Source organism: Ruminococcus sp. AF17-12, from assembly GCF_003479245.1.
GTDB classification, from domain to species: Bacteria; Bacillota; Clostridia; order Lachnospirales; family Lachnospiraceae; genus Blautia_A; species Blautia_A fusiformis.
Map to the genome: position 1 here is coordinate 1 of NZ_QUGY01000005.1, position 57,671 is coordinate 57,671.

Genomic DNA, 57,671 nt, shown 5'->3' on the forward strand with positions numbered 1-57,671 from the left:
AAATGGAATAGCCGTTCCGCAGTAGCGGAACTGGCATTCCGTTTAAGCATAATTTGCAGTATAAAAATTTACAGCCAATATCATTACGCATATTATATTTGCACATTATATTTGTATTTGATATATTTACATTTAATATATTTGCATTTGATATATTTACATTTAATATATTTGCATTTGATATATTTACATTTGATTATTTGATATATTTGCATTTGATATATTTGAATTTGATCATTTGATATATCTGCATTTGATATATTTGAATTTGATATATTTACATTTGATATATTTACATTTGATATATTTACATTTGATATATTTACATTTGATATATTTACATTTGATATATTTGAATTTGATCATTTGATATATCTGCATTTGATATATTTACCCCTCAAATTCACTTCTATATTATTCCAAAAAATCCGCAGATGTGCCCCGCACATCGAGACCTACCAACGCCCTCCCACCCTCACTCTCGGCTCAACCTTCCACATCCAATACCGTCACATACCTACAACGGCCTCAAGACTTTTTCCCTCTCAACAACCCCTTCAGGCCGTTCTCCTCCATCGGCTCAACCTTTCGTTCCCAGCACCGTCGCATACAGACACAAGTCAACAAAACTCCCGTCCTCCACAACCAAGCACTCCTAAAAAAAGCCCGAGGGGTGTGCAGAGGGGCCGCGGCTTTGCGGCCCCTTTGCGGTTTTCCTTTTTTCCTCAAAAAAATACTGTGCGCCATTCGCCAAAAAAGCAAACGCCACACAGTATTTAAAAAAAAGTATTTCTAACCTCTTGTTACTTTACTTAACAACACGCACCCTGTACATTCCCTCAATCTCCTTGAGTTCATCCAACGCCTTAGCAGACGCCGCACTCTCAAGATCAATAAGAGTATAAGCAAACTCCCCTTTACTCTTATTCGTCATATCCGCAATATTCAGTCCCTCAGATCCAAGGATCTTGGTAACCTGACTGATCATATTCGGTGTGTTACTGTGCGCAAGAGAGATTCTTCCGACAGCCACACAGGTACCCATATCACAGTTCGGATAATTAACAGAATTTTTGATATTACCATTCTCAAGGTAATCACGGATCTCTTTTACAGCCATCTCTGCACAGTTCTCTTCAGATTCCTCTGTAGACGCACCAAGATGCGGAGTTACCAGAATACCCTCGCGTCCTGCAACTGTCTCATTTGCAAAGTCAGTTACATACTTCTTAACCTTGCCACTCTCAACAGCCTCGATCAGCGCATCCTCATCAACAAGAAGATCTCTTGCAAAATTCAGAAGAACTACGCCGTCCTTCATCTTATCGAAAGCTTCTTTGTTGATCATCTTCTTAGTGCTGTCAAGAAGCGGCACATGAATGGTGATATAATCGCACTGGCTGTAGATCTCATCCAGGCTCTTGCTGTGCTTGATGGTTCTGGACAGGTTCCATGCCGCATCAATAGAAAGATATGGGTCATAGCCATATACTTCCATGCCAAGACCGCATGCTGCGTTTGCCACCATGGCTCCAATGGCTCCAAGACCGATGATACCAAGCTTTTTGCCGCTGATCTCGCATCCTGCGAACTGTTTTTTCTGCTTCTCGGCAAGCTTGCCGATGTGCTCTTTATCTTTCTCCTGTGCAACCCACTCGATACCTCCTACGATATCTCTGGATGCAAGGAGCATACCTGCAAGTACCAGCTCTTTTACGCCGTTTGCGTTAGCTCCAGGCGTGTTGAATACAACAACCCCCTTCTCTGCATACTCCTTAACCGGAATATTATTGACGCCTGCACCTGCACGTGCAACTGCGCAAACGCTCTTCGGCAGCTCCATGTCGTGCATTTTTGCACTTCTTACAAGGATTGCATCACACTGGTCAGCGGTCTCTGTTTTTTTATAATTATCGCCAAAAAGTTTCAGACCTTTTTCAGCGATAGGATTCAGGCAATGATACTGGAACATTATGCATTCTCCTCCTCGAATTTTTTCATGAATGCAACCAGTGCCTCTACGCCGGCCTTTGGCATGGCATTGTAGATGCTGGCACGCATTCCGCCAACAGTACGGTGTCCTTTCAGGTTTACAAGTCCTGCTTCAGTTGCCTCTTTGACAAACTTGGCATCCATTTCCTTGTCACCAGTTACGAACGGTACATTCATAAGAGATCTGTCTTCCGGAACTACAGTTCCTTTGAACAGCTTGCTGGAATCCAGGTAATCATAAAGGATTTTTGCTTTTTCCTCATTGCGCTGTTTCATCACTTCCAGACCGCCCATCTTCTTCAGCCATTTAAATACTTTTCCGCATACATAGATGCAGTAAGCATTCGGCGTATTGTAAAGAGAGCCTGCGTCTGCATGTGTCTTATAAGTAAGCATGGTTGGAGTTCCCGGAAGAACATCCTCTGTGATCAGGTCCTCACGGATGATCACGATAACCATACCTGCCGGTCCGATGTTCTTCTGAACACCGCCATAGATAATACCATATTTGCTTACATCCACCGGCTCAGACAGGAAGCAGGAGGATACATCTGCTACCAGAGTCTTACCTTTTGTGTTTGGAAGTTTTTTGAATTTTGTGCCGTAAATGGTGTTGTTCTCACAGATGTATACGTAGTCTGCATCCGGGCTGATCGGCAGATCACTGCAGTCCGGGATATAGCTGAAGGTTTTATCTTCAGAAGATGCGATCTTGTTTGCTTTTCCGTATTTCTGAGCTTCCTGATAAGCTTTTTTTGCCCACTGTCCTGTTACGATATAATCTGCGACCTTGTTTTTCATAAGGTTCATCGGGATCATGGCAAACTGCTGGGATGCTCCTCCCTGAAGGAAAAGTACCTTGTAGTTATCCGGAATGTTCATAAGCTCGCGAAGATCTTTCTCTGCAGTATCAATGATCTCCTGAAAAGCTGCACTTCTGTGGCTCATTTCCATAACAGACATTCCTGTGCCGTTATAATCCATCATCTCATCCGCTACTTCTTTGAGTACTTCCTCTGGAAGCACTGCCGGTCCGGCAGAAAAATTATACACTCTACTCATGTTTCTTCATATCCTCCTCGTCAAATACATCATCAAGGTTCGCACCAGCCGGTACCATCGGGAACACACTCAGATCCTGATCGATCCAGCAATCCAGAACGACAGGTCCCTCTGCTGCCAGTGCCATCTTAAGTGCAGGCTCCACATCCTCCATCTTTGTCACACGAATGGCTTTTGCACCCAGCGCCTCTGATAATTTCACAAAATCAACGGCGTCATCCAGTACTGTGGAAGAGTACCTCTTTCCATAGAAAAGCGTCTGCCACTGACGCACCATTCCCAGTACATGATTGTTCATAACAATCTGGATCAGCTGTCTGCCACAGCGTGCAGCTGTTGCCAGCTCATTCATATTCATACGGAAGCATCCGTCACCTGCTATATTTACAACTGTTTTTTCCGGTCTGCCCATCTTCGCGCCAATTGCAGCGCCAAGGCCATAGCCCATGGTTCCAAGTCCGCCGGAAGTAAGAAGAGTTCTCGGCTCTTTGTATTTATAATACTGCGCCGCCCACATCTGATGCTGTCCAACATCTGTGGAGATGATCGCATCACCGTTGGTCAACTCATAAAGCTTCTCTATAATATACGGACCTGTAAGCTGTGTGTGATCATAATTCAGCGGATATTTTGATTTCAATTCCTGGATATGTGCGATCCACTCCGGATGTTCTTTCTTCGGAATTTCCTCCAGAAGGCGTTTCAGCACTTCCTTCACATCACCGATCACACTGGCATCCACTTTGATATTTTTATTGATCTCCGCAGCATCCACATCGATCTGAAGGATTTTTGCATTATGTGCAAAAGTTTTGGTATTTCCTGTTACACGGTCACTGAAGCGTGCACCGAGAACAATAAGAAGATCGCACTCTGTTACGCCAAGATCGGAAGTCTTGGTTCCGTGCATACCTACCATACCTGTATAGAGAGGATCTTCTCCCGGGAAGGTACCCTTGCCCATCAGAGTATCGCAGACAGGAGCCTGGATCCTGCGAGCCAGCTCACGTACTTCCTGGTCAGCACCAGAGATCACACATCCGCCGCCAACAAAAATAAACGGTTTCTCTGCCTCTCTGATCATTTCCAGTGCCTGATCAATATCTTCTTTACGGATACTTTTGATCTCACGGTTAACCGTAGCCGGAGGGCATGGCTCATATTCATATTTCATTCCTGTGATATCCTTCGGGACATCCACAAGCACCGGGCCGGGTCTTCCGCTTTTTGCAATATAAAATGCTCTTCTTAACGTATCTGCAAGATCTTCGATATTCTTTACGATGAAACTGTATTTTGTTACAGGCATTACGATACCTGCGATATCAACCTCCTGGAAAGAATCTCTTCCCAGGAGTGGTCTTCCTACGTTTGCAGTAATGGCTACCATCGGTACGGAATCCATGTATGCAGTCGCGATCCCTGTTACCAGGTTAGTTGCTCCTGGACCGGAGGTTGCCAGGCAGACACCCACCTTTCCAGTCGCTCTTGCATAACCGTCAGCAGCATGGGATGCACCCTGCTCGTGGGAGGTCAGTACATGTGTGATCTCATCTTTGTATTCATATAAGGCATCGTAAACATTCAGAATCGCGCCGCCCGGATATCCAAATACGGTATCAACGCCCTGTTCCTTCAGACATTCTACGATGATCTCTGCACCTGTAAGCTGCATATCTTTCGTTCCTCCTTATTTTGCTTTCGGTACTTCCAGGATCGCACCACGGTTTCCGGATGTTACCATGGAAGCGTATCTTGCCAGATATCCGGTTGTCACCTTCGGCTCTCTTGGCTGCCATTTTTCTCTTCTAGCCTGCATCTCTTCATCTGAAACCTTGATCTCCAGTTTCAGCTCCGGAATATTGATGCTGATGATATCGCCTTCCTCAACCAGTGCGATCGGGCCGCCTACTGCTGCCTCCGGTGATACGTGTCCGATAGCGGCTCCTCTGGATGCACCGCTGAAACGTCCGTCGGTGATCAGGGCTACAGAAGAACCAAGTCCCATTCCCACGATGGCAGATGTAGGGTTCAGCATCTCTCTCATTCCAGGGCCACCCTTTGGTCCCTCATAGCGGATAACCACAACATCTCCCTCTACGATCTTACCGCTCTTGATGGCAACAATTGCGTCATCCTCGCTGTCAAATACACGTGCAGGACCTTCATGTACCAGCATCTCCGGTACAACTGCAGAACGTTTTACAACACCACCATCCGGTGCAAGGTTTCCTTTCAGTACGGCAAGTCCGCCTGTCTTTGTATACGGATTGTCGATAGGGCGGATAACCTCCGGATTCAGGTTTACACAGTTTTTGATATTCTCACCTACTGTTTTTCCGGTTACTGTCATACACTCTGTATGGAGAAGTCCCAGCTTATTCAGCTCATTCATGACCGCATAGACACCGCCGGCCTCATTAAGGTCTTCCATGTAGGTCGGGCCTGCCGGTGCAAGGTGGCAAAGGTTCGGAGTCTTCTCACTGATCTCATTTGCAAAGCTGATATCAAAGTCCATTCCGATCTCATGTGCGATAGCCGGAAGATGAAGCATACTGTTTGTGGAGCATCCAAGTGCCATATCTACTGTAAGTGCATTTAAAACTGCCTCTTTTGTCATAATGTCTCTTGGGCGGATGTTCCTTCTGTACATTTCCATTACCTGCATTCCTGCATGCTTTGCAAGACGGATACGTTCAGAGTATACTGCCGGGATGGTACCGTTTCCTTTCAGTCCCATACCGAGAACCTCTGTCAGGCAGTTCATGCTGTTCGCAGTGTACATACCGGAACATGATCCGCAGGTCGGGCAGGTTTTATTCTCGAATTCTTCCAGATCATCTGCTGTGATGGTTCCTGCTGCATAAGAGCCTACTGCCTCGAACATGCTGGAAAGACTTGTTTTGTGTCCTTTTACATGGCCGGCAAGCATCGGGCCGCCACTTACGAATACAGTAGGAACGTTGATCCTTGCTGCTGCCATCAGAAGGCCAGGTACGTTTTTGTCACAGTTGGGAACCATGACCAGGGCATCAAACTGATGAGCCAGTGCCATGGCCTCTGTGGAATCTGCGATCAGGTCACGTGTTACAAGGGAATATTTCATGCCAACGTGTCCCATTGCGATTCCGTCACATACTGCGATCGCCGGAAATACAACCGGTGTGCCGCCAGCCATTGCAACGCCGAGCTTTACAGCATTTACAATTTTGTCAAGGTTCATATGTCCCGGTACGATCTCGTTATAAGAGCTTACGATTCCTACCAGTGGTTTGTCCATTTCTTCCTTTGTCATTCCAAGGGCATTGAACAGGGAACGATGTGGTGCCTGCTGTGTGCCTTTTCTTACGGTATCACTTTTCATTTTTAAGGTCTCTCCTTTTTATTCTTTACGATAGGATCCGGTATCTGTTTATAGACTTCCTCTTCCAGGTACCGGTTCTTTCTGTTCTGTTTCGTTTTCTTCTTTCTGTCCCGCTTTATTTATGCAATGGCATCTGCGATCAGATCGCCCATCTCTCTGGTTCCGACAAGCTTGCATCCGTCAGACATGATATCTCCTGTTCTGTAACCCTCTGTGAGAACCTTCTGTACTGCTGTTTCCACAGCATCTGCTTCTTTATCAAGATCCAGAGAATATCTCAGCATCATGGCAGCGGAAAGAATGGTTGCGATGGGGTTTGCCTTGTTCTGGCCTGCGATATCCGGTGCAGAACCATGGCTCGGCTCATAGAGACCAAGCTTTGTCTCATTTAAGCTTGCGGAGGAAAGCATTCCGATGGAACCGGTCACCATACTTGCCTCATCAGAGAGGATATCTCCAAACATGTTTTCTGTAAGGATAACATCAAACTGCTTCGGATCACGTACCAACTGCATTGCACAGTTATCAACCAGCATATGCTCCAGTGTTACATCCGGATAATCCTTTGCCACATCCTCCACTACACTTCTCCAGAGTCTGGAAGAATCAAGAACATTGGCTTTATCTACACTTGTAACCTTATTTCTTCTCTTACGTGCGATCTCAAATGCCTTAATGGCAATACGGCGGATCTCATTCTCATTATAAGAAAGAGTATCTACCGCTGTGCGGACTCCGTTCTCCTCAGTAGTCTTTCTTGCTCCGAAATAAAGACCTCCTGTAAGCTCTCTTACGATGATCATGTCAAAACCATCTCCGATGATCTCATCACGGAGCGGGCAGGCATCACGAAGCTCATTGTAAAGATAAGCCGGACGAAGGTTTGCAAACAGGTTCAACGCCTTACGTATCGCAAGAAGACCTGCCTCCGGGCGTTTGGACGGCTCCAGCTTGTACCACGGGGATGTCTTGGCATCACCGCCAATGGAACCCATCAGTACTGCATCAGAAGCTTTTGCCTGGGCAATGGCTTCCTCTGTAAGAGGTACTCCGTGAGCATCAATGGATGCCCCTCCTAAAAGAACCTCTGTGTATGAAAATTTATGACTGTATTTCTCACATACTCTGTCTAAAACTTTTTTGGCCTCGGCAACAATCTCCGGACCGATTCCGTCTCCCGGAATCAGGGCAATCTTGTACTCCATTTTATTCACTCCTCCGATTTCCCCTGTGCTGTAAAATTTTAACGCACTGGTGTGGATAATTGTTATTATCATAACGCACTTTTCGACGGATTTCAACCTATTAAATAGATAAAGTTATTTCCGGAATGCAAAAAATAAACGGCAATTCCCTGTTTCTGCCGCCACAGAGACATACTTTCGCACACAGAAAAAAGAAAAACTGCCCTACCATTCCGGTACAGCAGTCTTTCTTTTTTTATCATATTCTGTTTTTCCTGATGATCTTCTCAGAATTTCCCGCTGGAACCACCGAAGGTATCACCGGAAGATGAGGTATGGGTGCTGGAACCACCGTTATTATCCTCATTTTTCGGTTTTGCGGATTTTGATACCGTACTGTAGAGGTAAAAATCATTACTTCTGGTCACATTCATACTGCCCTGCCGCACATAAGAAGCCGCCCGATCCTGTTTTCGCACAGTTTTCAGCTTTCTTCTCATATTTCCGGTCACCAGTAATCCTGCCACAAGCCCCACAGCAAGAGCGATCAGCAGGTTTATCCCAACCGCAAAAGGCTCATCTGGAAGGTTTTCCACATCGTATGGCTCTGCCTCATCTGCCTGCGTGATAAAATCATCGCATTCCGTGGCAAACTTATGAAACGCTTCGTTATAATCACCGTCACTTAAATAAGGCTTCACCTGATCCATGATGTAGGACTGTCCGGCATCCGTAAACACTTCTATCGCATATCCGTGTGTTGCAATGGCCCAGTTACGGTCTCCCATATCCAACAGGAATAAAATACCGTCACCATTTTCCCCCTGTCCATATCCATGGTCAATAAAATAATCCTCCGCATACGCCTGGGCCGTTTTTCCCTCAAGACTGTTAACGGTAACGACCACAACATCTACCTGATCTCGCTCACTGATCTCATCCAGAGTACTGCTCAGGCTCTCCTGCTGCTCTGCATCCAGAAGGCCCGCCTGGTCATCCAGACGGCTTACGGTGCCTGCCCATACTGGAAAAGCACATGCCAGACACAAAAGGATCGATATCAAAAATACAGATATTCTTTTTTTCATGGCATCCACCTCCCTACAAAGCCCAGATCAGATACAGGATAATATAAGTGATCACACCCACGACCCCCGTTGTTCCCAGGAACCATCGTGCAAAAGCGTTCTTGTCTGTAGGCAGATTTCCCACAAATTTCCCTGTCTGACCATTCATGGCAAATATGTAATTATCACCCTTCCACTTCGTCTGCAGGATCCATACGGGATATAACGCATATTTCGTTGTCCCGTTATGAAGCCGGATACTGGTATTCTCCGGTGCCACACTGGCGTATCCTCTCACCGTATCCCGGAATGCAGCCTCTGTGCTGCGGCGGATACGCTCATTGGCACGTTCCTCACACTCGCTCGCTGTCACATCATATTTATCTGCAAAATATCCAGCCAGATACGCAGTCTGAAAATCCACCGCTTCTTTGAAATCAAAAGGCTCTATAGACTCCATCAGATCATTTTCCATGCTGGCAGAGCCATCCACCGGTACATGATCAAAACCAAGAGAACCACTTCTGTGTACTGCATAATAGCTGGTCTCCGTATAATCATAATCACTATCGCTCCAGAACCGGGTCTTTGTTGCACGGTAACGGATATCTGCATCTGCGTCTGTGTCATACAGCCAAAACGGAACGTAGATGCCCTTAACCTCGCTGATATGATTCTCTGACTTAAATGCTTTCGGCAAAAGCCTCTTACCGGTAAGATGCTTTTTCAGCCTCTCCTTTGCCGCTTTCTTGTCCAGCTTAAACGGGATCACATAATCCGGCTTCAGTGCACCGGACAGCTGCCCGGTCATTACCACCGGACTTCCGCAAAACGGGCAGGCCGTTGCTGCCGTGTTGGCATCTCCCACGATCTCACCGCCACAGGACTTGCACACATAGGTACGCAGCCCCTCACTCTCCCCGTCCTGCCACTCACTGCCGGCCTCATCCGACCAGCTCATATCCTCAGGCTGCTCTTCCTCCACAGTCTGGGCATATTCCGATAACGTACCAACATCAAACTCCGTATCACAAAACGGACACTTCATCTTCTGCACAGAACTGTCAAACTCTATGGAGCCACCACAGCACGGACACTTAAACTCCTGCATCTTCGCCATATATTCACCTCACTTCATCATTCTGTATCCAACAACCGGCAGGAGTTACCCTGCATTTTGCTCCTGACCATCTCTCTTTCTGATCTATACTGCATCCTCCGGTCCGAACGGATCACCGCACTCCGGGCAGAATTTCGGTGGATTCTCCGGATCTGCCGGTTCCCATCCGCACCTGCTGCAGCGATACTGCATCTTCTTCTCCGGTTTCTTCGCTCCGCAGTTCATACAGAACTTGCCTTTATTCACCGTACCGCAGGAACAGGTCCAGCTGTCCTCCACCGGACGCGATGCACCACACTCCGGACAGAATTTCCCCGAAGAAACCGCACCACAACTGCAGGTCCAGGAACCAGCCGCAGCCCCTGCTCCGTTCCCTACCGGCGAAACCGGCTGCGCTGCCTGCTGCTGTACACTCTGCTGCTGCGCCTGCTGCTTCTGGCCCATCTCAAACAACTGCTGCGCATTCAGACCACCTGCATTAGCAGCCATACCCATGCCCATAAAGCCAGTCATAGCCCCTGCTGAATTAGAAGCCGCAGCCTTCATAGCATCCGCCTGGGCCCCGGTCAGAGTAGCCGCAGCCATAGCAGGATCACGCATCATAGCCGTACGCTGAGCCTGCTTGATCATCTCGGCATCCTCATCCGGCAATGTCACAGAACCAAGTGCCACACTGACCACCTTAAGCCCACGAAGCTCCTCCCACTTGGCAGAAAGCACCTCATTCATGGCATTCTCCAGCTCCGTATTATGAGTCACAATCTGATTCGGACGCATCTCCAGCTCCGAAAGCCTTCCGAAAGCAGGCTGCAGCGCACTGATAAACTCCGCCTTCAGCTGTCCGTCCAGCTCCTCTCTGGTATACTCCCGCTCTACATTTCCACACACATTCGTATAAAAAAGAAGGGGATCCGCGATCCTGTAGGAATAAACACCATGACATCTCACAGCCACATCCACATCCAACCCGATCCTGGAATCCACAACCCGGAACGGGATCGGATTAGCAGTACCAAACTTGTTATCCACAAGCTCCTTAGTATTAAAATAATACACCCTCTGATCCTTACCCGTATCACCGCCAAAAGCAAACCTCTTCCCGATCGTATCAAAGGTCTTCCTGATTCCGTCACCCAGACTACCTGAAAAAATACTCGGCTCCGTAGAAGCATCATACGTATACTCTCCCGGATCCGCACAAACCTCAACAACCTTTCCCTGCTCCACGATCATCATACACTGACCATCCGCCACAGCGATCCCGCTGCCGCTGGAAATAATATTATCACTCCCATGCTTATTGGAAGACCTGGAAGAAGACCTCTTCATCCCCTTCACAACCATCACTTCTTTATCCATAGCCTCACAGTAAAAAAATTCCTTCCACTGATCCGCCAACGTACCACCCGCTGCACCCACAGCCGCTCTGATAAGACCCATAAATCCAACCCCTTTCTGAAAATTCATTCTTATTTACAATTTTACGATATTCCAAAGCCATCGTCACTCTCATTTCTGATAGTAACATCATTATTACACGAATTTTACCAAAAATCCACTTATTTCTATACAATATTACAATTGTCATATTCCCATCACATCCACAATTGTAGGCATATCCACACAGTCCATCCGCGCTGGCATCAAAGGCTATTCTAGGCACATCCACACAGTCCATCTGCGCTGGCATCAAAGGCTATTCTCCCATCACATCCGCAATTCTAGGCACATCCGCAATCCAGGCTGACAGCGCAGCGCCTCAGCCGTCCCCCCAACCAAACACAAACTCAGCCATTGCAGTCGTCCAGCGCAGCGCTGACGACCCACAACCAACCGTCAAACGACACTATTTCTCACCGGAAGCACCAGCCGGGGAAGGGGATGCTGGATGGCTCTGCTTCTGCAGGAGGGGAGCTGATTCTTGGACGGCGGGAATCTGCGTTGTTTTTCAAAAGTCCGCTGTCTGAGCGGCAGCAGGCCGCGAGTTCGGACTTTTGAAAAACGCTTTTAGCAGATTTCCGGCGTCCTAGAAGCCAGCCCCCGACGAAGCCGCAGACCAGCCAGCATCCCCTTCCCCGGCGTCCCTTCATCGTTCGTTCGTCCGTTCATCCACATACAAATACAAAAAAAGACACCACGTCACAAAAAAACGCAGTGCCTCTCTCATATTCAAGTTATTGCGAAAAAAGCATCAAGCAGAAGCCTGATCAGCCTTCTCAACCTCAGCAATCGCCTGCTTCCTCATAGGAATACGGCAATTCTTATTATTACCAAACTCAACAATAACATCTTCCTCAGTCATATCAATAACAACACCATAAAAACCACTGGTAGTAACAACACTGTCACCAACCTCCATGCTGTTCAACATAGTCTGAGTTCTCTTCTGCTCCTTCTTCTGCGGACGGATCATCATAAAATACATAATTCCAAACAGAACTACGATCCAGACAATACCAAGACCCGCGCTAAGTCCGCCAGCTGCCGCTGTAGATGATGCGATCATTTCAAATTCCTCCTGCTAAAAACAAATAATCTGCGGTACCCCCGCCGTTACTGACCTCTAAAAGTGTCACTTCGTACTATCATACACAAAAACCAAAAAACCTTCAAGAGTTTTCTTATAAAATCAAAGTAATTTACACAAATTTTATAAATAAAACTTACCGGTTCCCGTTGATCCTGCCTTCCTCAAAGCCTTCCAGACGCATCTTCTTATAAGCCGCAAAATTCCCTGCATCCAGCGCATCTCTGATCTCTTCCATCATATGATTATAGAAATACAGATTATGCAGTACACAAAGCCTCATACCAAGCATCTCTTTCGCCTTCAGAAGATGACGGATATACGCTCTGCTGTAATGACGGCAGGTCGGGCACTGGCACTCCTCATCGATCGGTTTGGAATCCAGCTCATACTTTGCATTAAAAAGATTCATCTTGCCATGGTTGGTATACACGTGACCATGACGGCCGTTACGGCTGGGATATACACAGTCAAAAAAGTCAATACCACGCTCAACCCCCTCCAGAATATTGGCCGGGGTACCAACCCCCATAAGATACGTCGGCTTGTTCTGCGGCAAATGCGGAACCACCTCATCCAGGATCCGGTACATCTCCTCATGACTTTCACCAACTGCAAGGCCGCCCACTGCATAGCCGTCCAGATCCATCTCCGCGATAGCCTGGGCATGCTCAATACGGATATCTTCATAAACAGCCCCCTGGTTAATGCCAAAAAGAAGCTGGTTCTTGTTAATGGTATCCGGCAGACTGTTCAGACGAGCCATCTCATCCTTGCATCTTTTAAGCCAGCGTGTTGTACGCGCTACCGATCTCTGTACATAATCCCTGTCTGCCACACTGCTTGGGCACTCATCAAAGGCCATTGCAATAGTAGAGGCCAGATTTGACTGGATCTGCATGCTCTGCTCCGGTCCCATAAAAATCTTATGACCATCGATATGAGAGTTAAAATACACGCCCTCTTCCTTGATCTTACGAAGCTTCGCCAGCGAAAACACCTGGAATCCGCCGGAATCGGTAAGGATTGGTCTGTCCCAGTTCATAAATTCATGAAGACCTCCCAGCTGCTTTACCACCTTGTCGCCAGGGCGCACATGAAGATGATAGGTATTGGACAGCTCTACCTGTGTACCGATCTCATGAAGATCCACAGTGGAAACTGCACCTTTAATTGCCGCAATTGTTCCTACATTCATAAAAACAGGAGTCTGGATCGTTCCGTGGACCGTCTTAAACTCTCCTCTTTTCGCTCTTCCTTCTGTTGTAATCAGTTTATATTCTGCCATTTCATTCCCCTTCTAAAAAACATTTTGGGTCATCTAGTTCCGGTTCTCTTCCTAAAAAGCAGCCCAAACTGCCTCCTGGCACAGTCACTATCCGGAACTTTTAGTCAATATCATAACACATTTTTTTCTTTACGGCTACTGATTGTTAAACTTTTACATTGCCATTTTTTAAACGATATCGTATAATATAGGATATTCGCTTAAAAATCCTTTATAATAAGAAGAAACAACTCCCATCTGACAGAAATGTCAGAGTCGGGCAACCCCTGTATAGATACAACGAGGAGGAAATCAATTTTTTATGAAGAAACACACACTTGGAATTGACATTGGTTCCACCACTGTTAAGATTGCGATCTTAGACGAAAACGATACGCTTGTCTTCTCCGACTATGAGAGACATTTTGCAAATATCCAGGAAACCCTTGCAGATCTTCTTCAGAAAGCTGAGGATCAGCTTGGTGAACTGACACTCTGTCCGGTCATTACAGGTTCCGGCGGACTGACACTTGCCAATCATCTGGAAGTACCTTTTGTACAGGAGGTTATCGCCGTATCCACTTCCCTGCAGAAGCTGGCACCAAAGACGGATGTTGCTATCGAGCTTGGAGGCGAGGATGCCAAGATCATCTATTTCGAAAACGGAAATGTAGAGCAGCGTATGAATGGCATCTGTGCCGGCGGTACCGGTTCCTTCATTGACCAGATGGCATCTCTGCTCCAGACCGATGCACCAGGTCTTAATGAATACGCCAAACATTACAAGGCTCTTTATCCCATTGCGGCACGCTGCGGTGTTTTCGCAAAGACAGATATCCAGCCGCTGATCAACGACGGAGCAACCAAGGAAGACCTTTCCGCTTCCATTTTCCAGGCAGTTGTCAACCAGACCATCTCCGGTCTTGCCTGCGGTAAACCGATCCGCGGACACGTTGCATTCCTGGGCGGCCCGCTTCACTTCCTTTCCGAACTGAAGACCGCTTTTATCCGCACCCTGAAGCTGGATGACGAACACATTATCGCGCCGGACAATTCCCATCTGTTCGCAGCCATCGGCTCCGCCCTCAACGCGAAGCAAGACGTAACCGTATCTCTGGTTGAACTGAAGGAACGCATGCGTACCACCATCAAACTGGACTTTGAGGTAGAACGTATGGAGCCGCTTTTTGCCACAGAGGAGGACTATCAGGCCTTCCATGACCGCCAGAGCGCCTACAAGGTAAAAACAGGCGACCTTTCTACATATAAGGGAAAATGTTTCCTGGGAATCGACGCCGGTTCCACCACCACCAAAACTGCACTGGTAGGCGAAGACGGAACACTTCTGTACTCATTCTACAGCAATAATAACGGAAATCCGCTGAAGACCACCATCGGTTCCATCCAGGAGATCTATGAACTCCTTCCGGAAGACGCCGAGATTGCCTTTTCCTGCTCCACCGGTTACGGCGAGGCCCTGATCAAAGCGGCTCTTCTTCTTGATGAAGGTGAGGTTGAGACTGTTTCCCATTACTATGCAGCTGCTTTCTTTGATCCGGAAGTAGACTGCATCCTGGATATCGGCGGTCAGGATATGAAATGCATCAAGATCCGTAACCAGACGGTAGACAGTGTACAGCTTAACGAGGCATGTTCCTCCGGTTGTGGTTCCTTTATCGAGACTTTCGCAAAATCCCTGAACTACACCGTACAGGACTTTGCAAAAGCAGCTCTTTTTGCAAAACATCCTATTGATCTTGGAACACGCTGTACTGTATTTATGAACTCCAAGGTTAAGCAGGCACAGAAAGAAGGCGCCGAAGTTTCCGATATCTCCGCTGGTCTTGCCTACTCCGTTATCAAAAACGCCCTCTACAAAGTTATCAAGGTTTCCGATGCTTCCGAGCTTGGCAAACACATCGTTGTACAGGGTGGTACCTTCTACAATGACGCGGTTCTCCGCAGTTTTGAGAAAATTGCCAACTGTCAGGCTATCCGCCCGGATATCGCCGGAATCATGGGTGCCTTCGGTGCCGCTCTGATCGCAAGGGAACGCTATCAGGAGGGTGAAAAAACTTCCATGCTTTCCATTGATCAGATCAACAGCCTGCAGTACACCACCTCCATGGCGAACTGCCGCGGATGTACCAACAACTGCCGTCTGACCATCAACAAATTCTCCGGCGGCCGCAAATATATCAGTGGAAACCGCTGTGAGCGCGGACTTGGAAAAGAAAAGAACAAGGATCATATCCCGAACCTTTTCGACTATAAATATAAGAGAATTTTTTCCTACGAGCCACTTTCCGCAGACAAGGCATCCCGTGGACAGGTCGGTATCCCTCGTGTTCTGAACATGTTTGAGAATTACCCGTTCTGGTATACTTTCTTTACCGAACTGAAATACCAGGTGGTGCTTTCTCCGACTTCCACACGTAAGATCTATGAGCTGGGTATCGAGTCCATCCCAAGTGAGTCCGAATGCTATCCTGCAAAACTTGCTCACGGACATGTCACATGGCTGATCCGTAACGGTGTGAAGTTTATCTTCTATCCGTGCATCCCTTACGAGCGCAACGAGTTCCCGGATGCAGTCAACCATTATAACTGCCCGATCGTTACTTCCTATGCGGAAAACATCAAGAACAATGTGGACGAACTTAACGATCCGTCCATCACTTTCCGCAACCCGTTCCTGGCATTTACTTCCGAGGAGATCCTTACAAACCGCCTTGTGGAAGAATTCCAGGATATACCTGCCGCCGAGGTCAAAGCTGCTGCCCACAAGGCTTGGGAAGAACTTGCAGCCGTACATACGGATATCCAGAAAAAGGGTGAGGAAACCCTGCAGTACCTGAAAGAAACCGGACGCCGCGGAATCGTTCTTGCAGGCCGTCCATACCATATTGACCCGGAAATCCACCACGGTATCCCGGATATGATCAACAGCTACGGAATCGCCGTATTTACCGAAGACTCCGTTGCACACCTTGGACATCTGGAGCGTCCCATCCGTGTCAACGACCAGTGGATGTATCACTCCCGTCTCTACTCTGCCGCAAATTTTGTAAAAACAAGAGAGGATCTGGATCTGATCCAGCTGAATTCCTTCGGATGCGGACTTGATGCCGTTACCACCGATGAGGTTTATGAGATCCTGGATGGAAGTGACAAGATCTACACCTGCCTGAAAATCGATGAGGTCAACAACCTGGGTGCGGCAAGGATCCGTATCCGTTCCCTGATCGCTGCTATCCGTGCAAAACAGGCACAGAATAAAAAAAGGAACATCAATCCGGCTTCCATTGAGAAGATATCCTTTACCAAGCAGATGCGTAAGGAGTACACCATTCTCTGCCCGCAGATGTCTCCATTCCACTTCGGAATCTTTGAGGCTGCTTTTAAAGCATCCGGCTATAACCTGGAAGTCCTCCCCAACGACAACAAGCATGCTGTTGATGTGGGCCTTAAATATGTAAACAACGATGCCTGCTATCCGTCCCTGATGGTTGTGGGACAGATCATGGATGCTCTTCTTTCCGGCAAATATGACCTGAACAAAACTGCAGTCATCATGTCTCAGACAGGCGGCGGCTGCCGTGCCTCCAACTATATCGCATTCATCCGCCGTGCTCTGAAAAAAGCCGGCATGGAACAGATTCCGGTTATCTCCCTCAACTTAAGCGGACTGGAGAGCAACCCTGGCTTTAAGCTGACACTGCCGCTGATCAGGCGTATCGTTTACGGTGCCGTATTCGGTGATATCCTGATGAAATGCGTATATCGCATGCGTCCTTACGAGCTGGAAAAGGGCATCGTAAACCGCAAGCACAAAATCTGGGAGCAGCGCGTCATTGCCTTCGTAACAGGCAGCAACGTCAGCCATGGTACCTTCAAAAAAATGTGCCGTGAGATGGTCCATGATTTTGATACGATCCCGATCTCCGATGAGAAAAAGCCTCGCGTTGGTATCGTAGGTGAGATCCTTGTCAAGTTCCTGCCTGCTGCCAACAACCACCTGGCAGATCTTCTGGAGGCAGAAGGGGCAGAACCGGTTGTTCCGGATCTTATTGACTTTATCTGCTACTGCTTCTACAACCAGAATTTCAAGGTTGAAAAGCTTGGATTCAAGAAATCCAAGGCAACCATCGCAAATCTTGGTCTCAGAGCCATCGACTGGCTGAGAAAAACAGCAAATGAGGCTCTGGAGCAGAGCCGCCACTTTACACCGGCCGCAGATATCCGTGATCTTGCAAAAATGGCTGCGCCCATCGTTTCTGCCGGAAATCAGACCGGTGAAGGATGGTTCCTGACCGGAGAAATGATGGAACTCATCCACGGCGGTGTCCCGAACATCGTCTGCATCCAGCCTTTTGGATGCCTGCCGAACCACATCGTAGGAAAAGGTGTCATCAAGGAAGTTCGCCGTGAGCATCCGGAAGCCAACATTGTTGCCATCGACTACGATCCAGGTGCCAGCGAAGTAAATCAGCTGAACAGGATCAAGCTTATGCTTTCCACAGCACAGAAGAATCTGCATAAAGACGATAAAAAAGACGCATAACAAGAAATGCAGGTTACAAACATCTTTTTCCCAAAAACAAATTCAAAGCTGCACAGCCGCAGGATCCCTGCCGGCTGTGCAGCTCTTTTTATTTCAGATATGATTCCTGTCAGACAGATTTTTTCTCTGATCCATCACTCTTCACAGGAGGCTTTGCACGGAGCATCAAAGCTCGGGTTAAAGGCATAGAAATTTTTGGCATCCAGCTGCTCCTGCACGGATCTCAGTGCTTCACCGAAACGCTGGAAATGGACTACCTCTCTTGCCCGAAGGAAACGGATGGGATCTGCAACCTCCGGGATATTTTTCACCACCCGGAGGATATTATCGTAGGTGGAGCGTGCCTTCTGTTCTGCTGCCAGATCTTCAAACAGATCCGTGATCGGATCACCCTTACTCTGGAATTCGCAGGCATTAAAGGGCACTCCACCTGCAGCCTGCGGCCAGATTCCCACCGTGTGGTCAATATAATACGGCCCAAGTCCACTGTTCTCGATTTCTTCCATAGAAAGATCCTTTGTCAGCTGATGGACAATGGTGGATACAATTTCCAAATGGGCTAATTCTTCCGTGCCCACATCATTCAGCACCGCTGCGACCATCCGGTTCGGTGCGGTAAATCTCTGAGAAAGATACCGCATGGAAGCGCCAATCTCGCCATCGGGCCCGCCGTACTGACTGGCGATGAACTGTGCCAGTTTTGCATTGGGCGTCTTGATATTTACAGGATACTGGAGTCTTTTTTCATAATTCCACATAACTATCTGCACCCTCCTTCCTGTTCCCACGGAAACGGCTGCTCCATCCACTGCCAGGAGCTAAGATTGCTGTCGTTTCCGGTATCGACGGTCAGCGGACCATAAAGTTTCGCATATTTTTTCAGAAGTTCATTTCTTCTGGTGCTCAGTTCGCTGTAATACTCAAGAGCTCTTTTTTCCCTTGGATGTGTATCCAGGAAAAGAAGAAGGTCATCAATGGCAAAGCTTACCTGGTCAATGGACTGTAACAGTTCTTTTTTTGAAGTACAGTTTCCGGACATCATCTACGGCCTCCTCTCCTGCCACAGAACGGCTTGCAAAGCTCAGGAAAGATTGTTCCAACCTGAAGCGCCTTTTTCAGTTCAAACGTAGGTGCAAATTCCTGGCATGGCACATAAGCCATTGCAGGAACCAGATGTTTAAGATGCGAATACATCTCCTGGTCAGCACGGTTTCCGGTTCCCGGCATTTTGCATCCACAGGTTTCCTTCGGCATATTTTTCTTCATGCTGTTGCAATGGTTCCCGTTCTGGTTACCGTGATTTGCCATATCTGAAAATGAACGATCGTTCCTGGCTGCCATTCCGCCATTCATGCCACAGGTATACTGATATGGCCGGCATCCCGAACGATTCATCTGAAATCTATCCATAAGCGAAATCCTTTCATTCATGATCACGCTATATTTTATGACAGTTTTTTAAACTTGTGAAAACCGTAATGTCCACTTTCCTTCACATATATCTATCTTTCTGCCATTTTTTTCTATATATACAGGAAAATATTACTGTTTAAAAATCAGATATACAGTGCTATAATATCCTTGCTTATCTTTACCTATCTTTACACGGATGGGCGCTTTTACTTATGATTTGTAGCCCTGACCGGCTATTGAAGGAGGAAATTATGCAGGTAATTATTGTAGGCTGCGGAAAAGTCGGTAGAAATCTTGCAGAGCAGCTTCAGGCAGAGGATATTGATATCACTCTTGTCGACGTTATCGCCGACAAGATCAATGATCTCTGCGAAAATATCGACGCTATGGGAATCGTCGGTAATGGTGCCAGCATCAATACTTTAATGGAGGCAGGTGTTGATACTGCAGATATCCTGATCGCAGTTACCGCTTCTGACGAGCTGAACCTTCTCTGCTGTCTGATCGCGCAGAAGGCCAACCACTGCCAGACTATCGCCCGCGTCCGTAACCCCATTTATGAAAAAGAAATCGGATTCATCAAAGAACGTCTTGGTGTTACCATGATCATTAACCCGGAGCTTGCCGCTGCCCAGGAAATTTCACGGCTTCTCCGTTTTCCATCTGCGATCAAGATTGACACCTTTGCACGTGGTCGTGTAGAACTTCTCAAGTTTAAAGTTCTCCCGGAATTCAAGCTGGACGGAATGAGCGTTTCCCAGATCTCAGATGCTTTCCGAAGTGATATTCTGGTCTGCGCGATTGAAAGCCGTGACAATGTATCCATTCCTGGTGGTGATCACATTATACACGACGGAGATATGGTTTCCATTCTGGCCTCTCCGCTTAATGCAGCGGCATTTTTCCGTAAGATCGGTCTCAAGACCAATCAGGTCAAAAACTGTATCATCGTAGGTGGCGGAACCATTTCCTATTATCTTGCCCATGCACTTCTGGATATGAAGATCAGTGTCAAGATTATCGAGCAGAACAAAAATCGCTGCGAGCACTTAAGCGAACTGCTTCCAAATGCAACTATCATCAATGGTGACGGAACGAACCGTTCTCTTCTGCTAGAAGAAGGACTTTCCGAGTCCGAATCCTTTGTCACTCTGACAAATCTGGATGAGGAAAATGTATTTCTTGCTCTCTTTGCCAAAAGCATCTCCGATGCCAAGCTGGTTGCCAAGGTCAACCGTCTGGAATTTGATGATGTCATCGACTCCCTGGATATCGGAAGTGTCATCTACCCGAAAAATATCACTGCTGATTATATCCTGCAGTATGTCCGTGCCACTCAGAACAGCATCGGCAGCAACGTAGAAACCCTTTATCATATTCTGGATGGCAATGCAGAAGCACTGGAATTTGCGATCCGTGAGGAATCTGCCGTAACTTATATCCCTCTTGCAGAGCTGAATCTCCGCAAGAATCTTCTGGTGGGATGCCTGAACCGCAACGGCCGCATCCGCATTCCCCGTGGTCAGGATACCATTCAGGTAGGCGACACGGTCATCATTGTAACCACTCACAAAGGCCTCCGTGACATCACAGACATACTTGCAAAATAGAGGTACTGAAAAATGAATTATTCAATTATTGTTTATATCCTGGGATGGATCATGAACGTGGAAGCAGTCTGCATGTTGGTTCCCAGTATCACAGCCCTTATCTACCGTGAAAAAGCCGGAATCGCCTTTGTGATCACAATTCTGGCATGCCTGGCGATCGGTGTTCCACTGGTCAGCCGCAAACCGTCCAAGAAAGCGTTTTACGCCCGTGAAGGCCTTGTGACTACTGCTTTAAGCTGGATCGTCCTCAGTATTGTCGGTGCTGTGCCGTTTGTGCTCAGCGGGGCTATCCCGAATCCCATTGATGCTTTTTTTGAGATTGTTTCCGGTTTCACTACAACCGGTTCCAGTATTCTCTCCGATCCATCACAGATGCCTTACAGCATCAATATCTGGAGATGTTTTTCCCACTGGATCGGTGGTATGGGTGTTCTGGTATTTATCCTGACACTGCTTCCGCTTGCAGGTGGCTATCATATGAACCTTATGAAGGCAGAAAGCCCCGGTCCTTCCGTAGGAAAGCTTCTTCCAAAAGTCCAGTCAACTGCCAAGATCCTGTACAAGATCTACATTGCACTCACTGTTGCACTGATCATCCTCCTGCTTCTTGGGGGGATGCCTCTTTACGACAGTCTCTGTGCAGCATTTGGAACTGCCGGAACCGGTGGGTTCGGAATCAAATCCGACAGTATGGGAAGTTACAGCTTATATATTCAGATCGTCATCACTATCTTTATGATCCTGTTTGGCGTAAACTTCAATGTCTATTTTCTTCTTCTCACCAGGAAGTTTTCTCAGGCATTGAAATCTGAAGAGGTCCGCTGCTACTTCTTTGTGATCATCGCTTCTGCCCTGATGATCACACTCAATGTCCGACATCTGTTTGACAATGTGTGGGAAGCACTTCAGCAGGCATTTTTCCAGGTTGGTTCTATTATCACCACCACCGGTTATGCCACTACGGATTTTAACCAGTGGCCTGCGGTATCCAGAACGATTCTGGTACTGCTTACCTTCTGTGGTGCCTGTGCTGGCAGTACAGGCGGCGGAATCAAGATTTCCCGTCTTCTGCTTCTTGCAAAATCTGTTCGCAAGGAACTGCATCTTTATCTGCATCCCAATGCAGTAAAAAAGATCAAAATGGACGGAAAAGCGGTGTCTCACGAAGTTATGCGTGCCACCAATATTTATATGATCGTTTATCTGATGATCGTGGCTGCATCTATCTTTATCATCAGTTTTGATGAATTTGATCTTGTAACAAATTTCACAGCCGTAGTCACCACTTTAAACAATGTGGGTCCCGGTCTTTCCCTGATCGGTCCTACAGGAAACTTCGGGATCTTTTCTCCGCTGTCCAAGCTGGTCCTTTCTTTCGATATGCTGGCCGGCCGACTGGAGCTATTTCCGATCCTGATCCTTTTCCTTCGTGAAACCTGGAAGAAATTCTGATAAATATTCGTCATATTTTGCTATGTTTGTGGCATAAATTGTTCTTTTCACATTTATTTCAAATGTTAGACACACTTTCTTCACATTTTTACTGTATATTATAGGTCATAGAAGGTGATGAACTTTCTATAATATTTTTCTTTTTCATACGCGCCGGTACGAAAGTACCGGCCTCCTTCCATTTATGGAGTATTTTTTTCCACTCCCTCATAATCGAAATCCGGAATAAAGCTTTCTGAAGCAGTTTCTCCTTCCTGTATAAATCCATTCTGAATCCCCATATCCACAGCAGCATCCAGAACTTTTTCATACTCTCTTTTTGTAACTTTCCGGTTTAATTCCTTAAATTCCACAAATTTTCTCACCGGCGTATACTGATTCATAATACTGATATAAATATCTTCCCCATAGGTTTCATGAAGATACCTCAGAGCCTTTATGGAATTTCCTGTATGTCCCGGCAGGATCAGATGACGGACAATAGTTCCTTTCCGGATGTATCCATCCTCTCCAAACTCACATTTCCCGGTCTGACGCACCATCTCTCCAATTGCAGCCTTTGCAGCCTGCACATAATCCGGCGCATAAGAAAATTTCTGTGCAAGCTCCGGATCCAGATATTTCAGATCCGGAAGATAAATGTCCACATATCCTTCCAGAAGCTTCAGGGTTTCTGTTTTTTCATACCCGCTGGAATTATACACCACCGGAATATCCAGACCATTCCTTCGGGCCATATCCAGTGCCTCTATGATCTGTGGTACATAGTGTGCACCTGTTACCAGATTGATGTTTGCAGCTCCTTTTTCCTTCAGTTCCAGAAAAATCTCTCCAAGCCGTTCCACACTTACAGCCCGTCCCCTGCTCCCGATGGCAATATCATGATTCTGGCAGAAACAGCAGCGCAGCCCGCACCCGGAAAAGAACACTGCCCCGGAGCCTTTTGTTCCGGAGATACAGGGTTCCTCCCACATATGAAGTGCAGCCCTTGCCAGATAAATTCTCTCATCCATGCCACAGAAGCCTTTTTTCCCTGCACTCCGGTCTGCCAGGCATTCTCTTGGACAAAGAGCACAAGCTGACATAATTTCTTCCGTACAGTGCGCGCTCCCTGCCATACTGCTGATTTTATTTTCATTCTCCACTTTCACTTTTCTCCTGATCTTTCTTCCAATATCGTTATTTTCTGTTATCTAGTACTAGTTTAGCACATCACGTCTGCTGCCAACAAGGCTTTCTCTGTTTACACTATATCCTTAATATAGTACAATGGATTTCATGGAATCTTAAGAATTTACCCCTTTCGTCTTAATTTCCGGCTGCTATTCTAATAACATCAGGGAGGTACAAAAAAGTGGCTAACATACTTGTTTGCGATGACGACAAAGACATCGTGGAAGCTATCGAAATCTATCTTACGCAGGAAGGCTATCACATTCTGAAAGCCTATGACGGACAGGAAGCACTGGATATCCTGAACAGCGAAACTGTAGATCTACTGATCATCGATGTGATGATGCCCCGTCTCGACGGGATCCGGGCAACGGTCAAGATCCGGGAATGCAATCCTCTGCCCATCATCATCCTGTCCGCAAAATCTGAAGACACGGACAAAATCCTTGGCCTTAACATCGGTGCAGATGACTATATCACCAAACCTTTCAATCCTCTGGAGCTGATCGCCAGGGTAAAATCCCAGCTGCGCCGGTACACACAGCTTGGCTCCGCTGCACCGGCAGCATCAGAACACATCTACTCAACCGGAGGTCTTACGGTAAACGATGACAAAAAAGAAGTGCTGGTAGATGGAGAAGCGGTACGGATGACGCCCATCGAATATAATATCCTGCTTCTTCTCATGAAAAATCCCGGACGTGTTTTTTCCACCACACAGATCTACGAGAGCATCTGGAATGAAGATGCTCTGGCCGCAGATAACACGGTAGCCGTCCACGTCCGTCACATTCGCGAAAAGATTGAGATCAACCCCAGGGATCCCCGCTATCTGAAAGTTGTCTGGGGCCTGGGTTATAAAATCGAAAAACTGAGCCGGTGAGCCAGCCGGCCATGAAGTATCTGTACTTCAGAAAGGGGTATTATGAATAAAAATAAACATACGGAAAAAAACCGTTCATTTATGCGCATTCCTGCTCTTGTCCTTGCCCTTATCCTGCCTCTGATCATGGTCTTTTCAGCGGCACTGGTGATCCAGGCAGGTATCCGGATGGACTCTGCAGAAGATCTTAAAACAAAGGATTATTTCCAGACCTCTGCTTTTGCTGACAGCTTTTACTCAAAAGCTTCCACAATCCTGTCCGGAATCTCAGCCAGAGAAATCCTGGATAAAACAAACGAAGATGCATACATTGATCTCGGAGAGCTTTATAACGGAGATTCTCTCTCCTTCAAAAACACCTCCGGACTAGCCTATTCCTTCAATGATCTTAAGGAATGGAGCTCACAGACGATCCATTCCAATGATAGCTGGATCGTCCTGAGCCTTACCACCCCGGAGGGTGAAACAAAATATATGTACTATTCCGATTTCAAAAAGGCTCTGGAAGACGGAACCCTGCAGCTAAATGCCAACTCCGGTGCCCTGAAATACGAGGGAATTTCCCAGAAAGACTGGACTGAGCGTATTCTTTCCTCTCTGAGCGCCGAATATGCAGACGGCGGCATCCAGTCACAGGAACCTTTGAAAAACATCACAGACAAAAACGGAAACGTGGTTTACACAGATGTGGCAAATATGCTCACTCCGATCCTTGAAATCCCCTGTGCACCGGAAGGTTACGACAGTCTCCTGGATTACATGAATTCCACCTCATCCAAAACCAGGAATTTCAAAGGGAACCTGAACGATGCCTTTGAGCAGCTGGATAATGCCCGGGATCTTTTTTCCAGCTGGACAGAAGCTGCTCAGACACTGGATGAATACAGCAGTGATAATTCCAATATCCATTATGCCTATACGGATAACACCTCACAGAAAATCTTCACAAATACAGATGCAGCCTATACTTCCGACCTGACTGATATTTCCGGTTTTTCAGACAAAAAGCCTTACGTGTTCCTAAGTGTCAACGAAGCCGCCACAGATGAGAAAAATGCCCGGAATGGTCTTATGAATCTGAACCTTTCCGCTGCTGCAAACCCTTCTGTAGGAAACTGGATCGATCTCCTTCGAAACTCCACATACGATGAAAACTGCAGTTTTCTTGCCTGGATCGATGATACCAGCCTTCCTGTACAGGATTCCATTAAAACTGACAGACAGCATTTCCTGACTTATCGTACTTTATTTATCCCGGCTGCTGTGATCACCGTGATCAGTTTTCTGCTCTTTATCATAGATTTTATCTGGCTTACTGTCCACACCGGAAAAAGAAATTCCGCTAGCGGTAATACAGACACTGCTCAACCAGAACTGAACTTTTTTGACAGGATCTATACGGAAGCAGCAGCTGGACTCGTGTGTATCCCGGCACTTGGTGTATTGACCGCAGGACTGAGCATGCAAGCTTGCACCTATAACCTTGTCTCCTCCCTGATCATCCTGGGTATCACGATTTTCCTGATCACGTGCCTGTTCTGGATCGGCTATTTAAGCCTGATCCGCAGGATCAAAGCTCGCACCCTGTGGAAAAACAGCCTGCTTCGCAAATGCCTGAAGCTTCCCCGTCTGTGTCTTTGTAAAGCCGGTAAGCTGATCGATTTTTTCTCCAGGAATACCATCAGCAGAATACGTATGGTAGTGGGACTTGGCGTATTTCTATTTCTTGAATTTTTCTTCAGTGCCCTGCTCGCGGCATCTGATGGATGGTTCCTGATGTTTTTGCTTCTATTTCTTCTGGATCTGGGCGCGCTTTTCTGCGTCTACAAAATTGCTCTTGGGCGGGAACTCCTCCTTGATGGTCTGAAACGTATCACCGATGGAGAGCTCACTTACAAGATCCCGGAAAAGGAACTCCGTGGTGATCAGAAGGCAATGGCACAGTATATCAACCGCATTGGTGACGGGCTGGACGCTGCCGTGGAAAAAAGCCTCAAAGATGAGCGTATGAAAACCGAATTGATCACCAATGTCTCCCATGATCTGAAAACGCCGCTGACTTCCATCATCAATTACATTGATCTGCTGAAAAGGCTGAACCTCAAAGATCCGGAAGCACTGAAATATCTTGAGATCCTGGACTCAAAGGCACATCGTCTGAAAAGTCTGACCGAAGATGTAGTGGAAGCTTCCAAAGCCAGTACCGGAAATCTTTCTCTGGAAATGACGGAACTGAACTTTGTGGAAATGCTTTACCAGGTGATGGGTGAATTCGAAGAACGGATGAAAAGCAGACATCTGACCCTGATGACACATCTGCCTGATTTTCCTGCCATGATCTATGCCGATGGCAGACGGATGTGGCGTATCCTTGAAAATCTTTTCGGCAATATTCTGAAATATGCCATGGAGAACACAAGAGTCTATGCAGAAGTTCTTCTGGAAAAAGATCAAGTCATCTTTACCCTGAAAAATATTTCCGCACAGCCTCTGAATATTCCGGCTGAAGAACTGACCGAACGTTTCATCCGCGGCGATGTTGCCAGAAATACAGAAGGCAGCGGACTTGGATTATCCATCGCACAGAGCCTTACCCAGCTTCAAGGTGGCACCTTTAAACTTTATCTGGACGGTGACCTTTTCAAAGTCTGCTTAAGTTTTCCACAGAAGATCTCTCCCACAGTCTTATCCGCACCGGAAGATTCTCTTTCCGAAGCACATTCTTAACCATTCATAAAAAACAGCAGCGGAAGCCCTGATGATATGATGAATCAGGAGCCAGGCTGCTGTTTTTCTCTTATTTTTGTTCTCTTTTACACTTTAATGGTGATCTCACGGTCTGTCCGGTTATATTTATAATACCGGACTCCAGCTGCATCCAGCATTTTTTTGGATGCGATCACCGACGGAGTATCTGCATATTTATCACAGTCGTATACGATAGTCCTGATCCCTGCCTGGATAATAGCCTTGGCACATTCGTTGCAGGGAAACAGGGACACATAAAGCTTGGCACCTTCCAGACTTCCTCCTCGGTAGTTCAGGATGGCATTGAGCTCACTGTGTGTCACATAAAGATATTTGGTATCCAGCGGATCTCCTTCTCTTCCCCAGGGAAACTCATCATCGGAACATCCCTTTGGAAATCCATTGTACCCCATTGACAGGATCTTGTTATCTTCACTTACGATACAGGCACCAACCTGTGAATGCGGGTCCTTGGAACGCATGCCGGAAAGCATGGCAACACCCATAAAATACTCATCCCAGGAAAGATATCCCTGTCGTTTCTGTCCTTTTTTATCCATACAGAATCCTCTTTTTCTATTGGTTTCTTACTGATCGATCAATCCTCGATCATGTTGATCCTTCTGATATGACGCTCATCCCCGGAAAATGGTGTATCCAGGAATGTATCCACGATCTTCAGAGCAAGTCCCGGTCCTACTACACGACCGCCCATGGCCAGAATGTTGGCATCGTTATGAAGTCTTGTTGCCTCTGCAGTAAAGCAATCTGTACAAAGTGCAGCACGGATTCCCTTGAATTTATTAGCAGTGATGGAAATTCCGATACCTGTTCCGCAGATCAGGATTCCTTTCTCACACTCACCGTCCACGATCGCCTGTGCTACTTTCTTTCCATAAACAGGATAGTCTACAGATTCCGGACCATTGCATCCAAAATCTTTGTACTCCAGTCCTCTCTCTTCCAGATGCTTCTTTACCTCCTGCATCAGCTCATAGCCGCCATGATCACATCCCAGTGCTATCATTTTCTTTCTCCTCCTCAACGTTGATAATTTTATGACCAGCCGCTTTCAGTAAGCGGTTCATGATCGCCTGTCCCATTCTTGGTGTAAAAAATGCCTCTGAATAAATGGCACTTACATTACAGCTGTCAAAATCACGCAGGACCTCGTACAGATGATGCGCGATGGTTTCTTCCTGCTCCCGGCTTCCGATACTCTTTACGATTCCATGTGAATATCGGCCTTTTGTTTCATCTGTTGCGATGATCCCCACAGTCAGTCCCTTCTCCTCAGCCTCTCCGGCTCTTTTTTCGATCTCCGCGATCACACCCTCTGTGGACCCCTCCACAATGGCAAGATCTGCCTTTGGTGCATAATGACGGTATTTCATTCCCGGTGCTTTTGGATGGACCTTGCTATCCGGTTTGATCAGCCCCTTATCCATCCTTACATCTCCAAGTGTTTCCCGGAGCATTCCCAGGGAAATATATCCCGGCCGCAGGACTACCGGTATGTCTTCTGTAAAATCTACGATCGTAGATTCCAGACCGATATTTACCTGGCCTCCATCAATGATCATATCAATGGCTTCTCCCAGATCCTCTGCCACATGTCCCGCTGTCGTAGGACTTGGTCTTCCGGAAGTATTGGCACTTGGCGCTGCCACATATCCGCCAGCCGCAAGGATCAGCTCCTGTGCGATAGGATCACTTGGAAAACGTACTGCCACACTGTCCAATCCTCCGGTTGTTTCCTTTGGCACGATATCTGCCTTGGGAAGGATCATTGTCAGCGGACCCGGCCAGTATTTCTCAGCCAGTACTCTGGCTTTTTCAGGAACCTCCGTAACGATCTTATCCAGGTCACGGATATCTGCGATATGTACGATCAGCGGATTGTCCGAAGGTCTTCCCTTGGCTGCATAGATCTTCATCGATGCTTTCGGATCCAGGGCATTTCCTCCAAGGCCGTATACAGTCTCTGTGGGAAATGCCACAAGCCCGCCGTTTTTCAGGATCTCGCCACCTCTGGCAATTGCCTTTCTGTCTATATTCTCCGCTGTCATAACTGCTATTTCTGCTTTCATTTTACGCTCCATTTACTGTCTGATATAAATCCCCTGCTCTTCAATAAAATCTTCCAGATCCTGAAGGGCATCCTGTGCCCCGGTTTCGGATTTCTGAAAAATCTCCGTGAAAAACATGTCTTTTACTATTTTTTTACCTGTTTCTGTTTTAAAGATCTTTTCTGCACTTTTCTTTATATGTTCTTTATCCAGTCCATCTTCAAAATAATTAACCAGAAAATCAGCTTCCACAAGGATCTGATAATCCAGCCCGTCAATATCCTTATAGGTATGATGATGTCCTACCAGATATTCCACTCTGCGGATCACCCTCTCCTGAAAGCCCAGTGCGGTAAGCATCTCTCTGGCAGCTGCCGGACCTTCTGCTTCCTGCGTCTTTCCATCAGAGCGTCCGTATTTTTCCATACCGACTTTGATCCCGATATCATGAACGAGAGCCGCAGCTTCCAGAACATACATCGTATCTTCATCCAGACCCTCACTCTGGCCGATCAGCCTTGAAAGATCATGCACCTTCACAAAATGCTGGATATGCTTCGGATCCCCCTGATAATAATGGATCATTTCCATATAAAGTCTGTCGATTCTGTTCATAATATCCTCCTCTCTGCTGCCATACTGCAACTATCACTTTTTTCTGTATACTGCTCAGCAGAAATCTCCTGCTGAGCATATCCGTTAACAGATAGCTACATAATAGTTACATTATAGCGTTATTATGGAAAAAATGTCAATCCTGCTCCACCTTCACAATGTAGGTTCCTGACATATCATCTTCAAAGACAATGCTTCCCAGACTCTGAAGAACACGGTCATTAAGCTCTGTTCCGTATTTTTCTTTTTCCTGTCCTCCTACAAAGATATAGGAAATATCATAACGACTGATCAGTTTTTTTACCGTCTCTGCATCAGTAGCTGTATAAATAGTCTGGATGTCCGCACTTTTTTCATTGAGGTCAGGTACATTATTTCTCCAGAGCCATTCATGCACATACCATCCCAGTACGGTCGGAAGCCCCGTAGATGCAGAAACTCTCTCATATCCGGTATAGCTGTCCCCGTTAGCCTCGAGCACCACAGGAGAGCCCTTGATATTCTGCTTCAGCCAGCGGATCGCCGACGCATCCTGAGGAAAATCCTGCTCAAGAAATGTAGTTGCATCCAGTCCCTGATACTCCGAAACCTTCCAGACATCCCCAAACCAGGAATGCACGGCATTTCCGAAATAGCCCACGGTCCAGAGCAGTACAAAAAGCCCCACACCTGAAAGGATCCGGATGATCTTCTGTCTGGATATCACCAGCATACGATAAATCCCATATCCCATTGTCATTCCGAAAAGTATATATGCCTGATACGTCAGCTTGAACATAGTATTGGCTCTGGCATTTCCATTTTCATAAATATCCCGCACATATACAAGCTCCGGGATCAAAACCAGTCCGATAGCACATGAGCCCATGATCACTGCAAAAAGATCCGGAACTGTGATCGCCTCCAGCAGCCTGTAAAGACTTTTATGCTTCAGTCCCTTCATTTTTTCTGTGATGACAGACAGGATCAGCAAAACAGTAAGGAGCACCGGAAGTCCCCAGAGGATCAGAAGCTGATACCACAGTGAATGATGCTGTGCCAGTGCCACCCCCTGTACCATCGTATCAAATTTCAATGTAAAGGGCAGGATCACCAGATAAGAGAGACCTATGATCTCCACTGCCTGTACGATCGTCACTGCCAGGATCCTGATTATCTTTCCCTCAAATCGTATGATATTTGCGATCAGGACAACTCCACCGGTCACTACAAAATAGATCACAAAATCCCAGTAATTGGTCCACTGGAACATGCCAAGAAAAACGGACGCCAAAAGGATATGCGGCATCAGAAGCTGTCTCAGCCAGAAAACACTGCGTTCCTGTTTTTCAGGCTCAGGCCCTCTTTTTCGGATCATTTTCAGCCATGCATAGAGCATTCCCACCAGAAATGTCACAAACATCACATTTACCACATGGGCATGAAGATCTCCCAGAACAAAGGAATAGCATGGGAATTCATGTATGGTCTTATCACTGTCATTCACCGGATTATACCCTATGTAACGAGTTGCATCCGGGAACCAGTAGCTGGCTGTTTCTGCCACTCCCTGTATCTTCCGGATCAGCGGCAGTACACAACGGTAGACGATATAATGTACATTTCCCGCGATAGATACTGCAATACTTGCAGTAACTCCTGCTAGTGAAGGAATATATTTCTTCTTTCCATCCAGTCGTCCATACAGCCTGTCCTTCGTCATCTGACGGACCAGGGAAAACGGATATACAAAGGCAAACGCTGCCACAAAGGTACGCATCAGATTATAAGTCACTTCCACTCTGCTTCCTGTAAGCTTCGTAAGAAATACTGCAAAATACTGCCCGCCATAGTAATAATTGATGGTTCCCTGTGAATACCAGAGATCACGTGCAGGAAGAGTTTTGCTCCGCATCATGGCCTCCATGAAGCCATAATCCATAAATTTCTCTGTTCCATATGCCTGCGGCCGGAATCCTGCCAGATAAGTCCACAGCAGAAAGATCCCAAAGAACAGAAGCTCCTCCCGAAAGATCAACTGCATCTTTCCTGACGGATAACATTCAATGCCATGCTTCAGCTGAACATGAAAAAGTACAGCACATAAAATGCCAACAGCCACAGATACTCCTACACACACTGCTGCTGTAAAAGAAAGGATTTCCACCGCTACCAGAAGCCAGGTGAGAAATCCGGTAACCGCAATGGCAAGTACCTTTGAAAAAAGCCATCCCCGGTCTTCAAAACCACCAAAAAGCCTTCCTGTAACCGGCATTGCCACCATTCCCATAAACAGCGCAAGCAGCCACCAGGTCCAGAATGTCCATACATCTCCTCCCAGGAGATACGCAGAAAGTACTGTCAGGAGCACTGCTGCAGTCAGCTCCGGAAATAATTCTCTGATCTTTTTTTTCATCCTTCTGTCCCTCCTGTATCAGATCCTGCCCCGCAGACGGATAAAGTCCGCAAATGCCTGTCTTCCGATCTTTATGATCCGTTTCATGTTGATAGAATTTTTTCCGGCCTGTCTCGGTCGGAATGTAATGGGGATATATTCCACATAAAGATGATGTTTTTCATAGATCACGGTCATCAGCACATTGGAAAGGAAAAATCCGCCTGGGATACGCTTCAGTACTTTGGCGAGCTGTTTTCCATCCATCAGCCGATATGGCGTATTTGCATCTTTTACCCAGGTACCAAAAATAAGGAAAAGCACAAGCCGCAGTATTCTTGTCACAAAAATCCTGGAAAGCCCATCCTCTCTTTTCTGCCGGTAACCGATAAGAAGCCCGCACTTTTGACGTTTTTCCCAGAACTGCCAGAATTCCTCCGGAAGTGTCTGCCCGTCTGAATCCGTCTGAAAAATATAATCGGCACCTTTTTCTACTGCGTAACGATATCCCCGAAGGATTGTTCCTCCATGGCCTTCATTCGGTTTATCGATTCCGATAAGACGGTCATAATTTTTCTGATAGTTCTGTATTTTTTTGTAGGTAGCATCTTTGCTGCCATCATTCAGGATCACCAGGCGGCTGTCCCCGCCGATCCTCTCCACTACCGGATACCATTGCTCGATCACGGTCCCGATATTTTTTTCTTCATTATATGCCGGCATAATGATATATAAGCTGTCATGTTTCATAGATTCTTATTCTCCCATCCTCTGAGGTATACACCAGTGGATATGTCTCTCTGATGATATCCTCACGACATTCCTGCTGTTCAAATTCCATATCCTCCTCAAACAGGATATATGTGATCTTTTCCTGTTTTACGGTAGCTTTCAGTAGCTCCGGATCATCCGTGGTATATATGAGCACTGCCTGGCCGGCACGATAGCCCGTATCGTACCCTGCAGACCATGCATAATAAGGCCATCCGCAATACAGCATGGCACCGGACATAGTGACCTCGTTCATGGTATATTCCGGTGTCAGCAGAAGATCATTTTTCTTAAGATTTGCACTGAGCCAGTCCGTCAGGCTGCTTTCCATATTTACAGTCATCCTGTGTGCGGAATCGTTGTCTCTTAAGATGATCACGTAATCATAGATTCCCGTTGCACTAAGACAGATACAAAGGACCGCTGCCGCTGCGCGACCGGCCCATTTCTTCCAGCTGTTTTTCCCTGCAAGGAAAACACATCTTACGATCCATCCCCAGAAAACTGTCACAAAGGCATAGGAAATCATCACATATTTATGATTGACATTGATGTCCGGAGTCAGAGATACCAGAAATGCAAATGCCATTGGAAGCAAACAGCCCATCAGCACTGCCCGCTGACCTCTCTTCAGAAATACTGCCGCCACGATCATTCCCACAAAGAAAAATCCACTGATCTCCACCAGATACCAGAGTACACCGGAAATGCTTTTATTGTCTGCCAGAAAGCCCCAATAAAAGGATGGACTCATAACACTTCCCGACACAAAGATCTTCGACTGCAGTTCCGAAAAAAGCACCGCCAGTCCGGCACAGATCACATAATCCAGTTTACCGTCAGAAAACACTACCAGTCCGGCAAGGATCAGAAGGCCGCCGATCAGCGCAGCCCCGTTCCAGAAGGCAGTTAATCCCAGAAACAGCCCCAGAAGGATCGCCGTATCCACATTTCTGCAGATCCAGGCTTTTTTTGTAAAAAAACGGTTACGGACCCACAAAAATCCCTGCTCCTTGTGACTGCATCCGGCTTCCACCCAATCCATAAAGATCCATACCGCTACAGCTGCCATCAGAAGGCCGAAAGCCAGATGACGCTGGTTCAGATATACATTGAAATTCCATAATCCCCAATTTTCATTGGTAGTATAACCGATAAACGCCGTATTTTCTTCCAGAGTCCGTACAAAGTCCCCCGCCTGAAGATGTTCCCACAGATAACGCCAGAACGCTGTTCCGCTGCGAAAAAAAAAGAAAACAATGGCAGCTGCCCCTGCCCAGAAGCTTTTGAACATCCGGTAGCTGATCCCGTAAAGCACCATAAGAAATCCCGCCAGAGACAGGATGCTTACCAGATTATATCCCAGATCAAGACGAAGGCCCAGATACTCCAGATTTCCCACAAGGAACTGGAGCATAAAATGATATTTCACATCCTGCCCGCCATAATGCGGATACTGGGTAGGAAAATTATTTCCCCTTGAAAAAGATCGCATCATTGCCGTGTGGGGTGCATAATCTCCGTATACCGAAAAGCCGGAGTACAGAATGCCGTCTTTCATATGGAAAACGTAAAACATCATCCAGGTCACAAAAGCCGTCAAAATGCCAAAAAGCAGAAGCTCTTTTTTCAGGATCCATTTTCTGCTGATCATCCGTTCGGATATCACAAACATTTTTTGCTGTTTTTTCTTTTTCCACCGGAAAATTCCCGAAAGCAGCAGGATATCTACCAGAAATACGATCAGATTTCCATAAAAAAGAGGATGCTCTGCCCCCGCGCATACGCTGAACATCCAGGAAAGAATATAGACTGCCCAGGTCAGCATCAGGATTCCCATCCCAAACGCTGCCGGCAGGACCACCCATATCCTGTTTCCTCTTTCAGTTGTTTGACGCGGAAACAGACATCCTGCCATTTCCATTCCTGTTAACATACATAATATAAGATAAATGATTCCAAGCATAGGATTCTCCTTAATTCACGTAAAGTATAGCAGAATCACCTTCCTATGAAAAGGCTATTCACATTTTTTTCAATTATTTTCGTTTTCCTTCTGTTTTTTCAGATATGTAACGATTCCATCAGCCACAGCCTCTGCTACCTTTCTCTGATACTTCTCTGTCTGCAGCAGGGCGGCTTCCTCCGGATTTGTAAGAAATCCACATTCTACGATATTGATCACACCCGGACTTCTCTTCAGAAGATAATAGGTTCTGTTTTCTTTTGCCACCCGCGGCCGTGCAATGGAAAGCTTCCGGTTCATGTTTTCCTGGATCGCAAGTGCCAGTTCTTTTCCGCCTTCCGAATCCTCATAATAAAATACCTGCGGGCCTTTTACTCCGGGATCACTGTAGCTGTTCTGGTGGATACTCACAGAAAGCACCGGTTCATATTTCCGGATCTGTTCAATACGATTCTGCAGATCCTGTGCTTTCATATTTTTTGTACCATTTTCATAAAGACCTTTATCTTCTTCCCGGGTCATTACTACGGCAAGGCCTTTTTTTTCCAGGATCGTTTTTAGCTTCATGGCAATATCCAGATTGATTCCTTTTTCCTTCAGTCCACCGATTCCCACCATTCCGGAATCCACACCGCCATGACCGGCATCCACCAGGATCACCTGATCTGCTTTTATATTTCCAGATACATCTATAAGTCTGCCTGCAGTTTCTGCCGCTTCCCATGACAGAATATAAAAACAGACCAGCATAAGAACTGCCATTGCCAATTCTATGAAATGTTTTTTCAACACAAAACACCCCCGGCATATTTATTTTAATATATGTTGCCGGGAGTGTTTTTAGCATTGTGAAGATCACAATGTTTTCTTCTGTTTATGACAGGTTTTCTGTGATCACGCTCCAGATCCCGCTGTTCTCGAATCCAAGCTTCCACTCTGCCACACCTGCCAGTTTGTATTTTTTGATCAGTTTAACCTTTTCCGCAATAGACTTAGAGTCCTCCAGCCAGATCTGGTATGTGGCACCGTCTCCTTCATAGGTTCCATAATTCTGACTTGTCTTCTTGTCCCAGTATGTTTCTGCTCCGTTATCACTGATCGTCTGCTGTGCCTGATCCATACCGATGGCCTCACTTGTCAGTGCACCGCCATCTGTAGTCTTCCAGAGCCTTGTGTAGAACGGAATCGCAAGGATCGTCCGTTGAGCCGCTACTTCTGAAAGCGTATCCTTAACCCCCTGTTCTACCCATGGCAGAGATGCCACAGAACCGGCATCGGAGCCTACGTAATGCTCATCATAGCCCATAATGATCACATAATCCACAACCTTGCCCTGCTCCGCACGGTCATAATGACTGGTAAAATCTTCCGGAACCGGATTATCTACAGACAGTACCAAATTATTGGCGTGACACTGGATAGAAAGCTCTCTTAAAAACTGAAGGAAATGGATTCCTACTCCTTCGCTCAAAGATTCAAAATCAACATTGATTCCATCCAGTCCTGCTTTCAGTGCATAAGTGATCAGCTGATTCTCCAGATTCTGCCTTGAACTGGTTTTTGAAAGAACTTCTGTGGTACTCATGTTCTCATTAAAATTATCCACCAGTCCCCATACCTTCAGTCCTTTTTCATGTGCCTGCATCACATACTCCCCAGATGCAAGACTTGAAATATTTCCGGAGTTATCTGTTACAGAAAACCAGGTTGGAGAGATCACATTCACGCCTGTCATATTCTGTACCGCATCTGCGAAATAGCTGTTTGCATCTGTGCTGGTAACCTGGTGCCATGCCAGGTTCACCGGCTCATCCATGGTAAGATATGTATAGGACTCTGTTTTAAAATCCCTTTCATAATCCGTTGTATCCACAGCACTTACTTTTTTCTTCTGAATATAACCGATGTAACCGTCATCGGTTGCCACCTGATCCCAGTCCTCTCCTTCATTCATCAGCCGGAGAACTGTATTCTTCGCCAGTTTGGAAAGGATCGGCGCCTTGATCCCGCCCCGGTAACGGATCACGGTATCTTTCTTCGTGGTCACGGTCTCCACATTGGTAAATTTGTACTGTATCGCAACCCTTGCAGGATCCTGCTCTATATAAGAATCGATATCTGTATACTTTTTTACATAATCCAGTTTCAGATAAACCGTGTCATCCTTCAGCCACACGTTTCCGTCTGCCTTATCTGAAGCCGGTTCCTCCGTGAGACTGGATGGTGTTGCATACAGTATCTTCTTGTTTTCGCTATCCCAGTAATATCTCTGATTCAAATATCCGTTCACTACATCCAGCGGAAGATATACATCTTCTCCTAAGATAAGTGCCTTCTCTTCCAGTTTCTCAGTTCCAAGTATCAACGCAGCCTCACCGTCTGCATTCTGGCCGTAGTATTCTGTCAGATCCATCTGTTTCCTGCTTGGTATAAGCTTATTGATCCCGTAAACAGCCCCTCCGGCAAGAGCGACCAGAACGATCAGCAGACCTACCACAAGGACCGGTATGTGTTTTTTTATCATGTTTTTTTCCTTTCGGTATAAAATGTCATAATTTGTTTCATTATAACATATCTTGTCTACATTTCGTTATAAAAATCGACTTTTAATAATTTTTCACAATTTCTTTAGAATTTCGGTTCCCCGTATGGTATGCATGAGTGCAGGGGATGATCGTTATCCGGGGAACCGTTTTTTCTTATGTACGGTCATTCTTTGCGAATAAGATCAAAGCTTACACAGGCGATATGGCCGTCTTCATCTTCCGTATAATCCCGCATATAGACCCCGTTTTCCGCAATCTGACAGGCTTTTGCGATTTTTTTCGGAGTGCTTGGTGCTCCATTGAGATAAAGAGAAACTCCGTTCTCACGATAAAGCTCCAGTTCCCTTCGAAGGGGTTTTGCGGATTTCTTTTTTTCCTGTGATATATTTGGCGTATCCCGACCTCCTTTCCTGGTTAGATTTTCAGAAAACACCAGCAATGGTTCTCGAAAAGCTGCACCTTCCCTGTTAGGATGATACTTGTAATAAAATATAAATAATAAAATGGGGGGAAATTTCTCTGTGTACCGACAGACTCGCCGATGAATTTCACACAGAATCCTTATCTTCAGAAAAATATGACTTTAAGTTATCGTTACTGTCTTCTTGCTTCCGGGAGGAGACAGCTTTTCTGCTTTTCATTATACCTGATTTCCCTTCAGATGCAAGTCTTTTATAAAAGAATCAGAAATTTTCTTTTTTCTCCGGTTTCTACATCTTTACATCTTGTGTATAACTGTTATATAATACAGTATGTAAAAGATTAAATTTATTTACCTATAGGATGTGATCATATGAAAATAGAAAAAATCAATGAAAATCAGATCCGCTGTACCCTGACGAAAGAAGATCTGGACAGTCATCAGATCCGTATCAGCGAACTTGCATACGGTACCGAAAAAGCCAAACGTCTCTTTCGTGATATGATGCAGCAGGCACAGATACAATTTGGTTTTGAAGCAGATAATATTCCTCTGATGATCGAGGCTATTCCTGTCAATGCCGAAAGTATTATCCTCATTATCACTAAAGTGGAAGATCCTGAAGAACTGGATACACGTTTTTCCAAATTTGCACCCTTCAAGGGCAACAAACCTTCCGATACCGTAGAGATCGATGGCGCTGACAATATCATCGATATCTTCCAGAAGCTCTGTGAATCCAAGCTTAAGGATCTTTCACAGAAACCGGAAGAAAAAAGGGCGGAAACTTCCGCCTCTCAGGCAACAGAAACTCCGGATGCATCACAGCAGCCGGCTGAGAGTTCTGTAAAGCTTATACGCCTGTACTCTTTCCCGGGGCTGGATGATGTTATTGCCGCATCTCATGGTATGAATGGTTTCTTTACCGGTGATAATACTCTCTATCGTGAAGGAGAAGACGGTGTCTATCAGCTGGTACTTCATCAGTCAGACTGTACACCAGAAGAATTTAACAAGGTCTGCAATATCCTTTCCGAGTATGGCATCGGCCGCGCATTCACACCAGCCGGTGAAGCCTACCTCAGAGAGCACTGTGCACTGATCGCTGATCATGCACTTCAGAAGCTTCTGAATATCTGACAAACCAAATATCCTACAGACAAACAAACCGCTGTCGGAATGCGATCCATATGATCTGCATTTCCCGACAGCGGTCCTTTTGTTTCAGCAAAAAAACTTCTGTTTATTACTCACCAAGAAAATCATTGATCTGAGCTACGAGGACATCTGCGTCCAAGCCATGGACCATTGCTGCTTCTTCCAGAGATTCCATCTGTGAAGACGGGCAGCCAAGACAATGCATTCCTGCTCTCATCAGGATCGGTGCGATATTCGGGTCTACAGTGAGCAGTTCTCCGATCAGCATGCTCTTTGTAACTTTTGCCATGATTGTATTCTCCTTTACTGTTTTATCGAAATATTTTCATCCCGTTCTGCTATTATAATACGAATCCTGAATGGAATCAACGGGTTACGAATTTTCAGTTTTGTTTATAAATTTATACTTGTATTCTTTATGCAGATATATTAGAATGGGAATAGAATCCCTGGTAGGGGATACATATAATACACAATTTAAAAGGAGGATATCAATTATGGCATATGTAATTTCTGACGAGTGCGTTAGCTGTGGAACATGTGAGGGTGAGTGCCCGAACGAGGCTATTTCTCAGGGAGACGAGCATTATGTAATCGACGCAGACGCTTGTGTTGACTGCGGAACATGCGCTGAGGCCTGTCCAGTTGGTGCTATCTCTGCTGAGTAATGCATCATTAGCTTGATAAGCTGCTATAATGAATGAGGCTGCCGGTTTACCGGCAGCCTTTTCTGTTTTTTTTATTCTTTTTTCCCTCACAGGAAGCTGCCGCTTCTCTTCTTGCCTGCTGCTGCCTGCGGATCGCTTCATCCAGAGAACGACACCGGTACTCTCCTTCTTTCTTTCTCTGCATTTCCTCACGGATCAGGCGTTCCATGATTTCCTGAAACTCCAGTATCTTATCATTATCTGCCTCGCACTTCTCTGTATTCCCGGATTCCGTTTTTTCCATGAACTCCTTTTCAGATCCCGTTTTTTTCATTGGGATATCTTCAAGCTCAACAGCTTCTCCATCCAGGATCCTGATACCAGATTCTGAAAAATCCGGTGTATCTGCCTTTCTTGCCTCCGGTGGGATCAGTGTACGGATTGCTTTCAACTGAAGTCCTTTACTTTTCAGCTCATTTATTTTAAGAAAAAGCTGGATATCAAACGGTGTATAATAGCGATGTCCCAGTTCATTGCGTCCGATCCGAAGCTCCAGTTCTTCCTCCCAGTAACGCAGGACATAAGATTTCACTCCGGTCAGTGTTACGGCCTGTCTGACTGTATATCTTTTTTCCATTGTGAACGCCCCCTTATATAGAGATTCACTGCTGCTGTCTACAGTATAACCCCTGAGATCAGGAAATAGCAAGAATAATCGGTTGACATAATTTTACCAAATATGACTCTTTGCCTATATCCATAGCATCCCGAACTCCACGATCACACAGACAAAAATACAAAAGGCCATCAGGATAACTATAAGCTTTCATCCTGACAGCCTTTCATTTACCGTCTGCACGGCTCTATTTTTTCATATTTACAAACTGGGTATATCTCGGCAGCCATACCAGCTCCACAGTTCCGATCGGGCCGTTTCTCTGCTTGGCTATGATAATTTCCGCAATGTCTTTCTTCTCGGTATCTTTGTGATAATAATCATCTCGATAGATAAACATGACCACATCCGCATCCTGCTCAATAGCTCCGGACTCTCGAAGATCCGAAAGCATCGGCCTGTGATCCGGTCTCTGTTCCACTGCACGGCTAAGCTGTGATAACGCAATTACCGGTACATCGATCTCTCTTGCCAACGCTTTCAGCGATCGTGAAATATCTGAAATTTCCTGCTGTCTGGAATCCGATTTTCCACTTCCGCTCATCAGCTGAAGATAATCGATCATGATGATCCCCAGATTATGCTCAAGCTTATATTTTCTGCATTTGGAACGAAGCTCCGCAATGGAGATTCCAGGTGTATCATCAATAATAAGATTGGAGCCACCGATAATATCCGCTCCTTCTACCAGCTTCGTCCAGTCCTCATCTTTCAGATTTCCGGTACGGAGATTCTGGGAATCCACGTGAGATTCCATAGCAAGAAGACGGTTTACCAGCTGCTCCTTGGACATCTCCAGACTGAAAATAGCCACGGTCACATCTTTACGAAACGCCATATACTGGGCAATATTCAATACAAAGGCAGTTTTTCCCATGGAAGGTCGAGCTGCGATCAGTACAAGATCGGATGCGTGCATACCGGAAGTCTTATAATCCAGATCCACAAATCCGGTCGGAATCCCGGTAACGGAGCCCTTCAGCTTGGAAGCCTTCTCAATATTGCTGACTGCATTCAACACAACCTGCTGGATCGGCACATAATCGCTGCCATTTGTTCTCTGCAAAATATTAAACAGCTTTTTCTCGGATTCCTCAAGTATGGTTTCCGTACTGTCCTTTTCCAGATAACAGGCATTGGCAACTTCTTCCGTAGTCCGTATCAGCCGACGGAGAACTGCCTTTTCGCTTACGATATTGGCATAGTATTTCACATTGGCTGATGTAGGAACTGCTGCGATCAGATCACGGACATATTCCATACTGCTGATGTCCGGCGGAAGCTCTTTCTCCTTGAGACGATTCTGCAGAGTGATCAGATCTACCGGCTGTCCTTCATTACAGAGCTCCACCATGGCATCAAAAATGATGCCGTATTGTTTTTGATAAAAATCATCACTGGTCAGGATCTCGGAAGCCACCAGGATCGCATCACGATCCAGGATCATGGATCCGATCACTGACTGCTCTGCCTCAATGCTGTGAGGCAGAATCCTCTTGATCAGTGCTTCTTCCATTGATTACGCCTCTTTTACCCAGACTTTGAGACTTCCGGTTACCTTCGGATGAAGTCGTACCGGAACATTGGTAACACCCAGGTTACGGATCGGATTCTCCATCTGGAGCTTTTTCTTATCGATATCAAGATTCAGTTGTTTTTTGGCTGCCTCTGAGATTTCTTTTGAGGATACAGAACCGAATGTTCTTCCGCCTTCACCTACCTTCAGAGTAAGGATAACCTCCTTTGTGGAAAGCTCCTCTGCAAATGCCTTGGCAGCGTCCAGATTTTCCTGTGCAACCTTTTCTTCATTTGCCTTACGGAGTTTCAGGTCATTGAGATTCTTGGATGTAGCTTCAACACCAAGCTTTTTTGGCAGGATCATGTTTCTTGCATATCCGTCACTTACATTTACGATCTGTCCCTTTTTACCCAGGGATTTAACATCTTCCAGAAGAATTACTTTCATTTCTATTTGTCCCCTTCCTGATATAACTGGTCTATAATTTCTTTCAGCATTCTTTCGGTCTCATCCATGGTGTCTTTCACCTGTGCACCGGCAATATTCAGATGTCCGCCGCCGCCCATCCGTTCCATCATGACCTGTACATTCACTTCATCAATGGCTCTGGCACTGATGTAAACCTCATTATTATAGCTGGTAAGAACAAAAGATGCCTTGACTCCTGCGATATTGAGCAGCTCATTGGCCGCCTGTGCTCCTACAACGGTAGGACTTTCCAGACCTTCACTCGGACATCTTGCAATGGCAAAATAATCTCTGTAGATCTCCGCAGTACGAACTGCCTCCGCTCTCGCCTTATAGGAATCAATATTATCCCGGAGCATCTTACGTACACGTGTCACATCTGCTCCGCATCTGCGCAGGAATGCTGCTGCCTCAAAGGTACGCACACCCGCTCTTGTTGTAAAGTTGTTGGTATCAATCATGATACCCGCATAAATACAGTCCGCCTCAATACTGCGAAGCTTCAGCCCGTCTGCAAAATACTGCAGGATCTCTGCGATCATCTCGCAGCTTGAGGATGCATATGGCTCCACATAGGACAGAACTGCATTCTGGATCACCTCGCTGCCGCGGCGGTGATGATCCAATACCACAATGGTCTTTGTCATATAGAGAAGATCCTGGCATTCGGTATAGCTTGGCTTGTTGGTATCCACTACAACCACTACCGTATTATTATCCACAAGCTCTTTGGCCTGATTACTGTCCACAAACATGGATGGTTCATAATCCGGGTTCTCCATAAAGCCACTCATCAGAGGCCGGATGGATGTGGTCGGATCATTAATTACAATGTGCACCGGCTTACCAAGAGTCTTGCCTGCACGGTAAATACCGATGCCTGCTCCCAGAGCATCCACGTCGGTGATCTTATGTCCCATGACAACCACACGGTCCTTGGTACTCATAAATTCCTTCAGCGCCTGGGCCTTCACGCGGGCCTTTACACGGGTGGATTTCTCCATCTGCTGAGCTTTACCGCCAATGTAGGTGATATTATTGCCATTTTTGATCACTACCTGGTCGCCGCCACGTCCCAGTGCCATCTCAATGGCAATTCTGGCATATTCATAATTCTGAATATAAGTGGAAGCATTCAGACCGATTCCAATACTTAAAGTCACTGCCATCTCGTTTCCGATGTTAACAGTCTTTACCTCATCCAGAATATGGAATCTCTGTTCCTTCAGAGTTTCCAGCGAGCTCTGGCGCATGATCAGGAGATATTTATCTTTCTCCAGCTTCTTTACAAGACCGTCAAAGTTGGAAAAGTACTTCGTGATCTTACGGTCGATCAGTGCGATCAGAAGAGATCTCCGCACATCCTCCACACTTTCAAGAGCTTCCTCATAATTATCCAGATAAGCCAGGGCTACTACAAGCTTATTATCTTCATTCTTCTGAATGTATTCCTTAAGCTCTGTCTCATCATAAAGATACATGGCGATCAGGCTAACATTCTGGGACATATCCTCCAGAATATCTGCATGGCTTACCACTTCTCCCATGGTCACCCTCTGCATGGACACACGATAGATCCGATCCCCGAAATGCGTACTCATCTCGGAAATTTCCAGCTCATCGGCTACCGGAAGCTTGTCCGGAGTAATGTCCGGAAAAACTGTGCTGATATTTTTTTTATAAAACTGATCTCTGCCCGTGATCTCCGAAAAGATCCGGTTGGACCAGATCATACGGCCTTCCATATCCATAATGGCATAGGGAAGTGCCAGTTCTTCCAGCATCCTCTTTTCCACCACATCATACTGATTGGCAAATGCTATCATATCATTGATGATCAGCGGTTTGTGATATCGGAAAAGCTGTACTGCGATAAAAATATAAATAACAGTACCTACAGACACCAGAATTCCGGCCTTCACACTTACAATAAACACCAGCAGGTCCAGCAGCACCACCAGAACCGAAAGATACAGTGGCCAGCGCATGAAGTGTTTCATAGGCCCTTTAAATTTGACTTTGTTGTTCATTGCTTTTTCCTGTTCTCAACGTAATAAAAACCACAAGTTATCTATCATTATACCAGATTTCTTATTATAATTCCATAGTTATGATAAAATCTGTTACAGCCGGAAAACGCTGCCATACACTGCATGACTGGAAACGTCCGTTTTATAGCTTTATGTCGTCACAGAAAATAAAAAACAGGACCGCTGCCATCCAGATGACTGCTCATCTGTCTGGCAACGATCCTGTGGATGATCGGAATTAGTCCTGAACGTATGGCATCAGGGACATATGACGTGCTCTCTTAACAGCAACTGTCAGTGCTCTCTGATGTTTTGCACAGTTACCTGTAATTCTTCTCGGGAGAATCTTACCTCTCTCGGAAACATACTTTCTTAACTTTGCTACATCCTTGTAATCGATCTCGTTATTCTCTTTACCGCAGAATACACAAACTTTTTTTCTTCTGCGTCCGCCTCTTCTCTTCATCGGAGAATCTGGTCTCTCGCCTCTATTGTAAGCCATGATTGTTTCCTCCTATCTTATTCGTCTCATCTGTCTTGATCAGATGTTCTAGTTGAACGGCAGCTCCTCATCAATTCCATCTGGAATATTCATGAAGCCGTCGGCGCTTGCTGCGCTCGGACTTGGCATAGACGGTGCAGGTGCTGCTTCTGTTCTCGGATGAGATGCTGCATAGCTGTCGCTTGACGCTTTGCTCTCAGCAAATTCCTGATCCTCAACAACAACCTCTGTCGTATAAACCTTCTGTCCCTCACGGTTCGTATAACTTCCTGTCTGAATACGTCCCGTAACTGCAATTTTCAGTCCCTGTCTGAAATACTTTTCCGCAAACTCTGCTGTCCGTCCGAAAGAAACACAGTTGATAAAATCAGCATTTGCTTCTCCGTCACGACGGAATCTGCGGTCAACTGCCAGTGTATATCTGGCGATTGCCAGGGCATTTTCTCCTGCGGAATATCTTACCTCAGGATCTCTTGTCAAGCGTCCCATTAATATTACTTTGTTCATCGTTCTACCTCTCTTATGATCTCAGATTTCACTTAACTGAACAGGTTCTTAATGGTGTTTTCGAAAATCCGCTGCAAAAATTATGCCTCTTTCTTGACAACCAGGTATCTTAATACATTGTCCATGATGCGGACATGTCTCTCGATCTCCGCCGGGCACTGAGAATCTGCTTCAAACTGAATAAAATAGTAGAAGCCTTCATGCATTTTCTGAATCTCGTAAGCTAATTTCTTCTTACCCCATTCTTCAACTTCTGTGATCACGCCGTTGTAACGTGTAATATAGCTTTTTGCTTTCTCAACTACAGCGTCACGTGCTTCGTCCTCAAGCTTAGCGCTCACAACTAATGCTAACTCGTACTTGTTCATGCTTGTCTTAACCTCCTTATGGTCTTTTGGCCCTTTGCCTGTCAAAGAGCAAGGATATGAAATATATCACGATTGTTGATTCTAGCATATCTTTCCCGTGATGTAAAGCATAAATTTAATTTTTTTCGAATTTTTTCAAATCTCGTGTATTTTTCTCCACAAGCTTGCGCGCTACCATGATCTGGTGTCCGCAGCCCTTGCATTTCAGGCGGAAATCCGCTCCTACACGAAGGATCTCCCATTCTTTGCTGCCACAGGGGTGCGCCTTCTTCAGTGTGACAATATCTCCTACTTCATAATTTAATCCCATTTGATACTCCTCATTTTTCTTTTTTCCGGATATTTTAGTCAAACGGATAAAAATATCCGCATTCACTACGTAGCCCTGCACCGGATAACTGCTATGCAGTTTATCAGATCCGTATCTGAGAGAACACCTTTCCGATCGGTTCTTTAATAAGAAGATCCGCATATTTGTCTCTCGGTGTCGGCGCCTTGTTGATCACCACCAGATGATTTCCCCTGAAATAATCGATCAGACCTGCTGCCGGATACACAGCCAGGGATGTTCCTCCGATGATCAGAACCTCCGCCTCTGAAATTGCTCTTACAGATTCCTGGATCGTATAGTCATCCAGACCTTCCTCATAGAGAACCACATCCGGTTTGATCATACCACCACAGGTACATTTCGGAACTCCTTCTGACTCCTTCATATACTTAAAATCATAGAATTTCCCACACTTCATACAATGATTGCGGTAAACACTTCCGTGAAGTTCCAGAACTTTTTTGCTTCCTGCCATCTGATGAAGATTGTCAATATTCTGAGTGATCACCGCTTTCAGCTTTCCTGCCTGCTCCATCTCTGCCAGTTTCAGATGTGCCGCATTGGGTTTTGCAGTATCACAAAGCATCTTATCTCTGTAAAATTTAAAAAATTCTTCAGGCCTGCGCATAAAAAATGTATGGCTTAAGATCGTCTCCGGCGGATAATCATACTTCTGGTTATACAGCCCGTCCTGGCTTCGAAAATCCGGGATCCCGCTTTCCGTGGAAACTCCTGCTCCGCCGAAAAATACAATATTATTGCTCTCATCAATGATCTTCTGTAATTTTCCTATTTCATTTTCCATATGAATCTTCCTCCCTTATTTTTCACATAAAAAATGGCTACTGTGGATCCACTGCGTTTACTCTTTTTCCCTGCACAACAAAACGTGTTGCCTGATTACCGGTGCATGTAGACAATGTAACGATCTTATCTTTCACATTCGCCTCACCCTCACCTGCTTCTGTTTTAATCTCGGAATTCTTGAACATTTTTTTCTCATATTCCAGAAATTCCTTACCAGGACCTTTAAACAGGGTATACGTATCACTGTTCACCGAAGTTGTGTATGCGGCAATGATCTCATAGCGGTAGTTCTTCTTCGGGGTAAGTATCCAGAAATATTTGCTGGTATTGTAAAGCGTTTCATCTGCCCTGTATTTTTTCAGCATTCCAAACATGGAGCCATTCTTCATATTATGTCCGTACACCAGCGTGTTGCAGTCACTGAAATCCCTCTTATTCTCATAATCAATAAAGATTGTTCCTGCAAAATTATAATTTTTCTCATAAGTCTGGTGAAGATACATATTATTATCCTTGCCCTGTACCATCGGATAACTGATCTGAGGAAGTGCCTCCATATAAATCCAGCCGATCACATCATCATTAATACTTTTAAGAGATGCAAAATCAACATTTATAGGAGCCACCGGCTGTTGTTCCTCCGGCTGTCCCAGATCTTCCGATGCATCCGGATCACGCTCCGTCACTGCCATTTCTGAAATGCTGTTATACTCATCTGTGCCTTTTTTATACTCTGTATAAATATGATAAAGGTTAAAGGCAGCATAGCAGAACACCACAACTGCCACGATCAGCACCAGAGTCAGAACATAATCTCCTGCCGTTTTTTTCTTTTTCGCCTTGTCTTTCCTGCTCATAATCACACTCCTTTGATCTGTCAGGATTTTCTGGTTTCTGTATTTATTATAAATACCCCTCTGTTTTCTTGCAACTGTTTTGTTTTTATCACATTTTATATAGAAAGAAGCCGCCTCGGAATGGGCATCCGAAGCGGCTTGTAAGGTATATTCTATTTCAGAGCTGCTGTTATTTTTCAGGCCAGTTCTTTTCCTGTAAGCATTTTGTATGCCTGGAGATATTTCTCAATAGTCTTGTCAACGATCTCCTGCGGAAGTGTCCAGTCGTTGTCCGGATTGGCTTTCAGCCAGTCACGTGCAAACTGTTTGTCAAAGGATGGCTGACCATGTCCTGGTTCATAGCCTTCTGCCGGCCAGAAACGGGAGCTGTCCGGTGTCAGCATCTCATCACCGATGACCATGTTTCCGTCCTCATCAAGACCAAACTCGAATTTTGTATCTGCAATGATGATTCCCTTGCTGAGTGCATACTCTGCACATTTTTTGTAAAGAGCAATGGTGTTGTCACGAAGCTTTTCTGCATACTCGCGTCCTTTTCCCGGGAAGTATTTCTCAAGATGATCGATACTCTGCTCAAAGGAAATATTCTCATCGTGATCACCGATCTCAGCCTTGGTAGATGGTGTGTAGATCGGCTCAGGCAGCTTGTCGGATTCCTTCAGTCCCTCCGGAAGCTTGATGCCGCATACAGTGCCGTTCTCCTTGTAGCTTGCCCAGCCGCTTCCTGTGATGTATCCACGTACGATACACTCGATCGGCAGCATGTTCAGTTTACGGCACATCATGGATTTTCCTTCGAATTTCTCCTGCTGGAAAAACTCCGGCATATCCTTGGTATCTACAGAGATCATGTGGTTCGGAAGAATGTCCTCAGTCATGTCAAACCAGAATTTGGACATCTGGGTCAGTACAGCACCTTTCTTTGTAACTTCGTTATTCAGAATTACGTCAAAGCAGCTGATACGGTCTGTTGCAACCATGATCAGACTGTCTCCATTGTCATAGATCTCACGTACTTTACCTTCTTTGATTGGTTTTAATTCCTGCATGTTCTCACACCTCATCATTCGGTTATTTGATTTTTGTTTTCGACACCGTTACCGTATCACCTCACAAGCCCTCCTGTCAAGATGTCAGGCCCCTTTCAGTCATAAGTATTCGTTAAGGGATCATTCATATTTCTAATAGCGACGCACATTCCTCCTGAAGCTTTTTCTCCTGCTTCCGGTAAAGAAGCTTCTCACTACAGGCAAAATAAGGATCACAGCCATACTCCCGGATAAAGGCCGCCGCATGGCTGTTCCTGGTCAATCCGGTGACAAAAAGCACCGTTTCCTGTCCGTCCCCGAAGCATTCCTTCATAAATCTAAATGCCTGTTCCAGCTCCCCGCTGATCTTTTTCGCACAGGCTTTTCTCTTCTCCGCCATTTCCGTAAACAGCTGCCGGATCCGTTCAAAGCCAGCCTCTGTTTCTGTGATATGCTCCTTTCGGATAGTAAGGCTGAATTCCTCCAGAGTGCGGATCACAAGCTCTTCCGTAGTCTGCTGATCTGCGGTAAGAAGCTCCGCCTCCAGACGGACAGCCAGACTTTTCTTCTTCATATCTGTAAATTCATCCAGCGCTGTCATGTCCTTTTTATCCTGAAGAAAAGCTTTCAGATGCAGAAGTTCCTGATAAACAGCACCTGTTTCACCATCCATCTTCTCATAGGTCAGAAAACTTCCGTTCAGACCGTCAAGCAGAAGCCCTGTCACAAGGAAGCGTTCCTCAAAGGAAGCTTCCTTCGCCATTTTTACCTTTTTCTGCTGTTCCTCCTCCGGCATCTCTCCGGAAAGCAGACGTTCCAGGCCATAGTCCTCTCCGTACTTCCGGTACAGCTGATAGCTGGCAAAAAAGCTTCTTGCGATCTCCTCTCTGCATAAATACTCCCCGACCAGATTCTCTGTGATCTCCACGCCCAGCTCCTCATAAGCCTTCAGGATCTCAGACAGGTCTTCCCAGCCTCTTGCTGTCACGAAGAATTTCCCGTCCACTGTATTTTCCACAGAATAAAAATGATCCTTTTTCATGCCGAGATAAGCCAGGATCGATCCGTGGATCTCCTTTTTCCAGGCATACTCCATCCACACCTCAAGATCTGCCTCGATATCCATCCTCCGCACACGGTCCAGTGTTACAATATCAAACTCCCGGACCGATTTATTATATTCCGGAGGATTTCCTGCTGCCGCGATCAGCCATCCTTCCGGCACACTGTGGCTTCCGAAGGTCTTGTTCTGAAGGAACTGCAGCATGGTAGGCGCAAGTGTCTCGGAGACACAGTTGATCTCATCGATAAACAGGATTCCCTCCTTCTTTCCGGTACGTTCCATACAATCATACACAGAAGCAATGATCTCGCTTAAGGTATACTCTGTGATGCTGACCTCTTTTCCGTTGTAGCACCGGGTCACGATCCTTGGCAGTCCTACCGCACTCTGTCTTGTATGATGGGTAATGGTATAGGCTACCAGACCTACCTCGCATTCCTCTGCCACCTGCTCCATGATCGCTGTTTTCCCGATTCCGGGAGGTCCCATAAGCAGGATGGGACGCTGCCGGAGTTTGGGAAATGTGTAGCGTCCGGCTGCATCCTTCCGGTTGTAAGCCAGTAAGGTATGTTTGATCTCTTCTTTTGCCTCTTTTATGTTCATGTTCTGTAACGCACTCCTTCCTGCTCTGCCACAAGCCGGATCGCCCAGGGCGGAACAAGCTCCATTTTTTCTGTTTTATGTAAAAATACAAAGGCCGTTTCATAATCCGGTTTGCTTCCGGGATATATCCCGTCCCCGTCTGTAAAATAGATCAGAGCCTTAAGACTGCGGATTTCTTTTTTCTCCTGCTGCTCCTTCACATACCGGAACACCGGCCGGAAATCTGTTCCGCCCCGGCCCTGTATGGTGATATTTTTGCTGTATTCCTTCCATTCTTCCTCGGAATGGATCACCTTAACATCCTGGATACAGCAGTCACACTGGATCAGGTACACCTTCATTTTATGGAAAAAATTCTCTTTTTCACTGAGAATGGAATACGTTTCTCCAAGGAATCTCCGCACAGTCTCTCCATCACAGGAGCCGGAAGTATCAATGGCGATCACCAGCTCCTCCAGACGGTTCACTTCCTTATATTCCAGCGGCTCGATCAGCGGAAGATTTCCATAATGCTCCATCCCGTAATTATAAAAAATATAATCAAAGCTTTCCGTATCCAGCTCCACCTCTTCCCGCAGCACAGAAAACTGACGGAGAAACTTTTTGTAATCGTATCTTCCGGATCTTACCGTTCCTGCCTCTTCCTTCTGGTCCCCTTTCTGGCATCCCCGCCGTTTCCGGTGATCCTGACGGTTTGCGGCAGTATAGGAAAGAAGCTTGTTCCATTTTTCCTTTGTTCTTTTTCCTTTTTCTCCTGTGCAGGTGTCCCACAGGGTGTGATCATCAAAATGAAAGGCTTCCTCCAGTTCTTCCAGGTGAAACGGAAAAGCCTGTTCCTTCAGCTTCCGGCATATCTTTTCTGCGGAATCCGACCTGTCTCCCAGAATATGAAAAACCTTTTCACGGATTTTTTTCGCATCGCCGCCTGTCTCCAGAATCGGGATCTTTTCCCTGGAAATGATCTGTTCCACCGCAATATCACAGGCCAGGTTCCATAAGCGTCTGTCCTCCTGATCCTCCCGAAAAAGGTGCAGATACAGACAGTGCAGCAGCATATGCAGATAACCTCTTCGCACTGCCTCCGGCTTTTTTACATAAAGCTTCAGAAGATATTCCGGGGAAAAAAGCAAAAAAGCTCCATCTGTTCCAATAGTTCCGGTCTGCTCTGAGCCCTTCCCGGAAATGCAGGCAAAAGCACCGTCCAGATATGGAAAATAGTAGTACAGTTCGTTCCTTATATTTTCCAGGATATGTATTCCAAGCTCTTCCTGCCTCCGTTCCACCGAATCCGCCTCCATTCCCGATTTCCTGAAAAAATCACAGCTCGAATTTCTTCTCTTTAAATCCATAATTTGCTTTTTTCAAATGGAGAAGTCCCATCAGTGCTGCAGGTCTCCTCCACTCTTCAGCCAGTTTCAGGAACACCTCCAGCTCCTGTTCCCCAAACCATTCGTTCTCATAAAGCTTCTCGATCTTTTCCCAGTCATCTTCCAGGATCAGGCGTTCCACAGCCGGACGGATCCTTTTCTTAAGATATGCTCCATAATGCGCGCGTTCCTCTTCCTCCACACCTTCCTCCAGAAAATATCCCCGCAGAGCAACTGCCAGCCGCAGCGGCTCCTGTTTGGTACTTCCGAATTTCCGGTAAAGATGAATGGCCTCTTCTTTGGCATCCTCGTTCTCTGCCCGCATTTCAAGAGCAGTGGCAGCAACTTCCACATCTTTTTGAAAACGGCTTAATTCTGTCATAATGATCCCTCCTGTCTGCTGTCTGTTTATAGTGTTCGAGGAAATGCTTTTGTATGACATTATCATATCACGTACCGCTTTGTTTGAACATTATTTTTTGATAAAAAAGAAACCGCCATTGCCTTTTTACGACAATGACGGTCTGAAGATTTTTCTCAGATTCCCTTTTTATAAAGAATAAATGAATAGATCATTGGCACAAGGATGACCAGCAAAATTACCGCAAAAACAATTTCCGTTTTCAGAAGCAGCGAGTTCATAAGAAAAAGCAGCCCTGACAGGATCAGTATCCAGCCTGTCATACGGTTGGTACGGTTCCAGTTCTCTTCGCTGTTCAAGGTCCAGGGAAGCTTCATTCCCACTGTATAATTCTGTTTCACCTTATGAACGTAATTTCCGAGAATGATAAACATGATCCCCACCATGATATTCACGATCACACCTATATCAATGTCCATACCCAGAGCAAGACCATAGATTGACATGCAGGTGATCACAGACACCACCGGAACCAGCCACAGGACCATGGTAAAAATACGCCTGTTGATATTTTTTCTCTTTGGATCATTGGCTGTAAAAAACACGCAAAACAGATGGATCAGCAAAAGCAGAAACGGAATTCCAAAAACTGCCATCGGCTTGCTGCTCCAGCCGTTGGCCAGATTATGCTGATCAAAATGTGTTGCGATCTTCTCCGGCAGACGGTTCCACAGCAGGATCCCTGCCAGTGACGGTGAGACCGTAAGGATACTCCCGGAGATCAGAGACATTTTATATTCCTTCAGAAACTCTTTTCTTTCTTCACCTTTCATCATTCTTTCCCCCTTTCAGATCACTGAGCCACAGAAGCAGCTCCTCTACAACTGTAGTATTCAGTTCGTAATACACGAAATTCTTCACCTTCGTCTCCCACACAAGATCTGCTTTCTTCAAAATTTTCAGATGATAGGATATGGTTGCGCCTGTCATGTCAAAATGTCCTCCGATCTCACCGGCTGACATTTTCCCGTTTTTCAGAAGCTGCAGGATTTCTCTCCGCACAGGATCCGAAAGTGCCTTGAAGGTTTCCGCAAACGCCATCGTGTATGTCTTCCTCCTTTTGGATGGTATTTAGAAATATTTCTAAATAGAATATATCATTTTCAGATTTCCCAGTCAATAAGTATTTAGATTTTTTTCTAAATACTTACATTTGTCATCTATAAAAAAATGAGGATACCGATCATCGCCTCTGCGACCTTACGATATCCTCATTCACCATCGATCAACCATTATTTATTTTTTCCCCTCTTAAACCTACCTCATGCAAAAACCAAGACTGGATGTGATCTCCGGCGCAAGCTCCGGCACATGTGCACAAAAGTCCATCTCTCTGCCAAGGCCAATGGATGCAACTCCAAGAATGGATTTGCCATTTACTGTTCTGCTTCCCCTTTTCAGATCCACTGCAAACGGAAAATGCTCCGTCACATCAAGAAAACGGTTCACTTCATCCATGCTCTCAAACTGTACTTTTTTTACTGTCATCGTTTTTTTCACCTCTTTTCTCTATCTATACTACTATTTTACTATGATATAATTATTTGTATAGAGTATTTTTTTTATAAAAAAGGTGATTTTTTTAGATGTTATCTTCTCCTATTTCTGTTACAATATAAAAAAACAACACCCAGGAGGTATCAGAATGTCAAAAAAGAACCTTATCGCAGGACAATCCGGCGGACCGACCGCAGCTATCAACAGCAGTCTTTACGGTGTGGTATCTGAAGCACTTAAACATACAGAAGAGATTGACCATGTTTATGGTATGGTCAACGGCATTGAGGGATTTTTAAACGGAACAGTCCTTGATTTCCAGGAAGCACTTCCGGGAGAGCAGCTTCTCGCTCTTACCTGGACCCCCGGCGCTTACCTTGGCTCCTGCCGTTACAAGCTTCCGGAATCCCTGGAGGATCCGGTTTATCCGAAGCTTTTTCAGAAATTCGAGGAGATGAATATCGGCTGGTTCTTTTATATCGGCGGCAACGATTCCATGGATACCGTCAGCAAGCTTTCCCGCTATGCTGAAAAGATCGGCAGCGACATCCGTATCCTCGGTGAGCCGAAGACCATTGATAACGATCTTGTAAACACCGACCATACTCCCGGATTCGGAAGTGCTGCCCGCTACGTAGCCTCCACCGTCCGTGAGATCACCCTGGACGCCTGCGTCTACGAGAAAAAATCTGTCACTATCATCGAGATCATGGGACGTCACGCAGGCTGGCTCACCGGAGCTGCTGCCCTTGCCCGGAAATATGTTGGAGACAATCCGCTTCTCATTTATCTTCCGGAAACCGATTTCGATGTAGAAGAATTTCTCCAGAAAGTTCATGCTGCCTTCGAGAAAAACTGCAACGTCGTAGTCTGTGTATCTGAGGGAATCCATGATAAAGACGGCACTTTCATCTGCGAATACGACAGCGCTGCCGGAACCGACGCCTTCGGTCACAAGATGCTTGCTGGCTGCGGTAAATATCTTGAGAATCTTGTACGCAGCCGTCTTGGTGTCAAAGCCCGCTCCGTAGAGCTCAATGTAAGCCAGCGCTGCTCTGCAGCTATGCTCGCCGGAACAGACCAGCAAGAAGGCATCCTCGCCGGTGAATTTGGTGTACAGGCTGCCCTGAACGGCGAAACCGGAAAGATGATCGCATTTAAACGTCAGAGTGATTCTCCGTACTCCATGAAATGTACACTGGAGGATGTCAACGTTATCTGCAACGAAGAAAAGACGGTCCCTGTGGAATGGATCACAGAAGACGGCTCCGATGTCACCGAAGACTTTATCCGCTATGCCCGCCCGCTGATCCAGGGAACTGTAAATGTTCCGGTTGGCGAGGATGGACTGCCGGCGTTCGTGTATCGGAAATAAGATTTGTGGTAATGCGGATAAAAATATCCACATTTGCTGCGTAACTCTGTCCTGAGTAACTGTTTATCCGTCATTCGATAAAAAATGCACCGGGAATTTCCTAATAGTTCCCGATGCATTTTCTTTATTTCTCTATATATATTTTTCTTTTTTATTTCTTACTGCGGTATGCTTCTGCTTCCCAGTGTGTGATAAAATATGTGATCTCATCAGTCATCTGCAGCGGGCCGCCAAAGCTCTCTGCATACACTGCAAGCTTGATCGCATCCTTTACCAGAAGCTGTGCCTTTGCTGCCTTTCCTTTGTCATCTTCCATGATAAATGCGCCAACGCCCTGTACCAGGATCAGTCTTGGCTCTTTATCATGCTCTGCCATAAATGCATCCAGCGTATTTTTCGCCTCATCAATATTTTCTACAAATAACGGATAAGGTCCGCAATATACAATATGATCCGGAGTAAACGGCTTCAGAAGAGGTGCCGCAGCAGTTTTATCTTTTACAAAATGATCCGCCTCCGCAGCCGGTACGACTTCCACCGCATGTCCGAGCAGACTGGAAAGCTTCTGTGCTGCCTGCTCTTTTTCAGGTGTAACTGCATCACTTACATCCGCAGTTCTCTTTACGTGCTTTTCCAGCTTTCCGATCACACCATCGAATAAAACGCCGATCTCCTCTACCGTATCAGCCGCAACAAAAATTCCGTGATTCTGAAGCAGAAGAACCTGCACGTCTTTTCCTGTTTCTTCTTTATAGGCATTCATTTTCTCGAAGCAGATACGGGCAAGTGTGTATCCCGGTTTGCAGATATCGATCCAGAGTACATCTTTTCCAAGAAGCTCTTCGCAAAGAGCCTTTGCGCCCTTTCCGCAGGTCAGTCCATTGATAAGTGTCGGATGAACATGCAGGACATACGTATAGGCAAACAGATTGTGGAGCAGTGCTTCCACGCTGGGACGTTTGGTTTTATCCTCATCGGTCACTGCCGCCATTACATCTGCAAGATATGCAGATTCACGCTTCACATCATCCGCCGGATATTCCGTTTTCATGATCTCATTCAGACGGGCTCTGTCCATTTTGACAAATTCCTCTGCCTTAATGGTAGCAAGCTGTGTACCGGATCCCTTTACATACAGTGTTGTATCGTCTTTTACAGAAGTATTACCGCCTCCTGCCAGAACATAGGCCGGATTGCTTCCGTAAGTGTTTGACATTTTTACCAAAGTTGAAAGCTCCATAAGTAAAATTCCTCCCTGTTGTGTCATTATATGATTTTTCCATATATTTATAGTACACGATACAAAGTGAATTATCTATATGAATATTTTTTCCAAAATTAGTACTTTCGTATCCTTTTTTTATTTTTCCAAATGTAATATCTATGCATCTACTCTTTCCAAAGGAAATGATCTGTTTCTGCTTTTCATATTTTTTCCAATTCTCATCATCTCACGTCAGCAGTTCAAAGGTATGATACAGATCCACCTTCCCATACCCCCACTCCGGGTTTGGGTACTGCATGTTTTCTTCTCTTCTTGCGCCTCTCTGCAGATAATATTTCACGCTGCTCCCGGTAAAAAACGGCTGGTTATCCCGTATGATCGCCCATTCAAACAGAAGTGCCGCGATACCGGCGGTCTGTGCGGCGGAGATACTGGTTCCGGAGCGGGTTCCAAAGTCGCCTCGTACCAGCGGCACTTTTACGTTAACGCCAGGAGCTGCCAGATGTGGAGTGATCATGCCATCTGGCGTATAGCCTCTGCCTGCTGCAATGTAGATGCTTCCGTCACGATGCTGGTAGGCAGTTGCCGTAATGCTGTTCCTGGCGTCTCCCGGCGCTGTCACCGTGGTATAGGGGGATGGTTCCAGAAAATAGGTATCCTGTGAGATCAGCCCTTCCACAGGAAGCCATATATGGAACTGTACGTTCTGTTGATTTCTTGCCTGGGTAAAAATTTTCCAGATACCGGACGCCGGATGGAAAAATCGGATATACACCAGGGAATATCCGGTCTGACGCTCGATCAAGATATAATTCACATACACCTTTGTTTCCACAAAAACAAATGACAGCTCCTGGGTTCTGGAACCTATGGAACTGCTGACTTCCAGTATCTCACCGGTTGGTGACTGGATGGAAAGCTCATAGATTTCCGGCGGTTCTCCCCAGAATTCTATGGTAAAGCCCTGCTCTCTTTCCGCTACACGGAGTTCTGTCACGATCTGTTCCCTTCCCTGAGAAAAAATCCCCGTACTG

General features: G+C 46.0%; 53 protein-coding genes (1 of these 53 running past the window's edge). 8 read left to right on the top strand and 45 right to left on the bottom strand.

The window, feature by feature from the left end; genetic code table 11:
* Positions 1-92 precede the first annotated feature (92 nt).
* The 11 genes from DWW77_RS18470 to tgt form a co-directional block, all read right to left on the bottom strand.
* Positions 93-350, bottom strand: coding sequence for a pentapeptide repeat-containing protein (locus tag DWW77_RS18470; RefSeq protein WP_118608447.1), 258 nt, complete (start codon positions 348-350; stop codon positions 93-95).
* 458 nt (positions 351-808) lie between these two features.
* Positions 809-1,972, bottom strand: a complete 1,164-nt coding sequence (locus DWW77_RS06475) for a phosphoglycerate dehydrogenase (protein ID WP_021651414.1) — start codon at positions 1,970-1,972, stop codon at positions 809-811.
* Positions 1,972-3,054: a 3-phosphoserine/phosphohydroxythreonine transaminase gene (gene serC, locus DWW77_RS06480; protein ID WP_015527147.1), complete on the bottom strand. Its 1,083-nt coding sequence runs from the start codon at positions 3,052-3,054 to the stop codon at positions 1,972-1,974. The genes DWW77_RS06475 and serC overlap by 1 nt, the downstream gene beginning before the upstream one ends.
* Entirely contained in the window at positions 3,047-4,729 is a 1,683-nt protein-coding gene (gene ilvB, locus DWW77_RS06485; RefSeq protein WP_118608316.1) for a biosynthetic-type acetolactate synthase large subunit, read from the bottom strand. Before ilvB ends, serC begins: the two co-directional genes overlap by 8 nt.
* A 15-nt stretch (positions 4,730-4,744) precedes the next feature.
* Positions 4,745-6,418 (bottom strand): dihydroxy-acid dehydratase, encoded by a 1,674-nt coding sequence (gene ilvD / locus DWW77_RS06490; protein ID WP_092068317.1) that lies wholly within the window; start codon positions 6,416-6,418, stop codon positions 4,745-4,747.
* Between the two features lie 119 nt (positions 6,419-6,537).
* Positions 6,538-7,623, bottom strand: a complete 1,086-nt coding sequence (gene leuB / locus DWW77_RS06495; RefSeq protein ID WP_044961505.1) for a 3-isopropylmalate dehydrogenase — start codon at positions 7,621-7,623, stop codon at positions 6,538-6,540.
* 266 nt (positions 7,624-7,889) lie between these two features.
* Entirely contained in the window at positions 7,890-8,690 is an 801-nt protein-coding gene (locus DWW77_RS06500; protein WP_021651410.1) for a TPM domain-containing protein, read from the bottom strand.
* 13 nt (positions 8,691-8,703) lie between these two features.
* On the bottom strand, positions 8,704-9,789 hold the full coding sequence (locus tag DWW77_RS06505) for a TFIIB-type zinc ribbon-containing protein (RefSeq protein WP_118608317.1): 1,086 nt from the start codon (positions 9,787-9,789) through the stop codon (positions 8,704-8,706).
* 84 nt (positions 9,790-9,873) lie between these two features.
* The gene (locus DWW77_RS06510; RefSeq protein ID WP_118608318.1) at positions 9,874-11,229 is read right to left on the bottom strand and encodes an SPFH domain-containing protein; all 1,356 of its coding nucleotides are present in this window, start codon (positions 11,227-11,229) and stop codon (positions 9,874-9,876) included.
* Positions 11,230-11,980: 751 nt separating this feature from the next.
* On the bottom strand, positions 11,981-12,295 hold the full coding sequence (gene yajC, locus DWW77_RS06520; RefSeq protein WP_015527154.1) for a preprotein translocase subunit YajC: 315 nt from the start codon (positions 12,293-12,295) through the stop codon (positions 11,981-11,983).
* Positions 12,296-12,452: 157 nt separating this feature from the next.
* A complete protein-coding gene (gene tgt, locus DWW77_RS06525; RefSeq protein WP_110103202.1) occupies positions 12,453-13,604 on the bottom strand; it encodes a tRNA guanosine(34) transglycosylase Tgt in 1,152 nt (383 codons plus the stop codon).
* 301 nt (positions 13,605-13,905) lie between these two features.
* On the opposite strand from tgt, the gene DWW77_RS06530 reads away from it, so the two are divergent.
* On the top strand, positions 13,906-18,147 hold the full coding sequence (locus tag DWW77_RS06530; RefSeq protein WP_118608319.1) for a 2-hydroxyacyl-CoA dehydratase: 4,242 nt from the start codon (positions 13,906-13,908) through the stop codon (positions 18,145-18,147).
* A gap of 134 nt (positions 18,148-18,281) precedes the next feature.
* Here DWW77_RS06530 and DWW77_RS06535 read toward each other — a convergent pair whose 3' ends face one another.
* From DWW77_RS06535 to DWW77_RS18265, 3 genes are read right to left on the bottom strand one after another with little or no spacing between them, the layout of a single operon-like run.
* Complete coding sequence (locus DWW77_RS06535) at positions 18,282-18,905, bottom strand: manganese catalase family protein (RefSeq protein ID WP_118608320.1); 624 nt, start codon at positions 18,903-18,905, stop codon at positions 18,282-18,284.
* 2 nt (positions 18,906-18,907) lie between these two features.
* Positions 18,908-19,189, bottom strand: a complete 282-nt coding sequence (locus tag DWW77_RS06540; protein WP_353616920.1) for a spore coat protein CotJB — start codon at positions 19,187-19,189, stop codon at positions 18,908-18,910.
* Positions 19,186-19,557, bottom strand: coding sequence for a spore coat associated protein CotJA (locus DWW77_RS18265; protein WP_286187997.1), 372 nt, complete (start codon positions 19,555-19,557; stop codon positions 19,186-19,188). The genes DWW77_RS06540 and DWW77_RS18265 overlap by 4 nt, the downstream gene beginning before the upstream one ends.
* Positions 19,558-19,811: 254 nt before the next feature.
* Between DWW77_RS18265 and trkA the strand changes: the two genes are divergently transcribed.
* Both trkA and DWW77_RS06555 read left to right on the top strand, forming a co-directional pair.
* Positions 19,812-21,170 (top strand): Trk system potassium transporter TrkA, encoded by a 1,359-nt coding sequence (trkA, locus tag DWW77_RS06550; protein ID WP_118608322.1) that lies wholly within the window; start codon positions 19,812-19,814, stop codon positions 21,168-21,170.
* Between the two features lie 12 nt (positions 21,171-21,182).
* A complete protein-coding gene (locus tag DWW77_RS06555; RefSeq protein ID WP_118608323.1) occupies positions 21,183-22,622 on the top strand; it encodes a TrkH family potassium uptake protein in 1,440 nt (479 codons plus the stop codon).
* Positions 22,623-22,804: 182 nt separating this feature from the next.
* Here DWW77_RS06555 and DWW77_RS06560 read toward each other — a convergent pair whose 3' ends face one another.
* On the bottom strand, positions 22,805-23,767 hold the full coding sequence (locus DWW77_RS06560; protein ID WP_330364138.1) for a radical SAM protein: 963 nt from the start codon (positions 23,765-23,767) through the stop codon (positions 22,805-22,807).
* Positions 23,768-23,976: 209 nt separating this feature from the next.
* Here DWW77_RS06560 and DWW77_RS06565 point away from each other — a divergent pair, with 209 nt between their 5' ends.
* Together DWW77_RS06565 and DWW77_RS06570 are read left to right on the top strand one after the other, a co-directional pair.
* Positions 23,977-24,678, top strand: a complete 702-nt coding sequence (locus tag DWW77_RS06565) for a response regulator transcription factor (RefSeq protein ID WP_118608324.1) — start codon at positions 23,977-23,979, stop codon at positions 24,676-24,678.
* Positions 24,679-24,720: 42 nt separating this feature from the next.
* The gene (locus DWW77_RS06570) at positions 24,721-27,405 is read left to right on the top strand and encodes a sensor histidine kinase (RefSeq protein WP_118608325.1); all 2,685 of its coding nucleotides are present in this window, start codon (positions 24,721-24,723) and stop codon (positions 27,403-27,405) included.
* Positions 27,406-27,491: 86 nt separating this feature from the next.
* Here the strand turns inward: DWW77_RS06570 and DWW77_RS06575 are convergent, their stop codons facing one another.
* The 10 genes from DWW77_RS06575 to DWW77_RS06620 form a co-directional block, all read right to left on the bottom strand.
* Complete coding sequence (locus DWW77_RS06575) at positions 27,492-27,986, bottom strand: deoxycytidylate deaminase (protein ID WP_015527165.1); 495 nt, start codon at positions 27,984-27,986, stop codon at positions 27,492-27,494.
* A 38-nt stretch (positions 27,987-28,024) separates the two neighbouring features.
* A complete protein-coding gene (gene rpiB / locus DWW77_RS06580; protein ID WP_015527166.1) occupies positions 28,025-28,453 on the bottom strand; it encodes a ribose 5-phosphate isomerase B in 429 nt (142 codons plus the stop codon).
* Entirely contained in the window at positions 28,434-29,516 is a 1,083-nt protein-coding gene (locus DWW77_RS06585; RefSeq protein ID WP_118608449.1) for an L-threonylcarbamoyladenylate synthase, read from the bottom strand. The genes rpiB and DWW77_RS06585 overlap by 20 nt, the downstream gene beginning before the upstream one ends.
* Positions 29,517-29,528: 12 nt before the next feature.
* Entirely contained in the window at positions 29,529-30,110 is a 582-nt protein-coding gene (locus DWW77_RS06590; RefSeq protein WP_118608326.1) for an HD domain-containing protein, read from the bottom strand.
* Between the two features lie 136 nt (positions 30,111-30,246).
* Positions 30,247-32,505, bottom strand: a complete 2,259-nt coding sequence (locus DWW77_RS06595; RefSeq protein WP_118608327.1) for a DUF2298 domain-containing protein — start codon at positions 32,503-32,505, stop codon at positions 30,247-30,249.
* Between the two features lie 18 nt (positions 32,506-32,523).
* Positions 32,524-33,234 carry a glycosyltransferase family 2 protein gene (locus DWW77_RS06600; RefSeq protein WP_118608328.1) on the bottom strand — a complete coding sequence of 237 codons (711 nt, stop codon included), beginning with the start codon at positions 33,232-33,234 and terminating at the stop codon, positions 32,524-32,526.
* The gene (locus DWW77_RS06605) at positions 33,224-35,221 is read right to left on the bottom strand and encodes a hypothetical protein (RefSeq protein WP_118608329.1); all 1,998 of its coding nucleotides are present in this window, start codon (positions 35,219-35,221) and stop codon (positions 33,224-33,226) included. The genes DWW77_RS06600 and DWW77_RS06605 overlap by 11 nt, the downstream gene beginning before the upstream one ends.
* A 69-nt stretch (positions 35,222-35,290) precedes the next feature.
* A complete protein-coding gene (locus DWW77_RS06610; RefSeq protein WP_243121575.1) occupies positions 35,291-36,013 on the bottom strand; it encodes an N-acetylmuramoyl-L-alanine amidase in 723 nt (240 codons plus the stop codon).
* 82 nt (positions 36,014-36,095) lie between these two features.
* On the bottom strand, positions 36,096-37,745 hold the full coding sequence (locus DWW77_RS06615; protein WP_118608330.1) for a glycosyl hydrolase family 18 protein: 1,650 nt from the start codon (positions 37,743-37,745) through the stop codon (positions 36,096-36,098).
* Positions 37,746-37,930: 185 nt separating this feature from the next.
* Entirely contained in the window at positions 37,931-38,200 is a 270-nt protein-coding gene (locus tag DWW77_RS06620) for a hypothetical protein (protein ID WP_021651392.1), read from the bottom strand.
* Between the two features lie 360 nt (positions 38,201-38,560).
* Between DWW77_RS06620 and DWW77_RS06630 the strand changes: the two genes are divergently transcribed.
* A complete protein-coding gene (locus tag DWW77_RS06630; RefSeq protein WP_021651393.1) occupies positions 38,561-39,328 on the top strand; it encodes an adaptor protein MecA in 768 nt (255 codons plus the stop codon).
* 106 nt (positions 39,329-39,434) lie between these two features.
* On the opposite strand, the gene DWW77_RS06635 is transcribed toward DWW77_RS06630, so the two are convergent.
* A complete protein-coding gene (locus tag DWW77_RS06635) occupies positions 39,435-39,635 on the bottom strand; it encodes a DUF1858 domain-containing protein (protein WP_015527179.1) in 201 nt (66 codons plus the stop codon).
* Between the two features lie 208 nt (positions 39,636-39,843).
* Here DWW77_RS06635 and fdxA point away from each other — a divergent pair, with 208 nt between their 5' ends.
* Complete coding sequence (fdxA, locus tag DWW77_RS06640; RefSeq protein WP_015527180.1) at positions 39,844-40,014, top strand: 4Fe-4S ferredoxin; 171 nt, start codon at positions 39,844-39,846, stop codon at positions 40,012-40,014.
* 46 nt (positions 40,015-40,060) lie between these two features.
* On the opposite strand, the gene DWW77_RS06645 is transcribed toward fdxA, so the two are convergent.
* The 17 genes from DWW77_RS06645 to DWW77_RS06725 all read right to left on the bottom strand — a co-directional run bounded on the left by DWW77_RS06645 (position 40,061) and on the right by DWW77_RS06725 (position 54,028).
* On the bottom strand, positions 40,061-40,630 hold the full coding sequence (locus tag DWW77_RS06645) for a MerR family transcriptional regulator (RefSeq protein ID WP_114002149.1): 570 nt from the start codon (positions 40,628-40,630) through the stop codon (positions 40,061-40,063).
* Between the two features lie 226 nt (positions 40,631-40,856).
* On the bottom strand, positions 40,857-42,185 hold the full coding sequence (gene dnaB, locus DWW77_RS06650; RefSeq protein ID WP_015527183.1) for a replicative DNA helicase: 1,329 nt from the start codon (positions 42,183-42,185) through the stop codon (positions 40,857-40,859).
* A gap of 3 nt (positions 42,186-42,188) precedes the next feature.
* On the bottom strand, positions 42,189-42,635 hold the full coding sequence (rplI, locus tag DWW77_RS06655) for a 50S ribosomal protein L9 (protein ID WP_118608331.1): 447 nt from the start codon (positions 42,633-42,635) through the stop codon (positions 42,189-42,191).
* A gap of 2 nt (positions 42,636-42,637) precedes the next feature.
* Entirely contained in the window at positions 42,638-44,686 is a 2,049-nt protein-coding gene (locus tag DWW77_RS06660; RefSeq protein WP_021977099.1) for a DHH family phosphoesterase, read from the bottom strand.
* Between the two features lie 238 nt (positions 44,687-44,924).
* Positions 44,925-45,188, bottom strand: a complete 264-nt coding sequence (gene rpsR, locus DWW77_RS06665) for a 30S ribosomal protein S18 (protein ID WP_021651398.1) — start codon at positions 45,186-45,188, stop codon at positions 44,925-44,927.
* Positions 45,189-45,236: 48 nt separating this feature from the next.
* A complete protein-coding gene (locus DWW77_RS06670; protein ID WP_021977098.1) occupies positions 45,237-45,695 on the bottom strand; it encodes a single-stranded DNA-binding protein in 459 nt (152 codons plus the stop codon).
* An 80-nt stretch (positions 45,696-45,775) separates the two neighbouring features.
* Positions 45,776-46,063: a 30S ribosomal protein S6 gene (gene rpsF / locus DWW77_RS06675; protein WP_021977097.1), complete on the bottom strand. Its 288-nt coding sequence runs from the start codon at positions 46,061-46,063 to the stop codon at positions 45,776-45,778.
* A 115-nt stretch (positions 46,064-46,178) separates the two neighbouring features.
* The gene (locus DWW77_RS06680; protein ID WP_118514300.1) at positions 46,179-46,373 is read right to left on the bottom strand and encodes a DUF951 domain-containing protein; all 195 of its coding nucleotides are present in this window, start codon (positions 46,371-46,373) and stop codon (positions 46,179-46,181) included.
* A gap of 103 nt (positions 46,374-46,476) precedes the next feature.
* On the bottom strand, positions 46,477-47,199 hold the full coding sequence (locus tag DWW77_RS06685; protein WP_021977095.1) for an NAD-dependent protein deacylase: 723 nt from the start codon (positions 47,197-47,199) through the stop codon (positions 46,477-46,479).
* Positions 47,200-47,236: 37 nt separating this feature from the next.
* A complete protein-coding gene (gene srtB, locus DWW77_RS06690) occupies positions 47,237-48,058 on the bottom strand; it encodes a class B sortase (protein WP_021977094.1) in 822 nt (273 codons plus the stop codon).
* 176 nt (positions 48,059-48,234) lie between these two features.
* Positions 48,235-49,107: a phosphoribosylaminoimidazolesuccinocarboxamide synthase gene (locus DWW77_RS06695; protein ID WP_015527192.1), complete on the bottom strand. Its 873-nt coding sequence runs from the start codon at positions 49,105-49,107 to the stop codon at positions 48,235-48,237.
* 124 nt (positions 49,108-49,231) lie between these two features.
* Complete coding sequence (locus tag DWW77_RS06700) at positions 49,232-50,752, bottom strand: ATP-binding protein (RefSeq protein ID WP_114002151.1); 1,521 nt, start codon at positions 50,750-50,752, stop codon at positions 49,232-49,234.
* A complete protein-coding gene (locus tag DWW77_RS06705) occupies positions 50,749-52,035 on the bottom strand; it encodes a vWA domain-containing protein (RefSeq protein WP_242981967.1) in 1,287 nt (428 codons plus the stop codon). Before DWW77_RS06705 ends, DWW77_RS06700 begins: the two co-directional genes overlap by 4 nt.
* A gap of 34 nt (positions 52,036-52,069) precedes the next feature.
* Positions 52,070-52,501 carry a hypothetical protein gene (locus DWW77_RS06710; RefSeq protein ID WP_092068357.1) on the bottom strand — a complete coding sequence of 144 codons (432 nt, stop codon included), beginning with the start codon at positions 52,499-52,501 and terminating at the stop codon, positions 52,070-52,072.
* A 155-nt stretch (positions 52,502-52,656) separates the two neighbouring features.
* Positions 52,657-53,316, bottom strand: coding sequence for an SdpI family protein (locus DWW77_RS06715; RefSeq protein WP_242981968.1), 660 nt, complete (start codon positions 53,314-53,316; stop codon positions 52,657-52,659).
* Positions 53,303-53,581: an autorepressor SdpR family transcription factor gene (locus DWW77_RS06720; RefSeq protein ID WP_015527197.1), complete on the bottom strand. Its 279-nt coding sequence runs from the start codon at positions 53,579-53,581 to the stop codon at positions 53,303-53,305. The genes DWW77_RS06715 and DWW77_RS06720 overlap by 14 nt, the downstream gene beginning before the upstream one ends.
* A 216-nt stretch (positions 53,582-53,797) precedes the next feature.
* Positions 53,798-54,028, bottom strand: coding sequence for an HPr family phosphocarrier protein (locus tag DWW77_RS06725; protein WP_015527198.1), 231 nt, complete (start codon positions 54,026-54,028; stop codon positions 53,798-53,800).
* Positions 54,029-54,185: 157 nt separating this feature from the next.
* Here DWW77_RS06725 and DWW77_RS06730 point away from each other — a divergent pair, with 157 nt between their 5' ends.
* A complete protein-coding gene (locus tag DWW77_RS06730; RefSeq protein WP_015527199.1) occupies positions 54,186-55,412 on the top strand; it encodes a 6-phosphofructokinase in 1,227 nt (408 codons plus the stop codon).
* A gap of 151 nt (positions 55,413-55,563) precedes the next feature.
* Here the strand turns inward: DWW77_RS06730 and DWW77_RS06735 are convergent, their stop codons facing one another.
* Together DWW77_RS06735 and DWW77_RS06740 are read right to left on the bottom strand one after the other, a co-directional pair.
* Entirely contained in the window at positions 55,564-56,652 is a 1,089-nt protein-coding gene (locus DWW77_RS06735) for a class II aldolase/adducin family protein (protein ID WP_114002153.1), read from the bottom strand.
* Between the two features lie 211 nt (positions 56,653-56,863).
* Positions 56,864-57,671, bottom strand: partial view of a S8 family peptidase gene (locus DWW77_RS06740; RefSeq protein ID WP_015527201.1) — the end only. It continues 1,004 nt past the right edge of the window; the window shows 808 of its 1,812 coding nt (coding positions 1,005-1,812); its start codon lies beyond the right edge, outside the window; its stop codon occupies positions 56,864-56,866.

Excerpts from the sequence above, each read along its gene's own strand:
- DWW77_RS06585 (WP_118608449.1), bottom strand. The coding sequence starts at position 29,516 with ATGAAAGCAGAAATAGCAGTTATGACAGCGGAGAATATAGACAGAAAG.
- yajC (WP_015527154.1), bottom strand. The coding sequence starts at position 12,295 with ATGATCGCATCATCTACAGCGGCAGCTGGCGGACTTAGCGCGGGTCTT.
- leuB (WP_044961505.1), bottom strand. The coding sequence starts at position 7,623 with ATGGAGTACAAGATTGCCCTGATTCCGGGAGACGGAATCGGTCCGGAG.
- rplI (WP_118608331.1), bottom strand. The coding sequence starts at position 42,635 with ATGAAAGTAATTCTTCTGGAAGATGTTAAATCCCTGGGTAAAAAGGGA.
- DWW77_RS06555 (WP_118608323.1), top strand. The coding sequence starts at position 21,183 with ATGAATTATTCAATTATTGTTTATATCCTGGGATGGATCATGAACGTG.
- DWW77_RS06630 (WP_021651393.1), top strand. The coding sequence starts at position 38,561 with ATGAAAATAGAAAAAATCAATGAAAATCAGATCCGCTGTACCCTGACG.
- DWW77_RS06700 (WP_114002151.1), bottom strand. The coding sequence starts at position 50,752 with ATGAACATAAAAGAGGCAAAAGAAGAGATCAAACATACCTTACTGGCT.
- DWW77_RS06615 (WP_118608330.1), bottom strand. The coding sequence starts at position 37,745 with ATGATAAAAAAACACATACCGGTCCTTGTGGTAGGTCTGCTGATCGTT.
- DWW77_RS06670 (WP_021977098.1), bottom strand. The coding sequence starts at position 45,695 with ATGAACAAAGTAATATTAATGGGACGCTTGACAAGAGATCCTGAGGTA.
- DWW77_RS06590 (WP_118608326.1), bottom strand. The coding sequence starts at position 30,110 with ATGAACAGAATCGACAGACTTTATATGGAAATGATCCATTATTATCAG.
- trkA (WP_118608322.1), top strand. The coding sequence starts at position 19,812 with ATGCAGGTAATTATTGTAGGCTGCGGAAAAGTCGGTAGAAATCTTGCA.
- DWW77_RS06575 (WP_015527165.1), bottom strand. The coding sequence starts at position 27,986 with ATGGATAAAAAAGGACAGAAACGACAGGGATATCTTTCCTGGGATGAG.
- rpsR (WP_021651398.1), bottom strand. The coding sequence starts at position 45,188 with ATGGCTTACAATAGAGGCGAGAGACCAGATTCTCCGATGAAGAGAAGA.
- DWW77_RS06475 (WP_021651414.1), bottom strand. The coding sequence starts at position 1,972 with ATGTTCCAGTATCATTGCCTGAATCCTATCGCTGAAAAAGGTCTGAAA.
- DWW77_RS06635 (WP_015527179.1), bottom strand. The coding sequence starts at position 39,635 with ATGGCAAAAGTTACAAAGAGCATGCTGATCGGAGAACTGCTCACTGTA.
- DWW77_RS06715 (WP_242981968.1), bottom strand. The coding sequence starts at position 53,316 with ATGATGAAAGGTGAAGAAAGAAAAGAGTTTCTGAAGGAATATAAAATG.
- serC (WP_015527147.1), bottom strand. The coding sequence starts at position 3,054 with ATGAGTAGAGTGTATAATTTTTCTGCCGGACCGGCAGTGCTTCCAGAG.
- rpiB (WP_015527166.1), bottom strand. The coding sequence starts at position 28,453 with ATGATAGCACTGGGATGTGATCATGGCGGCTATGAGCTGATGCAGGAG.
- rpsF (WP_021977097.1), bottom strand. The coding sequence starts at position 46,063 with ATGAACAAGTACGAGTTAGCATTAGTTGTGAGCGCTAAGCTTGAGGAC.
- DWW77_RS06600 (WP_118608328.1), bottom strand. The coding sequence starts at position 33,234 with ATGAAACATGACAGCTTATATATCATTATGCCGGCATATAATGAAGAA.
- dnaB (WP_015527183.1), bottom strand. The coding sequence starts at position 42,185 with ATGGAAGAAGCACTGATCAAGAGGATTCTGCCTCACAGCATTGAGGCA.
- ilvD (WP_092068317.1), bottom strand. The coding sequence starts at position 6,418 with ATGAAAAGTGATACCGTAAGAAAAGGCACACAGCAGGCACCACATCGT.
- DWW77_RS06645 (WP_114002149.1), bottom strand. The coding sequence starts at position 40,630 with ATGGAAAAAAGATATACAGTCAGACAGGCCGTAACACTGACCGGAGTG.
- DWW77_RS06720 (WP_015527197.1), bottom strand. The coding sequence starts at position 53,581 with ATGGCGTTTGCGGAAACCTTCAAGGCACTTTCGGATCCTGTGCGGAGA.
- DWW77_RS06570 (WP_118608325.1), top strand. The coding sequence starts at position 24,721 with ATGAATAAAAATAAACATACGGAAAAAAACCGTTCATTTATGCGCATT.
- fdxA (WP_015527180.1), top strand. The coding sequence starts at position 39,844 with ATGGCATATGTAATTTCTGACGAGTGCGTTAGCTGTGGAACATGTGAG.
- DWW77_RS06680 (WP_118514300.1), bottom strand. The coding sequence starts at position 46,373 with ATGGGATTAAATTATGAAGTAGGAGATATTGTCACACTGAAGAAGGCG.
- DWW77_RS06510 (WP_118608318.1), bottom strand. The coding sequence starts at position 11,229 with ATGGGTCTTATCAGAGCGGCTGTGGGTGCAGCGGGTGGTACGTTGGCG.
- tgt (WP_110103202.1), bottom strand. The coding sequence starts at position 13,604 with ATGGCAGAATATAAACTGATTACAACAGAAGGAAGAGCGAAAAGAGGA.
- DWW77_RS18265 (WP_286187997.1), bottom strand. The coding sequence starts at position 19,557 with ATGGATAGATTTCAGATGAATCGTTCGGGATGCCGGCCATATCAGTAT.
- DWW77_RS06595 (WP_118608327.1), bottom strand. The coding sequence starts at position 32,505 with ATGAAAAAAAAGATCAGAGAATTATTTCCGGAGCTGACTGCAGCAGTG.
- DWW77_RS06500 (WP_021651410.1), bottom strand. The coding sequence starts at position 8,690 with ATGAAAAAAAGAATATCTGTATTTTTGATATCGATCCTTTTGTGTCTG.
- DWW77_RS06710 (WP_092068357.1), bottom strand. The coding sequence starts at position 52,501 with ATGACAGAATTAAGCCGTTTTCAAAAAGATGTGGAAGTTGCTGCCACT.
- ilvB (WP_118608316.1), bottom strand. The coding sequence starts at position 4,729 with ATGCAGCTTACAGGTGCAGAGATCATCGTAGAATGTCTGAAGGAACAG.
- DWW77_RS06605 (WP_118608329.1), bottom strand. The coding sequence starts at position 35,221 with ATGCTTGGAATCATTTATCTTATATTATGTATGTTAACAGGAATGGAA.
- DWW77_RS06725 (WP_015527198.1), bottom strand. The coding sequence starts at position 54,028 with ATGACAGTAAAAAAAGTACAGTTTGAGAGCATGGATGAAGTGAACCGT.
- DWW77_RS06535 (WP_118608320.1), bottom strand. The coding sequence starts at position 18,905 with ATGTGGAATTATGAAAAAAGACTCCAGTATCCTGTAAATATCAAGACG.
- DWW77_RS06530 (WP_118608319.1), top strand. The coding sequence starts at position 13,906 with ATGAAGAAACACACACTTGGAATTGACATTGGTTCCACCACTGTTAAG.
- DWW77_RS06685 (WP_021977095.1), bottom strand. The coding sequence starts at position 47,199 with ATGGAAAATGAAATAGGAAAATTACAGAAGATCATTGATGAGAGCAAT.
- DWW77_RS06505 (WP_118608317.1), bottom strand. The coding sequence starts at position 9,789 with ATGGCGAAGATGCAGGAGTTTAAGTGTCCGTGCTGTGGTGGCTCCATA.
- DWW77_RS06540 (WP_353616920.1), bottom strand. The coding sequence starts at position 19,189 with ATGATGTCCGGAAACTGTACTTCAAAAAAAGAACTGTTACAGTCCATT.
- srtB (WP_021977094.1), bottom strand. The coding sequence starts at position 48,058 with ATGAGCAGGAAAGACAAGGCGAAAAAGAAAAAAACGGCAGGAGATTAT.
- DWW77_RS06660 (WP_021977099.1), bottom strand. The coding sequence starts at position 44,686 with ATGAACAACAAAGTCAAATTTAAAGGGCCTATGAAACACTTCATGCGC.
- DWW77_RS06730 (WP_015527199.1), top strand. The coding sequence starts at position 54,186 with ATGTCAAAAAAGAACCTTATCGCAGGACAATCCGGCGGACCGACCGCA.
- DWW77_RS06735 (WP_114002153.1), bottom strand. The coding sequence starts at position 56,652 with ATGGAGCTTTCAACTTTGGTAAAAATGTCAAACACTTACGGAAGCAAT.
- DWW77_RS06695 (WP_015527192.1), bottom strand. The coding sequence starts at position 49,107 with ATGCAGGAATTAAAACCAATCAAAGAAGGTAAAGTACGTGAGATCTAT.